This is a genomic window from Hydrotalea sp. GW822-HT8A01, from assembly GCF_058798575.1.
The window spans coordinates 115,344-173,014 of the sequence record NZ_CM179506.1; the positions used below are offsets into that span (position 1 = coordinate 115,344).

Sequence of the window (57,671 nt, forward strand, 5' to 3'; positions counted from 1 at the left end):
TTTTCTACCCAATTCAAAACCCTGGACGGTTAAAGGGTTTTCTTTAAAATTATACACAGGCTGCGGCCATCCGGGTGGTATTTTAAATACCAACGGTGTAGGCTTACTGCTATAAATGGTAAAACCGGTTGCCATTATAACCAATAGTACAATTATCATTATGGTAATTTGCCACTTCATACATTTTACAAAACTTCCGTTTTAAAAATTATTCAACATTTATGATATGAAACATTTGCGCATAATTATCCGCTATTTGCATGGCCAACTTACCAGGCGAATGGCAAATAGGATGTTCTTGAATAGACAAAGGATGCGGCTTATTAAACCATGCCAATACATCTGCCCCTATGTTAATTTGATGCACCGATTTTTTTTGTGGAAGGTTGAAATGAATAACCCGCAAAGCATTTTCATTGTGTTTATATCCGCCAATATGGTAAGTTACATAATGCGCCGGCGCTTTTGATGCAGGTGAATTACCTTCTAATTTTGCAAAAATGTAACCGGTATTCCAAGTCCAGAACATACCCCGCATAGGATCTAACGAACCGGTTTGTATACCACTTACATTTTTAATACTATCTACCCCAACCGTAAATGTAATAGAAGCAATATGTTGTGGCTTAACCGGTAGGTCAATTGCTTTAAAGGCCGCATCTGTAGCATTAATTAAATAATATTCATTTTTCAATGGAATTTCATGGCCATTATCATCTTTCAGCTGAATATGGCTTATGTAAAAAAGAAAGTTCCGAAATGTAACCGGCTCATTCAAAGCGGTGTGGTAGGTACTATCTAATAACACCAAAGGTTGTTGGCCGGCCAAAGCTACAAACTTCAACTGCAGGCTTTGTGCATACAATACCCATACACACATGGTACAAAAAACAAACAGTAAAAATTTTTTACACACAACTTCTTTATTCAGTATCGTTATTGAAATATTTTTTGCGCATCAATTTTAGGTTAGCCCTTTTTTGTTTGGCCATTGCTTTTCTTTGCTTAGAAACTGCAGTAGGTGTAGATGCAATACGTGCTTTTTTCTTCACCAATGCTGCATTTACCCAATCATTCATTTTTTGAATTACTAATGCTTTATTCTCTAACTGACTTCTTGCCTGCTGCGATTTTACTAATAAAAATCCTTCCTTGGTTATTTTGTGTTGTAAATGCCTGTTAATTTGCTGTTTCTGTTCTTCGGTAAACAATGCAGATTGCATTACCGGCCATCTGCCCTCTACCATTGTTTCTACTTTATTTACATTTTGGCCACCTTTGCCGCCACTGCGGGCAGTAGAAAAAATTATTTCATCCTGAATATTTATCTTCATATTCCAGTAAAGTTAAAACTTAAGTATCAACCACCATTATGCGTATCATTATTCAAAGAGTAAGTCAGGCATCTGTAACTGTTAATAACAACATCGTAGGTACTATTCAACAGGGTTTATTGGTTTTTGCAGGAATAGTAAATGAGGATAATCTGGAAGACATTGAATGGCTGAGTCATAAAATTGTACAATTACGTATTTTTAATGATGCAGCCGGATTGATGAATTTAAGTGTGAAAGAAATTGATGGCGATATTTTACTCATTAGTCAGTTTACACTCCATGCCGCCACCAAAAAAGGCAATCGTCCTTCGTTTATCAAAGCAGCCAAACCGGAAATAGCCAATCCCATTTTTGAGCAGCTAATACTTCACTTAGAACAAGCATTGGGCAAAAAAATTGAAAAGGGCATTTTTGGAGCAGATATGAAAGTAGCTTTGCTGAACGATGGACCGGTAACCATTTTTATTGATTCTAAAAACAGAGAATAATGAACCCATTCATTGTTGTGCCATGTTAAAAGATATCAGCAACCGTACAGATTTAATGTTATTGATGAAAACATTTTATGCAAAAGCCCTGAAGGATGATGTAATACAACATTATTTTAATGAAATAGTGCAATTAAACATGGAAAAACATTTGCCGGTGATTGTAGATTTTTGGGAATCAGTTTTATTTGAAACACCGGTATACAAAGGAAATGCCGTTGCTGTTCACCAACACCTGCATGAATTAGCACCCTTTACTAAAGCGCATTTTAACCAATGGTTGCTTTTATTTAACCAAACTACCGATCAATTATTTTCAGGAAATATGGCCAAAAAAATAAAACAAAGAGCACAATCTATTGCCACCATCATTTTATTAAAAACAATTTAATCATGACAATTGCTGCCGCACAACAACAAATTGATGAATGGATAAAAACTGTAGGTGTTCGCTATTTCAATGAACTGACCAATCTGGGTATTTTAATGGAAGAAGTAGGCGAACTCAGCAGAATTATGGTGCGTAAATATGGTGAACAATCGTTTAAAGCCGGCGAAACTGAAGATGCATTAGGAGATGAAATGGCCGATGTATTGTGGGTACTCATTTGCCTTGCTAACCAAACCGGCGTAAACCTTACCGAAGCCCTGCAGAAAAATATAGAAAAGAAGACAAAGCGCGACAGCACCAGACATCTGAATAATTCTAAACTACAATAGCATAACAAACATTTGTTTGTTGAAAAAAAATTTCACTTCTATCACAGAACATTTGCATACAGTTATATTTGCACATTATGAGTACGCAACAAGACAATAGCTTTCAGACAATTATTGCCCATGCCAAAGAATATGGCTTTGTGTTTCCCAGCAGCGAAATTTATGATGGATTAAGTGCCGTTTACGATTATGGCCCTTATGGCAGTGAACTGAAAAAAAATATTAGAGACTACTGGTGGAAAAGCATGACACAACTACACGAAAATATTGTAGGTATTGATGCGGCCATATTTATGCATCCAACCACCTGGAAAGCAAGTGGGCACGTAGATAATTTCAACGATCCCATGATTGATAATAAAGACAGTAAGAAGCGTTACAGGGTAGACCATTTGATTGAAGCACATGCGGCCAAATTAGAAGAAAATGGGCAAGTAAAAGAAGCAAAGGCTTTATTGCAGGAAATGGATGCTTTATTATCGAAAGATGATTTTGCTGGTTTAAAAAATTTAATAGAATCCCATAAAATTGTTTGCGCCATTAGTGGCACTTGTAACTGGACCGATATCAGGCAGTTTAATTTAATGTTCGATACGAAATTAGGTTCTGTTACAGATGAGGCTGATACCATTTATTTACGACCGGAAACTGCACAGGGTATTTTTGTAAACTTTTTAAATGTACAAAAAACTGCCCGCATGAAAATACCTTTTGGAATTGCCCAAACCGGTAAAGCTTTCCGCAATGAAATTGTTGCCCGCCAGTTTATTTTCAGAATGAGGGAATTTGAACAAATGGAAATGCAATTCTTTGTTCGCCCTGGTACTGAAGGAGAATGGTATAAATACTGGAAACAGGCACGTTTACAATGGCACCTTAGCCTGGGTATACCTGCAGAAAAATACCGGTATCACGACCATGTTAAACTGGCGCATTATGCCAAAGAAGCCTGCGATATTGAATTTGAATTTCCGTTTGGATTTAAGGAAGTGGAAGGTATTCATTCTCGCAGCGACTTTGATTTAACGCAACACCAATTGTACAGCAAAAAAAAGATGCAGTATTTTGATGCTGATACAAATGTTGCTACCGGTAAGCCCTACGGCAATTATATACCGTATGTTATTGAAACATCTATTGGTTTAGACCGAATGTTTTTATTAATTATGGCACATGCTTACGAAGAAGAAACCATTACCAAAGAAGATGGTAGTACCGACAACAGAGTGGTAATGCATATTCCTGAAAAAATTGCACCCATTAAATTAGCTGTTTTACCCCTCACCAAAAAAGATGGTTTACCTGAAATTGCACGTGATTTAATGGATGAATGCAAAAATTATTTCAGGTGTTTTTATGAGGAAAAAGATGCGATTGGTAAACGCTACCGCAGGCAAGATGCCATTGGAACACCATTTTGTGTAACAATAGACCATCAAACTAAAGAAGATAATACTGTAACCATTCGATACCGCGACTCGATGCAACAGGAAAGAATTTTATTGAGTCAGGTAAAAGACATTGTAATGAATGCAATATTTTAACATACAACTGCACCCATTAAAAAAGCCCGTTTTACGCATTTGTAAAACAGGCTTTTTTATAAAATTTAGAATCGTTTATTCGTCAAAATCTTCGGGCAAAGGTGTTTCTTCAGTGGCACGTTCTACTTCATAGCCGGCCAATTTTAAATCATCTTCCCGATTCTCATTCCATTCTAAAATAAAATTATTACGTCCTTCGCCTACCATCATTTTCATAAACTTTTGCTGCACCAACTCAAGAATTGAGAGAAACAGAAATATAGCATGTATACGGTTTTCGCATATTTCAAAAATATTTTCAAATGAAGCTGTTTTTTCTTTGGCCATAAATTCTAACATATAATCACGGCTACCCTCAATGGTATAGTTATAACGCACAACTGTATGGGTAGGCCTATTTTGCTTTTCCTGTATACGCAGCATTACCTTTTCAAATGTTTTCATCAATTTAAAAAGTGTAATAGTTTGTATTTCGGTTCCCTCACCTGCTTCTTCTGTTATAATAGCCATTTCTTTTGGCAGATTACCGCGTTTTGCCATCAACAAACGATTGGCTTCCATTTCTGCCATTTGAGCTGCGGCTTCTTTAAAACGTTTGTATTCCAGAATTTTATCTACCAATTCCTGCCGTGGATCTATTTCGTTGCCCTGTGCATCTATTTCTTTGCGTGGTAATAATAATCTGGCTTTAATGCGCATTAATGTAGATACAAATAGTATAAATTCACTACTCAATTCTATATTCAATTTTTCCTGCGCATGAATAAAAACCAGAAAATCGTTGATGATTTTAGTAATAGGTATATTGTAAATATCTAATTCATCGCGTTCAATAAAAAACAACAACAGATCAAAGGGACCTTCAAAATGCTCAATTTTAATTTGGTAAGTTTCCTGATTCACAATTTTCAGCTTTTAGTACCCGCAAATAAAAGAAAAGGAATGGTATAAATACGCCGACAACCCTTTAAGTTATCCACCAAAAAAATCCCACAAACCTTCATTTGCCGGATTTTGAAGTAAAACTGGTTATTTTTTTAGCGCATCGCGTATTTCCATGAGTAATTGCTCGGTAGGGGTTGGTCCCGGCGGCGGAGCGGCAGCTTCATTTTTACGTTTTAACCTGTTCATGCCCTTGACCAGAAGGAAAATAACAAAAGCCAGAATTATAAAGTTAATTACTGCTGTTACAAAACTTCCCCAGGCAAAAACAGGCCCCAACTTTTTTGCTTCTACCAAAGTAAGCCCTTGTGTTACTTTTGAGGATAGCGGAAGATAAAGGTTAGTAAAATCAGCCTTGAACAAAATACCCACAACCGGCATAATTAAATCGTTTACAACAGAATCTACTATTTTGCCAAAAGCACCGCCAATAATTACACCCACGGCTAAATCCATTACATTGCCCTTCGTGGCAAATTCGCGAAATTCTTTTACAAAAGACATATTTCAGATGTTGGTTTGCTAATAAAAATATGTAAAATTCGTTGCACACACAAATTAGTTGGCTCATTTTTTTAAACCGGGGTATTGCATTTTTAAATCTTTTAAAAGTTGATGTAAAGTTGAAGCAATCATGTATTCTTTGTACCAGTGTGCATCAGAAGGAGTAATTATCCAGGGTATTTTATTACAATGATTCATACAATCTTCATACACTTCCATATATTCTACCCACAATTTAGATTCTTCAAAATCTTTTTCGTTATACTTCCATTGTTTTTTAGGGTCTTTTATTCTTTCGTCTAATCTTTTCAGTTGTTCCCCATGTGAAATATGTAAGTAAAATTTTAGAATATGGGTATTGTTGTGTTCCTCCAGTAAATGTTCAAAATCATTAATGGCATCCATCCTTTTATAAGCCAGTTTATTATTAATCATTTTATGGACACGGGTAACCAATACATCTTCATAATGACTGCGATTAAAAATATGTATCATCCCTTTTGCAGGGGTATGCTGATGAATACGCCACAAAAAATCGTGCGATAATTCTAATGCGGTGGGTTCTTTGAATGAAGTAACCTGTACACCCTGCGGATTTAGTTTACCGAATACGTGCCGAATGGCACCATCTTTTCCGGCAGCATCCATACCTTGTATTACCACTAAAACAGCATGTTTAGATTGAGCATATAACTGGTTCTGCAATTCATCTAATTCCTCAATTATTTTTTCAGTTTCGGCTATAATTTTCTTTTTCTGTGTTTTTTTGGGAGGAAGGGTATCCAAATGGGCTAAACGGATTTTTGCCATAATTGAAATTTTATTAAATATAACACTATTCATTTTTAAAAATTTAGGTTTGCAAAAATTTAGCAGTGAATAAACCCTTTTTAAGTTGGTTTTTATTTGTAATGCTCTCCATTATATGGGGCAGTTCCTTTATTTTAATGAAGGAAGGCATGCAGGCACTAACCCCTTACCAGGTGGCAACCATCAGAATTTTAAGTGCGGGTATTATATTAACGCCATTTGGGCTGAAAGCTTTTAAAAGTATTACTGTTGATAAACGATGGCCGGTATTGGTTTCTGGGCTTTTGGGCAGTTTTTTTCCGGCCTATTTGTTTTGTTTGGCCGAAACAAAATTAGACAGCAGTTTGGCAGGTATATTGAATGCACTTACCCCCTTATTTACCATTGCTACCGGTATTTTATTTTTTCAACAGAAAATTAAACCCATGCAATTGTTGGGTGTATTGCTCGGTTTTGGAGGTTTGTTGTTCCTGTTTTTTAACAAAGGGCACTTTAGTTTTACAAATGTGGGCTATGCACTGTTTATTTTATTGGCTACTTTTTTATATGGCTTAAATGTAAATTATGTACGAAAACACCTGCAGGGTATTGGCTCACTACATATAGCCAGCATGGCATTTGTGTTATTAATGATACCTTGTTTGGTAATTTTAAGTTTTACGGGCTATTTTACACAAACATTTATTACTGCGGTAATACATGCCACTTTATTTAGTGCTTTATTGGGTATTATGGGTACAGCAGTTGCCACTGTACTGTTTTATATTTTATTAAAACAATCGGGGGCACTGTTTGCATCAATGGTTACTTACGGTATACCCTTTGTGGCTGTAGGCTGGGGTGTTTTAACAGGAGAAGTTTTTGGAATGAATCAGTTGATTAGTATGCTGTTAATTTTAACCGGTGTGTCTATTACCAACCGCTATAAAAAATAATGGGCAAATACATTCATTTACAATGTTTTGCCCACAAACCATTCAAAACCCAACCCATTATACCGTCATTATTTCTTTTTCTTTAACAGCTAAATGTTTTTCAACCAGGCCCGTGTATTTATCTGTAATTTCCTGAATATCTTTTTCTGCATCTTTTACCACATCTTCACTTAAACCATCTTTTTGTAATTTCTTTACCTGTTCAATACCTTCTCTTCTAATATTGCGAATAGCTACTTTGGTTTGTTCCCCTTCAGCAGCAGCTTTTTTCACCATTTCTTTCCTGCGCTCTTCTGTTAAAGGTGGTAAAAATAAACGAATTTGGGTACCATCATTTTGCGGAGTTATTCCAATATTGGCCTGCATAATGGCTTTTTCAATGGCTGCCAGCATTTTCTTTTCCCAAGGCTGAATGCTAATGGTTCTGGCATCTAAAACACTTACATTGGCCACTTGCTGAATGGGGGTAGGATTACCGTAATAATCTACAGCAATACCTTCTAACATACCCGGATTGGCTTTACCCGCTCTGATTTTAGTCAATTCTACCTCTAAATGCAAAATGGCCTTTTTCATGCCTGATTCAATATCCTCAATAATTAGATTTAATGCTTCGGTCATAATAAAATGATGATTAAGTGGCGCAAATCTAATAAAGAATACAACATCTTGCAGCCCAGTATTTACAAATTCAACAGAATAAGGGAGTGAGACGCCAGCAAGATGCAATGAAAAACTAAATTATTTATCAGTTACCGTAGCAATAGGATTTGTTTTATTAGTAGTTAAAGCAATAAAATTTTGATGCCCATCGGCATCCATTAACTCTGCGTTTTTCTTTTGTTGCCGTATGTTGGTAAAATTCAAGAATAATATTGCAGAGAAAAACAATACAATTTGCGACAAAATAACTTTTGTTGTACCTAAGGGAAGTGCCAGATAACTGAGTACTATAAAGAGAATGGATACAGAAGATAAACAAAGGGTAATTTTTTTGTGAGAATATCCCCTGTCTAATAACATATGGTGTAAATGATTTCGATCAGCCGAAAAAGGTGACTTTTTATTAAAAATACGAATAACTGAATACACGAAGTGTATCTAATAAAGGCAATAACAAAATACCAAATCCCATAGCAGGTGCAGCGTAAACTGGTAAAATATGAGAGCCTTCAGCAGTTTTAATAAAATGAATGACCAAAATTGCATTGACCAAGCCTAATAGCATAGCACCCGTATCGCCCATAAAAATTTTGGCAGGTGAAAAATTGAAGCGAAGAAAAGCCAGCAATGCCCCTGACATAGAGATGCCCATCAACGCAAAAAACCAATCATTATTTAAATAGAAAAATACAGAAAACAAAGTGCAGGTAATGAATCCTATAGAGACAGCCAAGCCATCTACACCATCAATTAAATTGCAAGAATTCATTACAACAATAATTGTAAACATGATAAGTGGGTAACTAAATACAGGAGGAATGATACCAATATTCATAAAACCATGCATATCATCAATCAGCAACTGGTTTTTATACATTAAAATAATAGCAACAGCCAACTGACCTAAAAACTTTTTTAAAGGTGTTATTACCAAATATCATCTTTAACACCAAAAAAGAAAACCACCACAAAAGCTGCTATATAAAATGGAAAGCCATGCACCCGGGGAGCCAAATCGCTCAACAACAAAAATGCAATAAGAAACCCTGCAAAAATACCAACACCGCCCAATGAGGAAACAGGCGTATGATGTATCTTCCAATCGTCAGGTACATCATACAACTTTTTCATCTTTGCAATTTGAATAATTGCCGGAATTGCAAGTAGTGTTATAATAAAAGAGAGTAGGCCCCCAATAATAATTTTCTCCATTGCAGGATTTTTTACAGCTTTAGTTATTGGTTAGAGGGGTAGAATTACAAAGGCAAGATAGATGTTTTTTAAATTTTTAACAATTGTACATAAAATTGTAAAAAAATCATATCGGGCTAACATTATGCATCCCGATGCGGATGGTATTCAATTATCAATTATCTTGCCAAACCAAATTAGTATTTATGGCAGACATAGCAACATTAGAAAAAACAGCATCGCAAGTTAGAAGAGATATTTTACGGATGGTACATGATGTGCAGAGCGGACATCCGGGCGGTTCATTGGGTTGTGCCGATTATATGACTGCACTTTATTTTGATATAATGGATACCAAACTTCCCTTTCATATGGATGGCATTGGAGAAGATATTTTCTTCTTATCCAATGGACATATATCACCCTTATTTTATAGTGTTTTAGCCAGAAAAGGCTATTTTGATGTAAAAGAACTCGGCACATTCAGAAGATTAAATTCCAGATTACAAGGTCACCCTACCACTCATGAACATTTACCAGGTGTACGCGTAGCCAGCGGTTCTTTAGGACAGGGTATGAGTGTAGCAATTGGAGCAGCACTTTCAAAAAAATTAAATGGTGATAAACACCTTGTTTTTTCTTTACACGGTGATGGAGAGTTGGAAGAAGGTCAAAACTGGGAAGCCATTATGTTTGCAGCACACCATAAAGTAGATAATTTAATTGCTACTATCGATTATAATGGCCAGCAAATTGACGGTCCAACCAGTGTTGTAATGAATTTAGAAAGCCTGAAAGCCAAATTTGATGCGTTTAACTGGCATGTTTTAGAAATGAATGGCAATGATATGGAGGAGGTAGTTACCGGTTTAAATAAAGCAAAAAAGTTAACCGGTCAGGGCAAACCCATTTGCATTTTAATGAAAACAGTAATGGGGAAAGGTGTAAATTTTATGGAAGGACACCATGAATGGCATGGTATTGCACCCAGCGATGCTCAATTAGCTGATGCTTTAAACCAATTACCTGAAACTTTAGGTGATTATTAAAATAAGATAGAAAGATGAAAGCCGGCAGTTTCATAGAATGGCCGGCTTTTTTTATACAATTTTATTGCACATTAATTTCAACTTTTAAGCGATAATTTTTCTTTGCCTGCTTTGTATGCCGGAAACCAGGCAGCTAATAATGCAATAGCCAGTACCGTTATCATTACCAATACAAAATCGCCGGGCACTAATTTTACAGGATAATAATCAATAATAAACGTTCCACCGCCTAACCCAATTAAATGAAATTTAATTTGGATGAAACATATCAGGAGCGCCAACACCATTCCTACCCCACCACCTGTAATGGCCAATAAAAAACCCTCAGTTAAAAATATTTTTTGAATCAGCCCGTCTGATGCGCCCAATGCTTTTAAAACAGCAATATCTTTCTGCTTCTCCAATACCAGCATGGTTAATGCGCCAATCATATTAAATGCAGCAATAATTAATATAATTGACAATATTCCATATATCACCCATTTTTCCACCTCCATAACAGTATACAAACTTTCGTTTTGCTGATATCTGGTTTGCACCTTAAATGCATTGCCCAACAAGTTTTCAATTTGCAACTGTACATTGTTCGTATTGGCATCTTTTGTTAATTTAATTTCAATAGCACTGTATTCATTGGGCTGCATATCAAGCATATATTTCACAAAAGCAAGATTGGTAAAAACATATTTGTTATCGAAATCTTCCTGAATCATGAAAGTACCGGCGGGTAAAATATTATAGGCGTAAAGCCCTTCTGATGATAACATATTATCCGATTGTGTATTGGGCATATACAATGTTAGCGGATACAAACTTCGCTCTACATCTAATCCCAAAGCATTTTCTATACCAGCTCCTACAATTAATTGTGGTTTTTGAGCATTGCCCAATACAAAAGACCCACGAACCATATGCAATTGAATGTTGTTAATACGTGTATAGTTACTATCTACCCCTTTTACAAGAACAATTGTTTGGTTATCGCCGTTTACTAGCAGGGCTTTTTCTTCGGCAGTTAAACTATAAGATCCGATTCCGGAAATATTTTTAAGTTGACCCAACTGCGTAGGAAGTAATAAAAAAGTTTTTCCTTTTTGTGGTGTTACGCGTATATCGGCATAAAAATCGGCATACAGGCCTTTCACCAAATCTTCAAAACCATTGAACACACTTAAAACAATAATCAAAGCAGCTGTTCCAACCATAATGGCAGTAATACTAATCCATGCAATCAGGGTAATAGCATTGGTTGATTTTTTAGAGGTAAAATATCGCCTGGCAAATAAAAAATTCAATGTTACAATTTTCAGTGGTGAGCTATCAATAATATTTTTTATGATGCAGCATCATCATTTTTTGAAGTATTGATTTGTTTAAACAATGCTTCCATTTTAAAAACATGATCAAGGGTATCATCTAAATAAAATTGCAATACCGGAATACGCCTTAACTGGTGTTTTACCTGTTCGGCTAAATGCTTTTTTATTTCCCAAGCACGATCATCAATCCGTTTCATGGTAACAGCGGGTTGTTCTATTTTAAAAAGGCTGATATAAATTCTGGCCTCCAATAAATCGGGTGTTACCTTTACATTAGAAATTGATACCATTCCACCATCTATCATATTTAAACCGAGCCGCATAAAAATTTCATTCAAGGCCTCTTGCAACACAGCAGCTACTTGTTTTTGACGTTTTCCTTCCAACATAATCTTTAAGGTTTATTTGGTGGTAAATTTAGTTACTTTGCGGCTTTCTTATTATATTTTATCTATGAAGCGTTTTTCAAGAATTTTGTTTTACCTAAGCAGTCAAAAAAAGAACATTGTTTTATACGTAATATTTAACCTGTTATCCATTGTTTTTTCGCTGGTTTCACTGGCTATGCTGGCCCCTTTTTTACAATTATTATTCGGGAAGGAAAAATTGATGGAAGTAAAACCCGATTTTTCATACAGTGCCAATGGCATGTTAAATTATCTGAAATATATTTTAAGCCAGTTAATTAGAACACACAGTGAAATGTATGCACTGGCTTTTATTTGCATTATCATTATCCTCTCAATTTTTCTGAAAAACACTTTTATTTATTTGTCATACCGGGTATTAACACCCATGCGCAACTATGTAATGACAAAATTACGGAGCGATTTATTTGCAAAAATTCTGGCATTGCCAGTTGGATATTTTACAGAACAACGCAAAGGCGATATTATTAGCCGTATGAGTAATGATGCCAATGAAATTGAATGGAGCATTATTGGTACGTTGGAGGGATTGGTAAAAGATCCTTTAAACATCATTATTATTTTATTTACGCTGGTTTTTCTCAGTCCGGCACTGTCGCTTTTTTTATTGGTTTTGTTACCCTTAACCGGTTTTATTATAGGCAGGGTAAGCCGTTCATTAAAAAAACAATCTACCCATGCCCAGGAGTTTCAGGGTACCCTAATGTCTATTTTAGATGAAACCCTGGGTGGGCTTAGAATCATCAAGGCCTTTAATGCTGAAAAATTGATTGGCAGTAAATTTTATTATACCAATAATAAACTGAATGAGATACGGAATAAAATGAATTTCAGAAGAGATCTGGCATCTCCACTTTCCGAATTTTTAGGTGTAATTGTAATGTGCTGTATTTTGTGGTTTGGCGGAAGGTTGGTACTTGGCGGCAAAAACTTTTTACAGCCTGATGCTTTTATTACTTACATTTTATTTTTCACGCAAATTATTAATCCAGCCAAATCTCTGTCTACAGCTTTTTACAACGCACAGCGCGGCAGTTCGGCTATTCAGAGAATAGAAGAAATTTTAAAAGCACCCATTTCAATTACTGAAATAGAAAATCCAATTCAGTTTACAGAATTCAAACATCAAATTGAATTTAAAAATGTAAGCTTCAGTTATGATGAATTTTCAACACTTAAAAACATCCATCTCACCATACGCAAAGGAAGTACCGTTGCTATTGTAGGCAGCAGTGGTGCAGGGAAAAGTACCTTCGCAGATTTAATTCCACGCTTTCAGGATGTAAGTGAAGGCGAATTACTAATTGATGGTATTAATATTAAAGATTACAACTTGTATAGCTTACGCAAACACATGGGTATTGTTACACAGGAACCCATTTTGTTTAACGATACCATTGCAAACAACATTGCCCTTGGCACCGAAAATGCCACAATGGAGCAAATTATAGAAGCAGCTAAAATTGCCAATGCCCATCAGTTTATATTGCAAAAAGAAGAAGGATATAAAACCAATATTGGCGACCGGGGCAATAAACTAAGTGGTGGCGAAAAACAGCGAATTACCATTGCCAGAGCTATTTTACGCAACCCACCGATTCTTATTTTAGACGAAGCCACTTCATCTCTTGATACTGAAAGTGAGCGCCTGGTGCAGGATGCCATTAATAATATGATGCTTAACAGAACCAGCATTGTAATTGCACACCGCTTATCTACCATTAAACATGCCGATGAAATTATTGTATTAGATAAAGGTGAAATTATTGAAAGGGGCACCCACCAACAGTTAATTGAATTAGAAGGTATTTATAAAAAATTGGTAACCATGCAGGAAGTGCATTAATCAATGGAATCAATTCCATAAAAAAGCCACTTAAAACGAGCTTAAACCATTTTTATTTTTGTAAAAGTTTATTCATTGCTTGTTTCGGGACCTTTCACCAAACCTAATTTGGCTTCAAGGCTTAAGGTAGCATGTGGAACAGCACGCAGTCTGGCTTTATCAATTAATTTTCCGGTAACACGGCAAATACCATAGGTTTTATTTTCAATTCGCATAAGCGCTTTTTCCAAATGGTCAATATAGGTAATTTGCCTGCTGGCCATTTGGCTTAATTGTTCCCTTTCCATACTCATACCACCATCTTCCATGGTCATATAACGGCCTTCGCTTTCATCGCCACCCAATTCATCTTTACGGGTTATTAAACCTTGCAAATAGGCTAATTCACGTTTGGCGCTATCTAATTTTTTATTAATCAGCTCTCTAAACTCATTTAATTCTGCATCAGAATAGCGCACTATTGATTCAGTTGGTTTACCCATGTCAACTCTTTTTTCAAGTGGTGTATAACCCGGGCTATAAGGAACACTGGTTTTGGTACTGGTTTTAGGAACTTTCACTTCTTTCAATGGCTCAGGTTGCTTTTTCTTTGGCATAGTGGGAACAGTAGCAGCTTTTTCTGCTTTACTGGGTTTGATGGGTTCAGAATGAATATTTTCGTGCTTGGTTTTATGTATAGCTTCCACTGATTTTGTTGCAGGCATCGTTTTTTTACCTGCAGTAACTGTTTTTTTTGCAGGTTGTACCACAGCAGCAGATTTTTTTACGGTAACAACCGTTTCTTTTTTGGCAGGTGCTGCTTTTTTTGCAGATATAGCTTTTTTAGCCGGTGTTCCTGCTTTTTTTACGGGAGCCGCTTTTTTGGCCGGTGCTGCTGCTTTTTTGGTTGCAGCAACTTTTTTGGCTGGTGCTGCCTTTTTAGCTGCCTTAGCGGCAGGCTTTGTTGTTTTTTTAGGCGCAGTTTTTTTGGTAGCCATACATTTTATCCTTTTTTTGTTACTGCCAGTTTTAACAAAACACCATTCACTTCAATTGCTGTACCCTGCTGCAAATCTGGTACCCAGTGAATAGCGTCTGCCAAAATTTCGCGGCAAATATAATCGTTAAATTGAATTATGGAAGGCTTTAATACGGCATTTTCCATAATGTGTACGAATATACGGTCTGTTAGCTCAAATCCGCTCTCTTTTCTGATATTTTGGATACGATTCACTAATTCTCTGGCATTTCCTTCATTTTGCAGTTCAGGAGTCACTGTAATATCCAGAGCAACGGTTAAAGATGCTTTGGAAGCAACACACCAGCCGGGTATATCTTCTGCCAAAATTTCTACCTCTTCCAGCAAAACAGGTATTTGTTCCCCTTCCAACTCCAACATTAAACTGCCTTCACGTTCCAGAATGCCGATTTGGTGCTGATTTAATTGCCCAATTAATGCTGCTGCCATTTTCATTTTACTGCCCATTTTGGCCCCCATCAGTTTAAAATTGGGTTTTACTTTTTTCTGAATAACACCTTCCGCATCCGTTAAAAATTCAATTTCTTTTACATTTACTTCGGCCTTAATTAAATCGGCTATTTTTTCTAACTGCTGCTGCATATCGGCATTTAAAACCGGTATCATTACTTTTTGCAGCGGCTGCCGAACTTTTATGTTTACTTTTTTACGAAGCGATAGAACCAGGGAACACACATCCTGCGCCAGTTGCATTCTTTCTTCTAAATCAGCATCTATCATGGCTGCATTGGCTTTAGGATAGTTTGTATGATGAACAGATGCAGCCTGATAACGCCGGCTAACTTCATTCAAATTACAAAAAATGGCCTCACTAAAAAAGGGTGAAACAGGTGCCATTAACTGCACTATTGTTTCTAAACATTCATAAAGGGTTTGGTATGCGCTGATTTTATCAGTTTCATATTCTCCTTTCCAGAACCTTCTTCTACATAAGCGTACATACCAGTTACTGAGCTGTTCATTAACAAAATCTTCTATAGCACGACCGGCAATAGTGGGCTCATAATCATTCAATGCATCGGTTACTTTTTGAATGAGGGAATGGAGCGAAGAGAGAATCCAACGGTCTATTTCAGGCCTTTGCTGAATGGGGATGTAAGATTCCTTAAATGCAAAACCATCTACATTGGCATACAACACAAAAAATTGATAAGTATTGTATAAGGTGCCAAAAAATTTACGCTGTACTTCTTTAATACCTTCTAAATCAAATTTTAAATTATCCCAAGGTGAGGCATTGGTAATTAAATACCAGCGGGTGGCATCGGCACCAAATTGTTCAATTGTATCGAACGGATTTACCACATTACCAAGGCGCTTGCTCATTTTATTACCGTTCTTATCTAATACCAACCCATTGGATACTACATTTTTGTAGGCTACACTGTCAAACAACATCACTGCCAGCGCATGGAGCGTATAAAACCATCCACGGGTTTGGTCAACGCCTTCAGCAATAAAATCGGCGGGGAAAGCGGCGCTTTTATCAATCAAATCTTTATTTTCAAACGGATAATGCCATTGTGCATAAGGCATGGCGCCACTATCGAACCATACATCTACCAAATCGGGTATCCGTTTCATGGGTTTACCGGAAGGGCTAACCAAAACAATTGCATCTACATAGGGTTTGTGCAGGTCTAAAATACCTTCATGCAGGTAATGCTTATTTACCTCTACCCCTAACACCTCATTGGCTTTTTTAATGGCTGCGTTTAGTTCATCAATTGAACCAATGCAAATTTCTTCTGCACCATCTTCTGTTCGCCAAATGGGTAAGGGTGTGCCCCAATACCTGCTTCTGCTCAAATTCCAATCTACCATATTTTCTAACCAGTTGCCAAAGCGGCCTTCGCCGGTACTTTTGGGTTTCCAGTTGATGGTTTTATTGAGTGCCACCATTCTGTCTTTAACCGCTGTGGTTTTAATAAACCAGGCATCTAACGGATAATACAAAATGGGTTTATCGGTGCGCCAGCAATGGGGATAGCTGTGCTCGTATTTTTCTACCTTAAATGCCCTGTTTTCTTTTTTAAGTTTTACACAGATATCTACATTTACATCCTGATACTGCGGATCGTCGGTATAATTTTTTACATAACGGTTACTGAATTCGCCCAAGCCATCTACAAACTTACCCTGTTTATCTACCAGCGTTAAAATACCGATGCCGTATTTCTTTCCTACTTTAAAATCATCTGCTCCAAATGCAGGCGCAATGTGTACAATACCGGTACCATCTTCTGTAGTAACAAAATCGCCCAGCATTACCCTAAATGGCTCACCATCGGCTAATACAGGCTGATTGGCTTCGTAAGGCATTAATTGCTCGTAACGGCAATTTTCTAATTCGCTGCCTTTAAAAATGGCCAATTGCTGCCAGGGGATGATTTTTGATTCGGAAGAATAGCCGTTAAAATCAGCATTTTCGGCTTCCTGCTTAAAATATTTTGGAATAAGATCTTTAGCCAATACCACATTTACCGGCAAATGCGTGTACGGGTTAAAGGTTTTAATGAGTACATAATCTACAGCTGCCCCTACTGCTAATCCCAAATTTGAGGGCAATGTCCAGGGGGTAGTAGTCCAGGCTAAAAGAAAAACGTCTGAACTTTTTACTTTATTAGTTTTCCAGGAATTAGAGGCAGTTTCAATGAGGTAGTTGCTAAATGTTTCTCTCCATTTTCCCTCAATTATTGAAACAGGCAGTAAGCGGAACATCGCCACACAACTTGTATCTTTTACGTCCTTATAAGTGCCGGGCTGGTTTAATTCGTGACTGCTTAAACCGGTTCCCGCCGCAGGAGAGTATGGTTGAATGCTTACACTTTCATATAGTAAACCTTTATTATACAGTTCACTTAAAATCCACCATAAGGTTTCAATATATTTATTATCGAATGTAATGTAAGGGTCATTCAAATCTACCCAATAGCCCATTTTAGTGGTAATCTCATCCCATTTATCCTTGTAGCGCAAAACTGCTTCCCTACATTTTTGATTGTAAGCTTCAACTGAAATCTTTTTACCAATATCTTCTTTGGTTATGCCCAGTTCTTTTTCTACCCCTAATTCAACCGGAAGGCCATGGGTATCCCAGCCTCCTTTTCTTTTTACCTGAAAACCCTGCATGGTTTTGTAGCGGCAAACCAAATCTTTCAATGTTCTGGAAATAACATGGTGTATACCCGGCATACCGTTGGCACTGGGCGGCCCTTCATAAAACACAAAGGGCAGTGCGCCTTCACGTAAAGAAATACTTTTTTCAAAAGCTTGCTCCTGCTGCCAGCGTTGCAATATTTCTTTTTCAATAGAAGGTAAATGTAAGGCCTGAAATTCGCGGTATGTATTGCTCATAAATACTGTACTATCAATGCGGTTTTAAAAGTTGCGAAGGTAAGGAATCTGTTAATGCAATAAGAAGATACAGCAGTCATTCACCACAAAGCATGAAACCACTTCATGAAAAAAACCCGTCTTTTATTTTTATTTTTGGTATACTTTTTTGCCTGAAATATAAGTAGCCAGCACGTTTGTTTGCAGCACCCGATTCCAGGGAATTTGCATTAAATCGGCATCAAGCACAACAAAATCGGCCTTTTTACCAGGCTCAAGGCTGCCGGTTTCTTTGTCTAAAAAATCGGCCCGGGCAGCCCAAATGGTCATACCCCGAATGGCTTCTTCGCGGCTTAGGGCATTTTCGGGCAAAAACCCTCCGGGTGGAAAACCGATACTATCTACTCTAAATACTGCAGCCAAAAAAGTTTTAAAGGGCGAAATGTCTTCTACCGGAAAATCGGTACCCAATGGCAGCCAGCCGTTTTGTGCTAAAAGATTTTTATAAGCATAGGCATTGTTAAGCCGGGTTTTACCCAATCGGCTTTCATCCCAATACATATCACTGGTGGCATGGGTAGGCTGTACAGAAGGAATAATGGAAGCTGCACCAAATAAAGCAATATCTTCCGGAGCAACAATTTGTGCATGTTCTATGCGCCAACGCCTGTCGTTTTTGCCTTTTAAATATTTGTTGTATACCTGTAAAATTACACGGTTACCGGAATCGCCAATGGCATGGGTACACATTTGAAAATTTGTTTTCGATAAAATATTGGCCATTGAATCGAAGTGTGAAGCATTACTCAATAAAAAACCATACCAGCCGGGTTTATCGGCATAGGATTGCAGCAAACAGGCACCGCGGCTACCCAAAGCGCCATCGGCATAAAATTTAAAACCGTTAACAAACAATTTATCGGTTTTATAGGGGCCTTTAGGCAAAAAATAGTCGTAATTTTCCTTGGCATCACTCAGCATAATATACAGTTGCATATTTAAAGCACCGGATTTTTGCAGGCTGTCAATTTGCAATACATCTTTGTAACTCAGACCGCAATCTGTAATAGTTGTTAAACCCATGGCAAAGCAATTTTGCTGAGCAGCCATCAATCTTTCCGCATAAGCATTGGCAGATAAAAGTGGCATTACTGCCAATACCGGCTTTTGTGCATTATCAATTAAAACACCGGTAAGTCTGCCTTCAAAAGTTTCAAAACTACCGCCTACAATTTTTTGGCCCGCTTTAATTCCTGCCATATCCATTGCTTTGGCATTAGCTATGGCTGCATGGCCATCTATCCTAGTTAAAAAAACGGGAGTAAATGGAAAAAGCTGGTTTAATTTTGCAACTGAGTTAGGGAAAGCTTTACCCGGCCATTTATTTTGATCCCAACCTCTGCCCAATAACCAGGGTTGGTTAGGATGTTGGGCAGCAAAAACTTTTAAGCGTTCCAGCACTTCATCAAAACTTTTGGTATTACGCAAATCGGCGGTAAATAGTTCCTGAGCATAGCCTACAAAATGAGCATGCGCATCAATAAAACCGGGAAATATGGTTTTTCCATTTTCATTTAGCATTTCTTTAGCAGAAAAATGTTGCAGAATACTGTCTGTTTTACCAATGGCTACTATCTTCCCCTGTTGAATGGCCATGGCGCTTGCCGTATCAAACTGCGCATTAACGGTATAAATATGTGCATTGTAAACAATGGTATCTACCTGTTTTTTTTGAACACAAGCGCTAAAAAGAAGGATACATCCCCCCAAATAAATTTTTCTCATAAAGCAATGATAAAAATGAAACATGAAGATAGTTAAATACTGAATGTAGGATAACTTACATACCAAAATGCCGGAATTTTTGACACGGTATGACAACAATCATAGTACAGCCTAAACACAGCATTTAGCTTTGTTGAAAATTGAGGAGTATGCAGGTAAGTCATCATTTATTAGAAAAATACAATGTTCCTGTACCCAGGTATACCAGTTATCCAACCGTTCCATTTTGGAATGAAACCATATCGTTACCGGCATGGGAACAATTGGTACAAACAGCATTCAGTAAAGATGCATCAGGATTAAGCCTATATATTCATTTGCCTTTTTGCGAATCGCTCTGCACCTATTGCGGCTGCAATAAAAAAATTACCACCAATCATCAGGTTGAAACCGAATATTTAGCAGCCATTTTAAAAGAGTGGCAATTGTATTTACAATTAATGCCCGGCAAACCCTTGTTGCGTGAACTGCATTTAGGCGGCGGCACACCCACTTTTTTTTCTCCGGAAAATTTACACTATTTAATCAGTTCAATTTTAGCAACCGTTGAAGTGCATCCCCAGCATGAATTTGGTTTTGAAGGACACCCCAATAATACAACCTTGCAACATTTGGAAACACTGCATAACTTAGGTTTCAACAGGGTTAGCTTTGGTATTCAGGACCACAATCCACTGGTACAAAAACTGATTAACCGCATACAACCTATTGAAAAAGTGCAGCAGGCAGTCAATATGTCGCGACAAACGGGATATACCTCTGTAAATTTTGATTTGATTTACGGATTACCCCGCCAAACAGTTGAAAGCATGCGCACTACTATTGAACAAACCATTGCTTTACAACCTGACCGTATTGCCTTTTACAGTTATGCCCATGTGCCATGGACCAGCAAAGGCCAACGCTTGTTTGATGAACACGACCTGCCGGATGTGGATACAAAAATGAAGTTGTATCAATTAGGCAAAGAAATGCTTACTGCAGCCGGTTATGTTGATATTGGCATGGATCATTTTGCATTGCCAAACGATACCCTGTATATTGCACAACAGGAAAAAAGATTACACCGAAACTTTATGGGTTATACTACCCAGCAAACCAATAATATGATAGGCTTGGGTGTTTCGGCCATAAGCGATATGGGGACAGCTTTTGCTCAGAACGAAAAAACCCTGCACAATTATTATGAGACAGTATGCAACAATACACTGGCTGTAACCAAGGGCATTATTTTAACGGAAGAAGACCTTCACTTTAAACAATATATTTTAGACATTAGCTGTAATGGCGAAACAGTTTTGCATGATGCAGACAAAGCTATGATTACAAAATTTGTAATTCCTGAATTGGAAAAATTAGAATTAGATGGATTGGTTGAATTAGATGAACACCAACTAACGGTAACGCCTTTAGGCAAAAATTTTGTTAGAAATATTTGTAGAGCATTTGATTTGCGTTTATTGCGCAATCACGTACATGAATCAATGCACAACCCACAGTTTAGTAAAGCAATTTAATTAGAATGATTTTGGAACTTCTGGATTGGTAATGATAATAAAATCAGCCTGCTGCTTCAATGCAACCCAGTTGGGATGGGTAAATTGCTCTTCGTTATAACAACTAATACTTTGCATTTTTATTTTACGGGATAATGCCCGCAAACGTGCATAAGTTCCTAATTTATCATCGCTATGAAAACGCCCGTTTACCTGAAAAACAGTATAACTTTTATGATGTTTCCAAAACCGGTAAATACTATTAGCCATGGTAGCATCCCATAAATTTTGTGCATCAAACATATTTTGATTGAATTGCTCGTGCCCACCCATAATACCTTCAAATTTTTGTTGATAGGCTACTTCGGCAGCAGAAAATGGCAATGGAGGCAGATAAGATTTTGATAATTGATCCAATCTTAATAAGGTTTGAACACCATTTTGGTGTACCAAACTTACATAACGGCGGGGAGCATTGGCTGCTATTACAGGAAGATGATTGTATTTAGCCGTTTCTACCATTGATTTATAATCACTGTAATTATTCCACGGACGTGTGTTGGCCAAAAATTGTTTTTCAGTAATAAATCCTTCTACATATTCATTCAATGGTGCCTGACAATCGGTTTCAAACATTTCTAATGACAACGCAACATTTTTCTTTTCCTGCACCAACGCTTTAAATAAGGAATCTTCCAGATAATGTGCTACTGCATCATTGTGGTCTTCCCCAAAAAATACAACCTGTGTGTGTATTAAAGCGGTTGTTAATTCACCCAAATCAATGGTTTTGTGTTGGGCAACATCATAAATTACATAATTATTTTGCATATTTTTTTGAGCAAACAATTCAATAAAAGCAATAGCAAACAAAGCAGTAATACATATTTTTTTGCGCATGATTGTTTATTTGTTTCGTAGCAGCTTATAAATTTTAATGGCACTTAACAGTACTAAAAGCAACGCCAGTAGAGCAACAAATCCCCACAACAAACTAATACTTTGTTTAACTGTTGCCAAAAACACAATTGCAAACAAAAACAAAGTAGCTACCTCATTCCAAATGCGCAATTGCTGTGAACTGTATCGGTAAATGCCATGTACCTCCTGATTTACCAATATTTGTAATGAAAAATGATACGCGTATAAAAATAACACTAAAACCAATTTTACAAGTAACCATTTACCCTCCGATTTAAACAATAACAGGCACCAACCACCTTCCATTAAAACAGAAGTGCCTAATAATAAAGTAATAATTGCAGAAGGCCAGGTAATGCCATACCATAAACGCTTCATCATAATGGCAAACTGATTTCTCAGAATAGTGCGTTCAGGCTCTGGTTTATCGCCTGCTTCAGTAGCATAAATAAACAAGCGAGGCATATAAAACAAACCCGCAAACCAGGTAACAACAAAAATAATATGTGCAGCCTTCAAGTATAGATACATCTTACTAAAGATAAGATTAATTCAACAACATATTGCTTGCACCATTTTCATAAGCATTTATCCAGTTACTGATAGTGGCTACCCAAAGCGGCTGTGTATTTAAACAGGGAATGGTAGTATAACTTTCACCACCTGCATGCATAAAACTTTCTTTACCACGTTCTGCAATTTCTTCTAAGGTTTCCAGACAATCACTTACAAAAGCCGGGCAAAGAATGAGCAATTTTTTGATGCCCAGTGATGGCATTTCTTCCAATCGCTTATCTGTAAAGGGTTGTAGCCACCCCTTGCCTAATCGAGACTGAAAAGAAACACTAAATTTTTCTTTCGGTATATGCAACTTTTCAGTTACCAGTTTAGTGGTTTCAAAAACCTGATGTCTATAACAGGTTTGGTGTGCAATGGATGACACATTACAGCAATCTTTTACCTGAAGGCAATGGCATCCCGTTGTATCACTTTTTCGAATATGTCGTTCTGGTATACCATGATAGCTGAATAGAATATGGTCATATTCCTGTTGTAAATAGGGTTGAATATTGTTGGCAAGAGCATGAATATATTCGGGCTGGTTGTAGTAAGGTTTTATGGTTTGCAACTTAAATCTATACCCCATTTTTTGATGCACCTCCTTCATATATTCCACTGCCGTTTCATAACTGCTCATGGCATAATGCGGATATAATGGAAATAATAAAACTTCTTCAATATCAGGGTCTTGTTCTAATAATGATTGATAAGCAGCCTCAGGTGATGGATTTCCATAACGCATAGCAACAGTAACCGGCATTTGAATAAGCTGCTGAACAGCCTCTTTTAACTGTTGGGTTAAAACAATGAGTGGCGAACCGGCATCTGTCCAGATGGTTTTATATGCCTCTGCCGATTTAGGTGCCCTGAATGGAACAATAATGCCTTTAATTAATAAAAGCCTGAAAAAATATGGAACATCTATTACACGTTCATCCATTAAAAACTCTTTCAAATATCGTTGCACATCTTTTACAGATGTTGAATCCGGCGAACCAAGATTCATTAAAATAACCCCTTTTTTCTTTTGGTGCATAAAAATAAATGTTAGCAAATGTATTATTTCAAAAATTGTTTCAAACAGGTTGTTTGCATTTTATTACTCGTAACAACGAAACAAAATATGAATTGGTTTGGAACAGCCATAAAAAAGTACAGTAAACCGGTAAATCGTATTCAAATCTGGTAAAATGACAATTAAATGACAGAGACATGACCTAAGTCATACATTTCTGCCATCCAAGCGGAATACTTTTGCGTTTATAAAAGGAACCATATTAAGACCAGCAGATGATAAACTTATCGAATTTTTTTGCCATTGGTATTAATTACAAAAAAACAGATGCTTCTGTAAGAGGTCAATACGCCATTGGCCCCGAACAATATGCCGCTATTTTACAAAAAGCTTCTACCCTTTCTATAAAAGAGGTGGTAATACTCAGCACCTGTAACCGCACTGAAATTTATGGCATTGCTAACCAGGCTTCTGACCTTATTAACCTGCTTTGCAGTGAAACTGTGGGTTCAAAAGAAATATTTTTAGAACGTTGTTATATAAAAAAAGAAAAAGAAGCGGTAACACATATTTTTTCTGTTGGTGCCGGATTGGATTCGCAAATTTTGGGCGATTATGAAATTGTAGGGCAAATGAAATTGGCAGTTAAGTTTGCAAAAGAACGTGGATTTGTAGGTTCATTTCTGGAAAGATTGTTTAACACCGCACTACAATCTTCTAAAACCATTAAAAACCAAACCGCTTTAAGCGGTGGCACTGTTTCTGTATCATTTGCAGCCATTCAATACCTGAAAGAGCATCTTCATTTCATACCACAAAAAAATATTTTATTAATTGGAACAGGTAAAATTGGCAAAAACACTTGCAAAAATTTGATTGATTATTTAGATACAACTAATATTACACTCATCAACAGAACCAATGAAAAAGCAGCTGAACTGGCTGCAGAACTCGGTATTGGTTCAGCCACTTACCAAACTTTACCCACTTTAGCAGCAAAAGCAGATGTCATTATTGTAGCCACCAATGCAGAAGCTCCTATTTTATTTAAAGAGAATTTTATTAACTCGGGTAAAAAAATTCTGATTGATTTGTCAATTCCCAATAATATTCATCCCGATACCGCCCAATTAGCTCATATTTCGTTAGTAAATGTAGATGATTTAGCAAAAATTAATGATGCTACTCTACAAAAACGCCAGGCAGAAATTCCAAAAGCATCAGCCATTATTCACGAATTTGAAGCCGAATTTTTTGAGTGGTTAGACAGCAGAAAATTTGTACCGGTTATTAAGGCTGTAAAAAAGAAATTAGAAGACATGAACCACTGTGAAATGTTTAATGCTGTTTATACAGCCAATAACCACAGTACCAGTACAAATGAGGCTGTTCAAAAAGCAGTAAAAAACATGGCTGTTAAATTACGCAGCAATTACAAACCCGGTTGTAATTTTATTGAAGCTATTAACGATTTTATCACCATCAGCAGTAACTGATTTTATTTAAATCATGGGTATAATTAAAATTGGAACCAGAGAAAGCCAATTAGCCGTTTGGCAGGCAACACTGGTACAAACGCTATTAAGTAAACACCATATTCAAAGTGAATTAAAACATATAAAAAGCGATGGCGATATTGATTTGGTTACTCCACTATATGCCATTGGCGTACAAGGGGTGTTTACAAAAACATTAGATGCAGCATTACTGAGTAAAACCATTGATATTGCTGTACACTCAATGAAAGATGTACCTACACAGTTAGCTAAAGGCATTGTGCAGGCTGCTGTTCTTCCCAGAGCATCATACAAGGATATATTGGTATTCAAAAACAATACAGATTTTTTATCAGACGCTCAATCTAATGCCATTATTGCCACCAGTAGTATTCGCCGAAAAGCACAATGGCTGCACCATTACCCAAATCATACTATTGAAAATTTACGAGGCAATGTGAATACCCGATTAAAAAAAGTAGCAGAAAGCAATTGGGATGGAGCCATATTTGCTGCTGCAGGATTAGAACGAATTGCATTACGCCCCGCACAATCCATGCATTTAGACTGGATGCTTCCTGCACCTGCACAAGGTGCCATTGTAATTGTATGCCGGGAAGATGATACTGAAACTTTTAAAAAATTAAATCAACTAAACGATCCAAATACCGAGCTTTGTACCAAATTAGAACGCGATTTTTTACAAACTTTAATGGGCGGTTGTTCTACCCCTGTCAGTGCTTTGGCCACGATTGAAAATAATGAGGTTTACTTTAAGGGAAATATTACCAGCCCAGATGGCAAACAACAATTTAAAATAGAAAAAAAAACAACCCTTTCAGATACTGTAAACTTAGGCAGATTAGCTGCTGAAGAACTTTTAACAACCGGCGCAAAAACGATCATCGAATCAATTCACCATGCAAAAAAATAGTACCATACCCATTTTATGCACTCGTCCATTAGACCCTATCATTATAATCAATGCCAATACAAGAGGCATTACCATTGATTGTATCCCATTTATTGAAACCAGTCCCATTATAAATGAATTAATTACACAAACCATTCACGAATTGGCTGAAAAAAAAATTACGGCTCTTTTTACCAGCATGAATGCAGTAGATGCAGTTACAGCCCAATTACCGCAAGTTCCCAAATGGGATATTTATTGTTTAGGCGGTATTACCAAAGAAAAAATTATTCAGTTTTTTGGCGAAAAACATTTTAAAGGCAGTGCTAAAAGTGCGGGTTTACTGGCTGAAAAAATTATTGAGCACCGGCCCGAAAACGCGTTAGTATTTTTTTGTGGTGATCAACGAATGGATGAACTTCCTGAAACCTTAGCCGCAAACCAATTTCCAACTGAACAGGTTATTGTTTACAATACCATACAAACACCCGTTGAAGTATCAAAAAATTATCAGGGTATTATTTTTTTTAGCCCAAGTGCTGTTCATAGTTTCTTCTCCGTAAATACCATACCGTTAGCCACTGTTTTATTTGCCATTGGTAAAACAACTGCAGCAACCATACATACCTATGTTCAAAACAAAATAATTACTAGTGAATGGCCCGGAAAAGAACAAATGATTGAATTAGCAATGAACTATTTTAAATCGATTAACATTAAAGCATGAGTGTATTAAAAAACGATTTGATTCTAAGAATTTTAAGAGGTGAAAAAACTGAACGTTCGCCTGTTTGGATGATGCGACAAGCCGGTAGGTATTTACCACAATACATGGAATTAAGAAATAAGTATGGTTTTTTTGAGCGTTGCCAAACACCCGAATTAGCCTGCCAAATTACTTTACAGCCTGTTGATATTATTGGTGTTGATGCAGCTATATTGTTCTCTGATATTTTAGTAGTACCTCAGGCTATGGGCCTTGAAGTGCAGTTAATTGAAAGCAAAGGGCCTATTTTACCCAACCCTATTCAAACAGTAAATGATTTATCGCGGATTCGCGTACCGGATGTACACGAAACATTAGGCTATGTTTTTGAAGCCATTCAGCTCATTAAAAAAGAACTCAATGGACGAGTTCCATTAATTGGTTTTGCTGGTGCGCCTTGGACGCTGCTTTGTTATATGGTGCAGGGAAAGGGCTCTAAAACTTTTGATGAAGCCAAAGCATTTTGTTACCAACAACCCGCATTGGCACACCAATTATTGCAAATGATTACAGATACAACCATTGCCTATTTAAAGGCTCAGGTGGTTGCCGGTGCCGATACGGTGCAAATATTCGATAGTTGGGGCGGGTTATTGAGCAAAGAAGATTTTGAAACCATTTCACTTCCTTACATCCAACAAATTGTTTCAGCAATCAAACCCAGTGTTCCGGTAATTGTATTTGCCAAAGGTGCATGGTACAGCTTATCTGCGATGGCTCAAACAGGAGCAGCAGCACTAGGAATTGACTGGTGTACGCCGCCTGAATTAGCACGGAATTTTGCAGGCAACAACATTACCTTACAGGGTAATTTTGACCCGGCAAAACTACTCTCGCCCATACCTGTTATAAAAAAAGAAGTAATTGCCATGTTACAAGCTTTCGGTCCACAAAAACATATTGCTAATTTAGGGCATGGAATTTTACCCAATGTTCCGGTTGACCATGCTAAAGCATTTGTTGATACAGTTAAAGAATGGCAACCTGCCAGTTAGCATAAAGCATTCATCATGGAAACAAATTTTTTACCGGCCACCCATACAACAGCATTTCGAGAAGAATGGATACAATTTATTTATACCCTTCAGGATACGATTTGCACTGCACTTGAAATGGCAGATGGCAAAGCTGTTTTTGTACAAGATGAATGGCAACGTAAGCCCGATGGTACAGGTGGCGGTGGAAAAACCAGAGTAATTGCCGATGGAAATGTTTTTGAAAAAGGTGGCGTAAATACATCTGTAGTATATGGTACCGTTAGCGATCCCATGCGCAAACAATTACAAATGAACGGCGATGAATGGTTTGCCTGTGGTTTAAGTTTAGTGATACATCCCAACAATCCCTTTGTACCTACCATACATTGCAATTATCGTTATTTTGAATTATATGAAAATAATAAAGTGATAGACAGATGGTTTGGAGGTGGAACGGATCTTACCCCCTATTATTTATTGAATGAAGATGCCATTCATTTTCACCAAACACACAAAAATGCCTGCGATCAGTTTGATATATCCTTCTATCCTCTTTTTAAAACAACCTGCGATAATTATTTTGTAAACACACACCGGCAAAATGAACGGAGAGGCATTGGCGGTATATTTTATGATCACCAAAAACCCACACCCGAAAGAAATGAACAATTTTGGCTGGGATTAGCAAAGGCTTGTGGAAACGCATTTTTAGATGCCTATTTACCTATTGTTGAAAAAAGAAAAAATACTCCGTTTAAAGCACAACATAAATTTTGGCAGGAAATAAGGCGTGGCCGTTATGTAGAATTTAATTTATTACACGACCGTGGTACCATATTTGGCCTAAAAACAAATGGAAGAACAGAAAGTATTTTAATGAGCTTGCCACCAACCGTTCGCTTCAACTATAATTACCAACCGGAAGCAGGAACGCCTGAAGCCATTTTATTAGATGCCTGTCTGCATCCCAAAGATTGGATCAACGAGCATCAATCCATCACCATTGATGAATGAATACAACAAACCAATCAATGTTAATCATATAATTTTAATAAAATGTATTTACAAAAAAGAAATAGAATATTAAGAAAATCGGCAGCCATAAGAAGTTTGCTTGCTGAAACTGTTTTAACGCCTAACGATTTTATTGCTCCTTTGTTTATTGATGAAGGTATCAATCAAAAAACTGAAATTAGCTCTATGCCGGGCTATTACAGAAACAGTTTAGATATAACGGTTACAGAAATTAAAGAATTATACAGCCTCGGTATAAAAAGTGTATTGCTGTTTGTAAAAGCATTAGATGAAACCAAAGATAATGAAGGCAAAGAAGCCTGGAATCTCAACGGTTTAATGCAAAGAAGTATAAAAGCCATTAAAGATGCCGTACCTGAAATGATTGTAATGACAGATGTAGCATTAGATCCCTATTCCATATACGGGCATGATGGCATTGTAAAAGATGGTGAAATTGTAAATGATGAAACCGTTGAGGCTTTAGTGAAAATGAGTGTTAGCCATGCAGCAGCAGGGGCAGATATAGTTGCACCCAGCGATATGATGGATGGAAGAATTGGAGCCATTAGAAAAGCATTGGAAGAAAGCGGATTTACAAAAACCGGTATTATGAGCTATAGTGCTAAATACGCTTCCTGCTTTTACGGACCATTTAGAGATGCCTTAGACAGCGCACCGGGATTTGGTGATAAAAAAACATATCAAATGAATTATGCAAATCGTCTGGAAGCCATTAACGAAACATTGCAAGACGTTGAAGAAGGTGCTGATATTGTGATGGTAAAACCAGCTATGGCTTATTTAGACATTATTCGGGAAGTAAAAAACGCAGTAACCATTCCGGTGAGTGCTTATCATGTTAGCGGAGAGTATGCCATGATAAAAGCTGCAGCAGAACGTGGATGGCTCGACGAAAATAAAGCTATTATTGAATGCCTTACTTCTATTAAAAGAGCCGGAGCCGACTTAATTGCCACTTATTTTGCAAAACAGGCAGTTATGTTGCTTAGCTAATCCAAAACAATAGCAATTCAGTTTGTACACTTAAAAACAACTTTATGTTTATTGTAGATATTACTTACAAAGTATCCACTAATTTAATTGATCAGCATATGGAAGCCCATATTGCTTTTCTGGAAAAATATTATCAGTCCGGCAATTTTATTGCTTCCGGCAGAAAAGAACCACGCACCGGTGGAATCATTTTGGCAAATGCAGATAGTAGAAAAACAATAGAACAGATTATGGCTGAAGATCCATTTTATGTTAACAAACTGGCAGAGTGGAATATCATAGAATTTAAGCCAACCAAATCGGTAAAAGCCTTTACAACTTTATTGGATGGAAATGAATAACAAAGCATCACTAAGGTTATCAGAAATAAATAAATTTTTATGCTAACAGAAAATAGCCGGCAATTGTTTAACCGTGCACAACAATCCATGCCCGGTGGGGTAAACTCGCCGGTTAGGGCTTTTAAAAACGTAGGTGGTACACCCTTGTTTATAAAAAAAGCAAAAGGCGCTTATTTATTTGATGAAGACAATCATCAATACATCGATTATATTGCTTCATGGGGCCCGATGATACTTGGTCACGCTTACGAGCCGGTTATTAAAGCCATACAGGAAAAAGCAGTAGATTCTACTTCATTTGGCGCTCCTACTTCCTTAGAAATTTGTATGGCCGAGTTAATTAAAAGTATGGCACCCAATGTTGATTTAATTAGAATGGTCAGCAGCGGAACAGAAGCCTGTATGAGTGCACTACGATTAGCCAGAGGATATACCGGTAAAAATAAATTCATCAAATTTGAAGGAAATTATCATGGACATGCAGATGCATTTTTGGTAAAAGCAGGCAGCGGCGTGGCCACATTTAATATACAAACCGTACCAGGTATTCCTGCAGGTGTTAGCTCCGATACGTTAACCTGCGCCTACAACGATTTAAATGCCGTAAAAAAATTAGTTGAAGCAAATCCAAATGAAATAGCCGCCATTATTGTAGAACCCGTTGCAGGCAATATGGGTTGCATCCTTCCTGAAAAAGGATTTCTGGAAGGATTACGAAAAATTTGTACCGATAATCATATCGTACTCATTTTTGATGAAGTAATGACCGGCTTTCGGTTGGCCCCCGGTGGCGCACAAGAGCGGTTAGGCATTGACGCTGATTTAATTACCTATGGAAAAGTAATTGGTGCAGGTATGCCGGTAGGCGCTTTTGGAGGTAAAAAAGAAATCATGCAACACATTGCGCCGTTGGGAAATGTATACCAGGCCGGAACATTAAGCGGCAATCCTATTGCAATGATTGCGGGTTATACATTATTAAATGAATTAAAAAATAATCCTTCCATATATCAGGAGTTAGATGACAAAACGGCTTATTTGCATCAAGGGTTGCAGGAAGTATTTACTGCTTCTAAAATACCTTTTATCATTAATCGTTTAGGTTCTATGATCAGTGTGCATTTTAGCAAGCAGCCCGTTACAAATTTTGAAACTGCCGCAGCAGCCAACAATGAATTATTTAAGCAATACTTTCACGCAATGCTTAAAAGAGGAATATATTTACCACCATCCCCTTTTGAGAGCTGGTTTTTGAATAATGCACTTACCTACCAGGATTTAGATGCAACCATTCAAGCCAGTAAAGAAAGTTTACAGGAGATGATGTAACCAAAATATGAAATAAAAAGAAGCAGTCTCAAAAGTCCGAGGCAGCCTCTTTTTATTCGGTAGGGGGTGGAGAAAGTTTTCATTTAAGCCATTCTCAAACGCTTCATTTTACTTTTGAGACTTCCTCTTTTTTATGAAAACAGGGGGTTATCTTTTATTTTAATAAGTCACAAGGTTTTAATCCGGTATGCTTTTTAAATGCAGCAGAAAAATGTGATATGGAAGAATAGCCCAACAAAGCCGATACATCTGTAACACTCAACCCCTTCTCGTATAAAAGGTATTTTGCATGTTCCATTCTTTGTTGCTGATAAAAATCAAAAATGGTTGTACCAAAAATTTCTTTAAATCCTTTTTTCAGGTAACATTCATTCATGGCAACTTTACGACTCAATTCTTTTATGGTAATAGGATCGCCAATGTGTTGCAATAAAAGATCTCGTGCCTGATAAATTTGTTCCTTGCTCCGTTGATCTGATAAAAATTTACAAGAAAAACCTTCTTCTTTTTCATCCACCAAACAATCTAAACTATATAACAATAATTCATGAATTTTTGCATTCACAAATATGTTCTCTAAAGCGCCGGTATAACTGTGGTTTAACAAACCGTCTAAAATATTACGTTTTTTATTGCAAACTGTAAAAATTTTGGTGAAAGCATGGGGATGTTTAAAAGCCAAAACTTCATCCTTCCGATTATTTAATTTTACATTATGCGTAAACTGATATAAAAAAGTTGCTGTAAAATGAAAAGTAAAAACATCTACCGTTTGTATTTTCCCATCACAACTTTCAGTAGGTAGCTGACTGCAAAAAGAACAACTTCTTTCTTCGCAATACCGATTACCGGTGGTACAAAAACGAAGTTCCAAATAGTTCTTATCAGGTCGGGCTTCATCATAATGATATACCATCATACCAGTATCTTCTGCCACCCAGGGATGTTGTGCATAATATCTTCTAATATCATACTGAATAGATCCAGGAATATGCTGGGCTTTCTGATACAACAAATCCATGCTTGGCTCAATCCCATTTTTATGGGCTACTTTTAAAATATCTAAAACCTGCATCATATCATTGCAAAAGTATGTATATACATTTAAAATTCAGTCACAAAACTGTAAAACAATACTTTCATAAAAACATACATAAATGCCGGTTATTTTGGGCAAAAAACCTGTTATAGAGCATTAAATTATACATCAGGTAAATATTGGATAAATACCTGTATTTTATGCCATTTTAGCCCTTAAAATCATTATCTTCGCCCACCCCCCGAAATATTCGTTTAAACACAATAGTTATTAGATATTTATGAGTGAAACACAACAATTGATTACAGATGCCCAAAATAAAAACTACGGCGCAGATAGCATACAGGTTTTAGAAGGATTAGAAGCAGTTAGAAAAAGACCAGCCATGTACATTGGCGATATTGGCGTTAAAGGTCTGCATCATCTGGTTTACGAAGTGGTAGATAACTCCATAGATGAAGCCCTGGCTGGTTACTGCAAAAACATTGAAGTTACCATACATGAAGATAATTCCATCAGTGTAAAAGATGATGGCCGTGGTATTCCTACTGCTATGCATACCAAAGAAAAAAGAAGTGCTTTAGAAGTGGTAATGACTGTTCTACATGCCGGTGGAAAATTTGATAAAAACACCTACAAAGTTTCCGGTGGATTGCATGGCGTTGGGGTTAGTTGCGTAAATGCATTAAGCTCAAAACTCATAGTTACCGTTCAAAGAGAAGGCAAAATATTTGAACAGGAATATAAAATTGGCGTGCCACAATACCCCGTTAGAGAAGTCGGCATTAGTGATAAAACCGGCACCAATGTGCATTTTTGGCCCGATTTAACCATTTTTCAGGAATCAGTTTTTAAACGGGAAATATTAGAAAGCCGTTTACGTGAATTGGCTTTTCTAAACAGAAAAATCAGCATTACCTTGAACGATTTAAGAGAAAAAAATGAAGACGGCTCCTATTACAGCAAAAATTTTTACAGTGAAGGTGGTATTGTAGAATTTGTGGAAATGCTGGATGAAATAGGAAAAAGAACACCCCTCATTTCTAAAACTTTGTTCTTTGAAGGACACGACGAAGCAACGAATGTAGCGGTTGAAGTAGCCATGACTTATAACAATGATTTTAAAGAACATATTTTTTCATACGTTAATAACATTAATACCATTGAGGGTGGTACACATGTAACAGGCTTCAGACAAGCTTTAACACGTGTGTTTAAAAGTTATGGCGATAAAGAAGGTTTGTTTGAAAAAGCCAAAGTAGAAGTAGAAGGAGATGATTTCAGAGAAGGTCTGAGTGCAATTATATCCGTAAAAGTACCTGAACCACAATTTGAGGGACAAACCAAAACAAAATTAGGCAACAGTGAAGTTTCAGGTATTGTTCAAACTACTGTAGCAAAAGCATTACAAGCCTATTTGGAGGAAAATCCCAGAGAAGCAAAAAATGTAGTTTCAAAAATTATTCTTGCTGCCCAAGCCAGAGTGGCAGCAAAAAAAGCACGTGATTTAGTGCAACGCAAAACCGTTTTAAGCGGGGGTGGCCTACCGGGCAAATTAGCAGATTGTTCTGAACGCGATCCTGAAAAATGTGAATTATACTTAGTGGAGGGAGATTCAGCCGGCGGTACTGCCAAACAGGGTCGCGACAGAAGCTATCAGGCCATTTTACCTTTACGTGGTAAAATTTTGAACGTTGAAAAAGCAATGGAACATAAAATTTACGAGAACGAAGAAATTAGAAATATGTACACGGCTTTAGGCGTAACCGTAGGAACACCCGATGATCCCAAACAATTGAACCTTACCAAACTACGTTACCATAAATTAATTATTATGACTGATGCGGACGTAGATGGTTCGCATATTGCCACATTAATTTTAACTTTTGTATACCGCTATATGAAAGAATTGGTAGAACATGGGTATGTTTACATTGCACAACCCCCATTATACCTGATTAAAAAAGGCAAAGAACAAGCCTATGCCTATAGCGAAGAACAACGAAAAGCATGGATTGAAAAATTAGGTGGGGGCAAAGAAGACAGTGTTACTATTCAACGTTACAAAGGTTTGGGTGAAATGAATGCAGAACAATTATGGGAAACCACCATGGACCCCAGCCGCCGAACACTGAAAAAAGTAACCATTGAAAGTGCCGCTGAAGCAGACAGAATATTCAGTATGCTAATGGGTGATGAAGTGGCGCCCCGTAGAGAATTTATTGAAACACATGCCCGTTATGCCCGTATTGATGCATAAAATGCCATGTTTTATAAAATAATGCGTGTTTTACACGAGAACAAGTTTCACAAACCAAAAAATAATTGTAGTTTGTGTTAGCAGAATCAAAACTTATTTACTAATCCATTCTCATTTTTTGAGAATATTAAAACAAAAAAACAATGGATACTTCTAAAATGATTAAAGCATACTGCTTAAAAACAAAAGAAAAAAATGTTCCCATGCACGATGCCGTAATTACTAAAACTGCAAGAGGTGGTTATATGGCCAGTGGCAATGATGGAAAAGGCAATAAAATGGCTGCCATTTTGAGTGAAGCAAAAGCTTTACAAGCTATTGCAGATGGTGTTGCCAAAAAAGGATTTTAATACTTATACCTAATTACATGAAAAGGGCAGCTTTCTTTAAGGAAAGCTGCCCTTTTTTTGACCTTTTAAAACCAAACTAAAACGGAAATCGTTTCCCCATTTTTCGGGTAATTTTATTCATTACATCTGTGCCTGAAATATGCCAATTAGTAGGCTTTTGATATTCGGCTGACCAAAGTGTTTCTCCATTTTTTACTAAACCACAGTTGGCAAATACATCGGCGGTTTTATTGCTAATACTGCCACCAACCACCGGATCCATTTGAGTACCCAAAAAAATTATATTATGCACGGCACCAATACCCATCGATGCTAAATCGCTCATCATTCTATTACTAATAACATTCATTTTTATCACAGCATCTGCTCCTAACATTTTTGCTAAAACATCGGGGTCGGTGTTAAAAGCATCATTTGCACTTATACTCGCCGAACGTAAAAGTCCATTGGTTTTATCCGGACTTTGAATTTGTACCATATTGAATTTTTTCCGGGGTTTGGCATAGCGCTGAAAATTAGCTAATACAATTTGCTGGTAGGTGTAACCCGTTTTTAAAGCAGCACTATCTAATTGTGCCTGAGTAACATTGTGGGGAAGTTGACCTGTAAATTGTACCTGAACCGGCAATATAGCAATTGATTTTAACTGAGTAGTAGCTGCATTTTTGCTAACAAAAGGTTTGTTTGTACTACAAACTTGCCAGCAATACCATTAGTCCAATAATGACAATAGTAAATTTAAATTTCATACAGGGTAATTTTGGCAAAAATGAAAAGTTGCTACAAAACAATACTGAAGTAAGTGGATGAATGGATGATTGCCTACATAAATGGAGTTAAGAAAAATATAATTTGAGATAGGTAATTTTAAGAAAGTGAAACAGGCACAGTTCCCGCTTGCATTTTTTGTAAAAACCGCAACATCGCTTGCATGGAGCTAACATCTTCTACAACTAATAAAAAGTTTTTACCGGCTTGCTTTAACCTTGCTTTATTGGTGCCTGTTTGCAAATAGCTCAATATATTTTTAAATAAATCTGATTCAAAATATGGAGAGTCTGGCTTATTGATAAAATAACAACGCAAAGTATTCTCCTTTAAAGTCATTTTTTCAAATCCCAATGCAACACCTGCCCATCTGGCTCTAACGGTATCAAATAAATCAGATACCTGTGGTGGTAAATTTCCAAAGCGGTCTTCCATTTCAGTTTTAAAGGCAGTTAAATCAGCTTCATTTTCACAGTTGTCCAATCGGGTATATAAGGAAAGGCGTTCGGTAATGTTTGAAACATAGTCATCCGGAATTAATATTTCCAAATCTGTATCAATAGTGCAATCACTTACATAATCATCCTGCTGTGCAATTTCATCCTTAAATAATTCTTTAAAACTGCTACGTTTCAATTCGCGGATTGCTTCATCTAAAATTTTCTGATACATTTCAAATCCAATTTCAGCCATAAAGCCACTTTGTTCACCACCCAGCATATTACCTGCTCCACGAATATCCAAATCTCGCATGGCAATTTGAAAACCACTGCCCAAATCGCTAAACTGTTCTAAAGTTTGCAGTCGTTTTCTTGAATCGGTTGGCAATGTAGCCATGGGTGGTGCCAACAGGTAACAGAATGCTTTTTTATTACTTCGTCCTACCCTGCCGCGTAACTGGTGCAAATCACTTAATCCAAAATGATGTGCATTGTTTACAATGATGGTATTCACGTTAGGTATATCTACGCCACTTTCCACAATATTGGTACAAACTAATACATCATATTTTTTATCAATAAAATCCAGAATACGTTTTTCTAGTTCATGTCCTTCTAATTGTCCATGAGCAAATCCAATACTTAAATCAGGGCATGATGTTTGAATGAGTGCAGCCATTTCAGAAAGGCCTTGCACCCGGTTGTGAATAAAGAAAACCTGGCCGCCACGTTCTGTTTCAAAATATATGGCATCACGAATAAAATCTTCATTAAACACGTGTACTTCTGTTTGAATGGGCTGGCGGTTAGGCGGGGGGGTATTAATTACACTTAAATCTCTGGCGCCCATTAGTGAAAACTGAAGCGTTCGTGGAATGGGCGTTGCCGTTAGTGTTAAGCAATCTACATTTGTTTTGAGGGCTTTTAATTTTTCTTTATGTCCAACACCAAACTTTTGCTCCTCATCAATTACCAATAATCCAAGATCTTTAAATTTTACATCTTTACTTAGAATGGCATGTGTACCAATTAATATATCTACTTTACCTTCAGCTACACGTTGAAGGGTTTCTTTTTTTTCTTTGGAAGATTTAAAGCGATTTACAAAATCAACCGTAACCGGAAAATCTTTCAAACGCTCTTTAAATGTTTTATAATGTTGAAACGCAAGTATAGTAGTAGGTACCAGAATAGCTGCCTGTTTGCCATCTACACAACTTTTAAATGCAGCTCTGATGGCTACTTCTGTTTTACCAAATCCAACATCACCACAAACCAACCTATCCATTGGGCTGGCACTTTCCATATCTTTTTTTACATCGGCTGCTACCTTACTTTGGTCGGGTGTATCTTCATAAATAAAGGATGCTTCTAATTCTGTATTCAGATAGTTATCCGGCGAATGTTGAAAACCTTGTCTGGCTTTTCGTTCTGCATATAAACCAATTAAATCAAATGCCAGTTCCTTTACTTTGGTTTTTGTTTTTTCTTTTAGTTTATTCCAAACATCACTTCCCAGTTTATTAATTTTTGGAATGGTACCTTCTTTCCCGGTAAACTTAGAAATTTTATGCAGTGAATTGATATTTACATATAAAATATCATTATCCTTATATATAATTCGTACTGCTTCCTGCCATTTACCATTTACTTCAATTTTTTGTAACCCGCTGAAAGTTCCAACGCCATGATCTATATGCGTAACATAATCGCCGGGTTGTAACTCACGTAGGGTTTTTAAAGTAAGCGCTTTGCTTTTACTATATGCCTGCTTTATTTTGTATTTATGATAGCGTTGAAATATTTGGTGGTCAGTATAACAAACCACTTTTAAATCATGATCAATAAAACCCTCATGTATACTAATAGGAACAGGAACGAATTTGATTTCTGATGATAAGTCAGAAAAAATACTATGTAACCGCTCTAATTGTTTTGACTGATCAGAAAAAATATAAATAGTATATCCTGCAGTTTCAAATGAAGAGAGGTTCTTCATCAACAAATCAAATTGCCTATTAAAAGAAGGCTGCTCTTCTGTTTGAAAATGAATGGTTGTTTGTGCAAAATGTGGTGCATAGCCAAACTCAATCAGGTGTTTGTATTGAATTTGGCGGGTAATGGTAGCAGCGGGTGTAAAATCGCTTAAACCAATTCCTTTTAAAATTTTAGTATCCTCTTCATCAACTTCCTGCACAAAGGCTACATCGTTATTTTTCTGAAGGAAAATACCCAGATCTTCTTCCTGAACCTCCAGTTTATTTAAAATAACATCCCAGTCTTTTAACCAAATAATGGTATTTTCACTTAGAAATTCAAGTAAAGAAATTTTTTCTCCTTCATCAAATTGCGTTTCAATATTGGGAATAATACTTACCTGCAATAGTTTTCGCTCACTAAGCTGCGTTTCAGGATCAAAAATCCGGATACTGTCTACCTCATTACCAAACAACTCAATTCTATAAGGTTTTTCATTACCATAAGAATAAATATCGAGAATGCCGCCTCTTAAAGCAAACTGTCCGGGTTCATATACAAAATCGTTGCGTACAAAACCATACATCACCAACAATTCCATTAAACTTTCCGGCTGAATGGTATCATTTGTTTTGATGGAAATGGTATTATTGTTTAAGGTATTTGGTTTTACAACCTTTTCTGCCAAAGCTTCAGGATAGGTTACCATTATTTTTTTGTTGCCTCCGGCAGATAGTCTTGTCAACATCTCAGTTCGCAACATTACATGCGAAGCATTGAGCAATCTAAAATTCTTTCTTACTTTAAATGAAGAGGGAAAATAAAAAATATCTAATGCATTGGTTAAGCTTTCTATTGTATTGAAAAAATAAGCAGCATCTTCTGCATCACTCAATACAATCAGATGGTTACAATTTTCGAGATTGGAACGCTGGTATAAAGCGCTGATGATACATTCCGGACTGCTGCCATGTAAACCGGAAAGATAAATTTTTTGTGCTTCTATAGTTGGGGCAATAACCAGTTTTTCCAACAGGTTTTTTACCTGGGGGGTATTTCTAAATTGATCCAAAAGCACTCCTATATTCATAAAAACAGAGTGCAAAGGTACGATTTTAACACACTGAATTTTCTAAAAAAAGTTAAACAATAGTTTACTTTACGCTTTTAATAGACAGCATTATTGCTAATTTGTATGGTAATTGTTGCAACAGAATCGGGCTGCACGTACACGGATTGTATATTGTTTTTTTCATCATAACTGTTGGCATAAAAATGACCATCTACCTTGGCAAATAAAGAATAACTGCCTGCGGGTAATGACACAGCAAAAGCACCTTTTGAATCAGATAAGGTAGAATCAACCAACCGAGTACGAATAGCCGTATACATGGCCGACTCGTTGATGCGCTTAACATCTTTTATATTGGTTAGCTCGTAAATATAAATGGTGGTTGATAAAGGTTGTGGTTGCGGAGCAGGTGCATTCGGGGCAGGCATTTGATTGCCTGCAACACGAAAAACATATCCCGTAATTCCCTGTTTAATTTTTTTGTTGGATGTTGTCTTCTTTTCAAACAAACAACCCATTAACAACATAGTTATACCGATTAGGAGAAAAAGATTTTTATACATAAAGCATTTTGAGTGTTTAAAGTATCTAATTTAGTAAAATTAAGCTGTTCACTTAACACACTGTACTATGTTCAAAAAATTACACCTTGCTATTATTTTAATGCTCAGTGTCGGCAATATTTTGGCACAAAATATCCGTTCGCCGCAAGAATATCAAAAATTGTCTGATGCCATCCGGATTTCAGAAAACAATAATTTACAGCGCGCCCTGCAACTGGCAAAGCAGGAAGGCTGGTTTATCAAACGCGTAACGCCAACCGGAAAAGTAATTGCATTAGCAGGTGTAGATGAAAAAGGTAATCCATTATATCTAAGCACTTTTAATAATACTACTGCAGCTGCCACTACCAATACCAACCAGCTTTGGCCGGGGGGTAGTTCTAATTTAAACTTATCCGGCTCATCCAATGGTGTTGCCGGTAAATTAGCTATGTGGGATGGTGGCACTCCTTTAACCAACCATGTAGAGTTAATTGGACGCATAGTAAATCCCGATTCAGCTGCGTTGAGCGACCATGCTACGCACGTAGCCGGAACTTTAATCGCAACCGGTATTAACCCCATTGCCAAAGGAATGGCATTTAATGCGCAGAAATTAATTGCGTATGATTTTAGTAATGACCAGTCTGAAATGATGGCAGCCTCACCCAATTTATTGGTTTCAAACCACTCATATGGTTTTTTAGCCGGATGGAATTATGATGGTACAAATTGGAGTTGGTATGGCGATACAACCATTAGTACCAGCAAATCATACGGTTTTGGATATTATGATCAAAGTGCGCAAATGTTCGATTCTATTGCGTACAATGCACCCTATTATTTAATCAGCATGTCGGCAGGTAACTCCAGAAATTCAAACGGGCCGGCAGTAGGATCAAAATATTTATATAACGGAAATAGCAACAAATCTATTTACAGAACAGCATCAATTCCCAATAATCCCGATTATGGCTCTATTGCCTATACACAGGATGCCAAAAATATTTTAGCCGTAGGTGCGGTAAATGGTATTCCGCTTGGTTATAACTATCCCAGTGATGTGGTGATGAGCAGTTTCAGTGCATGGGGCCCCACCAGCGATGGCAGAATTAAACCTGATGTAGTTGCCGATGGCGTGAATGTTACTTCAAGCTGGAGTACTTCTACTACTGCTTATCAAACAGAAAGCGGCACTTCAATGGCAGCACCCAATGCCACCGGATCATTATATTTAGTTCAGGAATATTACAACAAATTGCATCCGGGCAATTTTATGCGATCTGCTACTTTAAAAGCATTGGCTATTCATACTGCTAATCAAGCTGGCACAGCACCTGGGCCTGGCTATCAGTTTGGCTGGGGGTTATTAAATGTACTGAAAGCATCATCTGTTATTACCTCTTCTTATAACCAAGTTTCAGATACCATTCTTGAAAAAACTTTGAGCAATGCAGTGCCATATACCATGAATGTTGTTGCTTCGGGTAAAGGACCATTAGTGGCCACTTTAAGCTGGTTAGACCCCCCTATTGCACCATTATCGCCTTCTAATTCGGTAAACAACACTACCCCTCGTTTGGTAAACGATTTGGACATGCGTATTAGCAATGGTAATAATGTATACAAACCATGGGTTTTAAATCCAGCTATTCCAAGTGCTCCAGCAACTAAGGGAGACAACTACTTGGATAATGTTGAAAAAATTAATGTAGATAGTGCCGTACCGGGTCAACTTTATACTATCACCATTACCAATAAAGGCAATTTACAAAGAGGTACTCAGGCGTTTTCATTAATTGTGAGTGGCATTGGCGGAACCACCTATTGTAGCTCTGGTGCTACCAATAACACCGGCACCAGAATTGATAGTATTGCTTTTGCCGGAATTACCAATAAAAATACTACTTTCAACACTACCTATAGCAATTTTACAAACATCACCGGTAAAATTCAATCCAATCAAATCTTGCCTTTCAGCATTGTATTAAACAGTTCAGATGCCACTAATAATCCCAAAGTGGTGAAAGTGTATATTGACTATAATAGTAATGGAAGTTTTTCTGATCCTGGAGAACAAGTGGCCACCATTATAGCTTCCGGAAATGGTACTTATACCACTAACATTATTACACCCGGAAATTTACCTGTGAATAATTTAACAATAATGCGTATTGTAGCTGTTGAAACTACAGACTCTTCAACCGTACAACCTTGCGGTAATTATGGATATGGAGAAACACAGGACTACCGTATTCAATTTATTGCACCTGCCAATAATTTAACATTAGCCGGTATTGTTACACCTACAGCTGGCGCTTGCGCAGCCAATAACCAGTATTTAACAGTTCAAATTTTAAATAAAGGCACTGTAAGCGCCAGCAATTTTACACTAAATGCTACCGTTAGCAAAGGGGCTACCGTTATTGCCAACTTATCTGGCCTATATCCTTTAACATTAGCAGCCGGTGGTACAGATACTTATGTATTTCAAACACCATTTAGTACAATTGCCGGCACCAGTTATACAATTCATGCAACAATTGTTTATGCAGCCGATCAGGATACAACAGATAATACCAAAACAGTAACCATTGCAATAGCCAATGCACCAGCTGCCCCTGTTGGTACAGCTACTATTTGTGGCATTAATACAGCTTATTTAAAAGCAAGCAATGCCAATAGTAACAGTACTTATTTATGGTATAGCTCCGATACCGCTACAAGCCCTATTGCAGTAGGAGCAAATACTTCAACCAGTACTGTACCTTCTAATAACACTTATTATTTACAAACCGGAAGCAAAGTTACAGTTGGTCCGGCCAATAAAACAGTATATGGCACCGGAGGATATAATGCCTTTGCCGGAAATTATGTTACATTTCATGCATATGCACCCCTCACTATAGAAACTGCCAGAATGTATATTGGGAATGCAGGTAACATACAAATAACATTAGCCAGCAATCTTACTGTAAGTGCAGATGGTTCAAGCTATACTTACAGTCCTGTTCAGGTTATCAACTTCAATGTTGCGGCTACAAATCCAACACCACCTGCTACCTTACCGGGTAGTGATAACCCGGCCGACAGCGGTGCTATTTTTAATTTAAACTTACAGGTACCTGCTGCCGGAGATTATGCATTAATTATGCAATGCAGCAATGGTGCCAGCATTTTTAGAAACAGCGGTATCAGTGGCACCATCTACCCAATGGGTGTAAATGGTTTGTTTATGATTACAGGCAACAGTGTACCTGCAGCATCAAACCCACAATCTTACTATTACTTCTTTTATAATGTAAGGGTTAGCACATCAGATTGTACCAGCCCACGCACGACTATTGTTGCAAGCAGCGTTGCTGCACCCACCGTTACACAAGTAGGCGATAGCTTAGTAAGCAGTAGCAACAACGGTAATCAATGGTATTTCAATAACAACCCAATAACAGGTGCAACTACTCGTTCCATTAAGCCATCACAATCTGGTGGCTATGCTGTAATTGTAACAGATTCATCTGGATGTCAGAGAGGTTCCAATACATTCAACTATGTATTTACAGCTATTCAAAATGTGAATCCTTCAACCATTGGTTTACAGGTTACACCTAATCCGGCCAACAGCAATTTCTCAATTCGATTTATCATGAATACGCTCGGTCCTGTAAATATTGCATTGTTTAATGAAGCAGGACAATTAATGATGAATGAACAATACAGCAACTACAGTGGAATCTTTAATAAACAATACAGCTCAGCGAGCTTTGCTCCGGGTACTTATATTTTGCAAATAAAGCAGAAAGACAAAGTGTATAATCAAAAAATATTGGTAGTTCATTAATTAACCGATACAATTTAAAAAATACCCCGAAAAAATCGGGGTATTTTTTTGTAAAAAAACTGTCTGTTTGATACTTACTACTATATTAGCAAAAACGAAAAATATGCAAGCCTGGCAAAAGGGTATTATTGTTGCAATTGAACCCGAAACCAACTTTACCAAAAAATTTTTTATTCAAATTCCGGAAGTAGAAAAATTTGATTTTGCCCCCGGTCAATTTGTAACATTAGATTTACCCATTCATGAACAAAAAAACAAAAGATGGCGCAGTTACTCTATTGCTTCAGCACCTAACGATACCAATATTATTGAATTAATTATTGTTTTTTTAGAAGGTGGCGCTGGTACCGATTATTTGTTTAATGAAGCTACAGTAGGCACTGAATTTCTTCTGAGAGGACCGCTAGGAAAATTTACTTTGCCTGAAAAGATTGAAAAAGATATATTTTTAATATGCACCGGCACGGGCATTGCTCCCTTTCGCTCAATGGTTCAATATCTTCACCAAAACAAATTACCGCATCAAAACATTCATTTAATATTTGGTTGTAGAAAACAAACAGATGGTTTGTACTTGAATGAATTAAGGAAACTCAGTAAACATGAGCCCGGTTTTCATTTTCATGCTTGTTTTTCAAGAGAAGAAAGTTTAAAAGAAGAAGGATGCTATACCGGTTATGTTCACCACGTTTACGAGCAGTTATTAGCGCATGAAAAAAAGCCTGCGGCATTTTATTTGTGTGGATGGAAAAATATGATTGATGAGGCAAAAGAAAGAATTATAGCATTAGGCTACGACCGTAAGGACATTCATTTGGAATTGTATGGATAAAAAAAGGCTGTTTCATTATTCGAAACAGCCATATGCAAATTTAAAATACAATTAATGGTGGTGATGGTGCAATTTAGCAGCAAAATCTTCTGCACTAATTGCTTCTTCTGTTTTACTCACTTTTTCTGCAACTGCAGTAAACATTTTTTCTGTTGCAATTCTGTGATAGCTATCTTCCATAAATTTTTTATCCTGCATCATTCTGTTGGCGTAATCTTCTACCCATTGCTGATTTTCATCCATATTAATTTGTCCGCCTAGATATTGCAATAATTGTTGCTTAGCCAATGTACGAATATCATCCGGCAACACTTCAATTTTATGATCTACTGTAAGCTGGTTACTAATTAAAGTCCATTTTAATTGTTCTTTAAATGTTGGAAATTCTACCTCAATTTCATCAGTTGTTTTTGGCTTTTCGCCGCTTACCTGTAACCAACGCTTTAAGAAATTATCGGGAAATTGAAAATTGGCATGCTCTAATAGTTGATGATAAATTTGATCGTGTACCTGATTTAAAGCCTGAGCTTGATAATAATTTTCTATTTCAGTTTTTACTGCTTTTTTAAATTCATCGAGGGTAGCAATTGCTTTTCCGGGATAAACCGTTTCAAAAAATGCTTCATTCAACTCCGGCCTTTCCACCAACCCTACTTTTGTAATTTGCAGTTTAAAATATTTGCTCTCATCTCCTTTTTTGCCTTTTTCTAAACCAAGATCAGACAAAATAAAGTCCAACTCTTTATCGTCAAATGCTTTTTTCAATTGCAGGACAACAGAATCACCTGCTTTTTTACCCATTAAATTCTTTCTGAATTTTTCAGTAAAATATTTTACTAACAACGAGTTTTCTTTGCTAATACCCTCTTCTGGTTCATTTCCTTCTTTATCAGTTTCAACAAATTTTACATTCAGTACATTGTCTTCTCCAGTAACAGTTTCCGGTTCTGTCATTTTTCCATTGCGTACCTGTAAACGGTCTATTTCCTGCTCTACCATTTCATCGGTAACGGTTACTTTGTATTGTGTAACTTTTAATTTTGCAACGTCAATAACTACTTCGGGTTTTAAACCAATTTCGAATGAAAAAGAATAATCAACCAGATTATTCATATCTAAAGCCGGACTCCCATTTTCTAAGGGGAGAGGTTGTGCAAAAATTTCCAGCTTCTCATTTTCTAAAAAATCGAGTAAAGATTTTTCAACTTTTCGCAGTACCTCCTCACTAAAAACACTTTGCCCATACATTTTTTTGATTAAACCTGCCGGAATCATTCCTTTACGAAAGCCGGGAATATTGGCAGTTTTCGCATATTTTTTCAGGCTTTTTTCAAACCCTTCAAAATAATCCTCTTTTGAAAGAGTAACGGTGATTTTATCATTTAAAACACTCAGGTTCTCTCTGGTAACATTTGCCATAATTGCGCTGTTTATTGTTTAACCAATTTAAAAAAAATCCCCCTTAAAAAAGAGGAATGAGTACTATTAGTGCGGATGGAGGGGGTCGAACCCACATGCCTTGCGGCGCTAGATCCTAAGTCTAGTGCGTCTGCCAATTTCGCCACATCCGCAATTGGGGACGCAAAAGTAAGGTTTTTAACGAATAACCGAAAGTTTGATTTTTAAGACTGTAAAAGCCAATCAAAGGCTTTAAAAAGTAGTGTTATGGGCGCCATTTAACGGCGAATATTTAAATAAATGTTATAACCTGCATTTTTAACCATCAAGCATGTTATTTGAGGCATCTTTTATAGTCATATATATATGAACAACAAAAAATGAAGATCATGAAAAAATTATCAATAGCTGTATTTGCAATACTGTTAGTAACAGGAGCTACAGCAGCAACAGTTAGGCCACATTTTGGCGGAATGAGCGACAGGGATGATTTTGGAGGTGGAAAAGGCCGTACCACTGTTATAGTAGGCGGTGGCTATGGTGGCTATGCCCCTCTTTATAATCCTTATTTTGGTCTGGGTTTTGGTTATGGTTTCGGAATGCCTTGGTATGGTTATGGATATCCATACTATGATTACGGATATGGTTATCAGGCAAGGCCATCTAAATTAGACCGGGAAATTATGGATATTCAGCACGATTATGCGCAAAAAATAAATTCGGCCCGTGCAGATGACAGTATGACTGGAAGAGAAAGAAGGGCTACCATAAGAGAATTAAAATTAGAAAGAGATCAGGCCATTAGCAATGCCAAAAAGAATTATTATAAAGAAGGCTCAACCAGTTATAACAATCAACCCACCTATTACAATGGTTATAATGGTGGCACCAATTAAAATATGAAACCAAACCGGCTGTTAATGCAGGAATGTAATTGATGATAAAGATTAGGCCGGTTTTTAAAGACATGAATTCTATGATTACCTTACGGGCATTGTTTCAACAGAAGCAATGCCTTTTTTTATTCATTGAGGTAAACTCTTTTTACGCGCTGACTAATACCGGTTAAAATTTCGTAAGGAATGGTGGCGCACCATTTCGCTACTTCTTCTACGCCAATATGTAAACCAAAAATTTCAACACTATCGCCCTCTTCAACATTTGGAATATTGGTAATATTCACCATGGTCATATCCATACAAACACTGCCAATAACAGGGGCACGATAGCCATTAATATACACAAATCCAACACCGTTACTTAACCTTTTACTAAAACCATCTGCATAGCCAATACGAATGGTAGCAATAACTATTGGCGTATCTACAATAGCCGATCGGTTATAACCCACACTATCGCCGGGTCTTAAATGTTTAATTTGTGCAATGGTTGTTTTTAAAACAGCAACTGTTTGCAAAAACACACCCTGTGTATTTGAACTGTTTACACCATATAAACCAATACCCAGACGAACCATTTCATGATGCATGCCGGGATGCCGGATAATAGCAGCAGAATTGGCAATATGGCGAATAAATTTATATTTCAAAATATTTTCAATCGTATTACTGAAATACAGAAATTGCTGGTGTTGCCATTGCGAAAAAGCATCATGTGCAGGGTTTTCAGCAGAAGCCAAATGTGTAAAAACAGACTTTACCCACATGGTATTGGTTGTTAAAAGCAGGTGTCCTAATTTTTCTGCTTCAGATACTTCAAATCCAAGCCTGTGCATACCCGTATCAACCTTAATATGAACAGGAAATTTTTCAATACCCTGCTCTAATAAAAAACGATGGAAGCTATTGTACAATTGAAAAGAAAAAATTTCCGGTTCTAAACCATGCTCAATCATGGCATTGAAGCCATTCTCCTCAACATTCATCACCATAATGGGTAAAGCAATCCCCGCTTTACGTAAAGTAACGCCTTCGTCTATATACGCAACGGCCAAATAATCGGTACCATAAAACTGCAAAACTTTTGCAACTTCTACACTTCCACTTCCATAACCAAAGGCTTTTACCATGGCCATGGTTTTGGTATTGGGTGCCAGCAATTGCTGATATGCTCTTAAATTATGCGCAAGTGCTGTAAGATTCACTTCTAATATGGTTTGATGTACCTGCTGTTCTAATAATACTGCAATTTGTTCAAAAGCATATTTACGAGCTCCCTTTAACAAAATAAATTCAGCATGAAATGAAAATCGAAACCATTCATTCAGGAATTGGTAAGTATCGAAAAAGAAAAAAGTTTCCGGCGCTGCCTGTTCTAAAATTTTTCTGTTTGCCATACCATTTTCACCAATGGCAATGCATCTATTTATTTTCTTTTGTTGTAGTAAATGAACAACCTTTTGATACAAAGTTTCAGTTGGCAAACCAGTCTGCAAAAAATCAGACAATATTACCGTTGTTTTACTGCCTGCTGCCTGTTGTTGCAAATAGTCTAATGCTATGGCTAAAGAATCTATATCATTGCTATAACTATCATTAATAATGGTACAATCCTGTATCCCCTTTTTTAATTGCATCCGCATTTCAATAGGCTGTAACTGCAAAATGCGTTCCTGGATAATGGCAACATTAAATTTAAAGTATAACATGCAGCAAAAACAGGTAATCACATTATAAACAGAAGCCTTATCAGAAAAAGGAACAACTAACTTACCCTCGCTGCCGTTGTATACATAATCAACAAGTGTTTGTTTTGTTTGGAAAGAAAGATGAACAATTTTAAGGGTTGCATTACTATCATTTCCCCATGAAAAAAGCGGAACCTTTGGTAAAATTGTACCCTCAGGTAAATCATCTACACAATAAATGAAACATTCAACCTGCTGAAATAAAATTAATTTTTCCTTTACTTTTTCTTGTATGGATGCAAATCCTTCATTATGTGCATCGCCAATTGATGTAAGTATCCCAATTGTGGGCGCAATAATGGGCTGTAAATGTTGCATTTCGCCCGGCAATGATATACCCGCCTCGAATATGCCTAACTGATGTTGCGGCGCCATGTGCCACACACTTAATGGAACGCCAATTTGTGAGTTATAACTTCTTGGGCTGCGAACAATATTGAAATTATTTTGCAGTAATTGATTGAGCCATTCTTTTACAATAGTTTTACCATTGCTGCCGGTAATGCCAATAACGGGATAATGAAATTTTCTGCGATGGAAAGCAGCCAGTTGCTGTAAAGCCAATAAGGTATTACTTACTTTTAAAAAATTGGCATCAGCATAAGGCGATGCATCGAATTGTTGAGACACTACAAAATTTCTTATTCCCGATTTATAAGCTGCTGCAATAAATTGGTGCCCATTTCTTCTGGGGTTATTGCCCAAAGCAAAAAACAATGAAGCTTCTGCATCAATCATTAGCCGGGTATCAGTTAACAAATAACGAATAGTAGCCGTAGTATGAATAGAAGCTGCAGCGTTAATTATTTTTGCAATTTGATCAATCGGGTAACTCACAAGGTTTTGTTTTTTTTCAGTTGTTTGTTTGAATAGAAGATAGAATACAACACAGAACCGCCAATACAAACTATAATTAACAACAAAGAAATAAACACCTGCTCGTTTTTGGTTAAAAAGGTATCAATCCACTTTTCGCCAATCATTTTGCTGCCAATCAATATAAGCACAATGGATATGCCTTGCTGTAGATAAGCAAATTTGTTTACAGCACCACGTAACAGAAAAAATAAACTACGTAAACCAAGTATGGCAAAAATATTAGAAGTGTAAATAATAATACGATCCTGAGAGATGCCCATTACGGCAGGAATAGAATCGAGTGCAAATACCAGATCTACAGAAGCAAGCATTACAACTGTAACAAATAAAATGGTGTATTGTGGTTTATTGTTTATGCGAATAATAAAACGCCCATTCCCATCAGAAGGTGTGAGGGGCAAAAATTTCTGTAGAAAGTGATATATTTTATTTTCTTTCGGATTGAATTCCTTTTCATCATCTTCAGTGAACATTTTAATGCCGGTATATACTAAAAACGCACCAAAAACATATAAAATCCAATGAAAGCGTTCTACCAGTTCAACCCCAACCGTAATAAAAATAACCCGAAGCACAATGGCCATTAAAATGCCAATTAACAGCACTCTTGAATAAAATACTTCCTTTATTTTAAAAGCATTGAAAATGAGTATAAACACAAAAATATTATCAATACTCAGACTCCATTCCATAAAATATGCACTGATGTATTCAATTGCTTTTTTGTGGCCTTCTTCCATCCACATAAAAACAAAAAATGCAAATGCCAGCAATACCCAAAATAGGGTTAAATAAACAGCTGACTGAATGGTAACTGCTTTATTTTTTTTACTCAACAATCCCAAATCTGCCACTAAAGCTATGGCCAGTACAATTCCAAAAACTAAGTATACAATTTCGTTAGGAGACATTGAATTAAATATTAGTATATGTTTTTTTTCTATACCACTGCATTACTGCACTCAGTAACATAATGCATAAAATGGGTATTGCAATATTGATGAGTTGCCAAAATGTTTTATTTGCTTTTACTTTATTTTTATCTAACAATCGTAAAGTAAACTCTTTATTCCTGGTTTCTAAAATACCTCTGTTTCCTACCAGATAATCTAAACAATTTAATAAAAACTCACGATTGGCAAATTGATAATTTTCAAATTGTTGTGTGCCCATTGGAAGTGGGCCATTAGATTGTGTAACTACATTGGTTACAATATCTGCATCGCTGGCCACAATTTGCCGGGCTTCTTTTATGCCTTTTGGCATAAATGGTACCCCCGTAAGTTTTTCAACCGAGTCTTGCATGACTTTAGTAAATCTGTTGGCGTACAGCGATTTAAATTTCCCTTCCAATAAAACAACAACGGGTACTTTACTATCGGTAAAAGTTTGCAAATCGCCTTCAGAACGAATACTTCGTAAACTTACAATTGCCGGTGTTCCTAATTTTCGGCTATTGGTATCACTGGCCAATAAAACAGTTTTTTTAATACCATTTGCTTCAACCGTATCAATGGAAGAAGGAAATACACTTAACACCTGATCTAAATTTCGTGAAATGGGATGATTTTCAGGTGCGCTTAACAATGGATAATAAGGAAAGGGTATGCGTTGTATTTGTGGCTGGCCACCCATATTACCCACTACCAATGGCTGTTTGGCCGAATTTAAATCCTGTAACAAATCAGGATTAATACGCACACCATATTTAAATAACTGATCATCGATATTCAATCCTTTATCATAAGCAACAAAATCGCTTTTAGCCCTTAATAAACTATCAAATTCTGCATACAACTTATCAATAAACCAAAGCACATTACCACCTTGCATGATATATTGATCAATTTTAATTTTTTCATCTTCCGTAAATGCCTGTTCCGGTTTTACAATCAGCAATGCTTTAATAGTATTGGCATCTAAAATTCCGGTTCGCAAATCAAATATTCCAAAGCGAAAATTATTGCGAATGGTGTTAAATAAATCATTCACTGTAGGATTCAACGGTTCGCCATTGCCCACTGCATAAGCTACTACCGGAAATTGTGTTGCGGTTATTTTTTGAATAGCATCATCAAATTTAAATTCAAGCAATGCCTCCGAATAATTTAAAGTACTTTCTTCATCCATACCACTTTTTCCACTCATTAAATCAACTGGAATTATTTTGCCATTGTATTGTACAATTGCCGATGGAAATATAAGCCGTTCGGTTTGTGCATCATCATTTTCCTGTAACTGATTATTAAAAGGTTTGATGCCAATACGCACCAGACTATCATACAATTGTACTTTCATGGAATCGGGTAAACCCTCACCCGGCTTAATAAACCTAAAATGCAGATGACCATTTGAGTAAGATCGATAATTCTCTAATAATTCACCGGTTGTATTTTTTAACTTTCTGAATCCTGAACTCAGCTTTCCGGTTAGCAATACCTGTATTTCAATATCGCCCTTTAAATTGGCCAATAACTGCCTGGTAGAAGGACTTAATGAATATCTCTTTTCTTTAGTAAGATCTAAACGGACATGTATTTGCGCAGATAAAACAATAAGTATGGCAAAAAAAATAAGCAAAACTGCCCATCCATATTTTTTTTGAAGTAAAGAAGTAAGCTTCATTTTTTGTTATTTATTTCGAACAAATACTTGTGAATGAACAGACAGCAATCATTTTTGGCTATTGTACTGAATATTTATTTATTGATTACATTTTTTTGTGTAATGAACATGAAAAAACTATTCATTACAAAAAAATAAACCAAATCTCTGGTATCTATTACACCACGACTAACACTTTGATAATGAAAATTTATACCCAACATTTCTATATAATAATCAAGTGTACCTGAAAATACAGGTAACTTACTCAATGCATCAAAACCGGCATAGAGCATGAAACAAACAAATGCGCCGGCAATAAATGCTACCACTGTATTATTAGTAAAACTACTGGCAGCAATACCAATGGATACAAATACGCCACAAAGCAACAGCAGGCCTACATAACTGCCAATGGTAGCGCCCACATCTAACCCGCCACTACTGCTTAAATACTGCAATGAAAAAGCATATACCAAGGTTGGTAATAATGCGGCAAGTATAATGAGCATAGCTCCAAAAAACTTTCCCAAAACCAATCCGGAAGGTTTAACAGGCCATGTTTTTAATAACTCGAAGGTGCCGGTTTTATATTCATCAGCAAAACTACGCATGGTAATGGTGGGTATCAAGAAAAGGAGTACCCAGGGTACAAAATCGAAAAAGGGACTAAGTGTTGCATAACCAAAATTAAGCATGCTTGAATCAGGAAATACAAAAAGAAACAACCCGTTCAACAATAAAAAAATGATCAGCGCAACGTAGGCTGTAATACTGCTGAAAAATTGATTCCATTCTTTTTTACATATCATCCACATAACTATTCAAAACTAAGTGTTACTGTGTTTAGAAGAACAGAAATTTGAAAAAATTGTGTGTATATTAATAAAAAAAACTGCAACCGAAATTGATTGCAGCTTTCAAGAAAAGTATTCCAATGAAAATTATACCGCAAAACTTTCGCCACAGGCACAGCTTCTGCTGGCATTAGGATTATTAAAATGAAAACCTTTACCGTTCAATCCGTCTGAATATTCCAATACCGTATTCACTAAATATAAAAAACTTTTAATATCTGTTACAATTTTCAGGCCATTGTCTTCAAAAATCTGATCACCAGGTTTAATTTCATTATCAAAATCCATTTTATAACTTAAACCGGAACAGCCGCCCCCCACTACACCTACTCTTAAAAAATAAGAAGCATTATCTGCTTTGCCCGATTCTTTCATTAATTCATATACTTTTTCACGTGCTTTTTCACTTACATGAATTGCATTATCATTTGCTACCATTGTTGAAACCATTTAAATATTATTGCAAATTTAATTAAAGATTGTTGAATTGGTGGCGTCCATTTTTTAATAATCAGTTCCGGCCTTTAGGCAAAATTTGTGCTTTATGATTAAAGCCAACCTGTTGAACATTGATAGGCTACAGATAGTTCGTCAAGATTGATTCCTGAATCATGATCACCCCGGCTTCTATTGAGCATTTGAATTTTTTTTGAAAAGAGGTGCATTATTACAACATTTTGTTAAACCCCTCCCTATAACAACATTGCATTGATTGAATATTTCTTTACAATTAAGTCATTTCCCTAAGTTTCTGAACAGTTAAGGCAATTTGTTCAATGGCGTAATCAATTTCTTCTTCAGTTGTAAACCTGCTTAAACTAAAACGCATGGAGCTGTGTGCCAAATCATCGCTCAAACCCAATGCTTTTAAAACATAACTGGGTTCTAAAGAGGCAGAGGTACAAGCTGAACCGGAACTTATTGCCATATTTTTATTAAAACCCATGAGCAGGCCTTCTCCTTCCACATATTTGAAAGAAATATTACAAACATGGGGCAAACGATGCGTTGTATTTCCATTCACAGCAACCACTTCTAACTGCAGTAAGGCCTGTTCCAGTTTATCTCTTAACCGGCTGATTCTGGCAGCATCTTCAAACATTTCCAAACGGCACAATTCACAAGCCTTTCCAAATCCTACAATACCTGGCACATTCAGTGTGCCGCTGCGCATTCCATGCTCATGACCACCTCCATCCATTTGTGCAATTAATTTTACCCTCGGATTTTTTCTTCGAATGTATAATGCACCAACGCCTTTCGGACCGTACATTTTATGTGCACTAAACGCCATAATATCTATACCATCTTTTACAACATCCACCGGAATTTTGCCTACTGCCTGAGTAGCATCGGTAAAAAATAAAACGCCATGTTTTTTAGCAATGGCACTTATTTCTTTAATGGGTTGAATGACGCCAATTTCATTATTGGCATACATAATGGCAATAAGTATGGTAGTTGGTTTTATGGCTGCTTCTAATTCCTCTAAATTAATCAATCCATCCACTTTAACCTGTAAATACGTTACTTCAGCACCCTGTTTCTCCAAATGTTTACAGGTATCTAAAACTGCTTTGTGTTCAGTATTCAAGGTAATAATGTGGTTCCCTCTTCCGGCAAACACTTCTACGATGCCCTTTAAGGCCAAATTGTCACTTTCAGTAGCACCTGAAGTGAAGATGATTTCTTTCGGTTCAGCTCCAATTAATTTTGCTACTTGTTCTCTGGCGTACTCAACTGCCTCTGCAGCTTCCCATCCAAAAGCATGATTCCTGCTGGCTGCATTGCCGAAATGTTGGGTAAAATAGGGTAACATGGCTTCCAACACTCTTGGATCCATTGGCGTAGTAGCATTATTATCTAAATAAACAGGCAACTTCAACATACATCTAATTTTTTTACTACTTACTAACAACACAAATTTACTGCATTAGGTTCTTTAAATTTACTTTTCATAATGCAAACAGGCATTCAATTGCCATGTTTGGTAAAATGATTGGATATGCATAAAATTGAACACATTGGCATAGCAGTGCAAAATTTAGAAAATGCCATTGAAAAATATGAAATACTGCTAAATACTCCCTGCTATAAAACTGAAATGATAAACAGTGAACAAGTGAATACTGCTTTTTTTAGCGTTGGCGATTCAAAAATAGAGTTACTGGCAAGTTTAGATACAGAAGGGGTTATTCCAAAATTTATTGCCAAAAGAGGTGAAGGTTTGCATCATATTGCTTTTGAAGTAACCGATATTGAAAAAGAAATAGAACGGTTGAAACAGGCTGGTTTTTCTTTTATTAATGAAGTACCTAAAATAGGAGCAGACAATAAATTGGTTTGTTTTATACACCCTAAAACTGCCAACGGTGTTTTAATTGAACTTTGTCAGGAAATTAAAAGCTGATTATTGGTTGATTTTTCAATGTAACAGTTACTTGATTACCGGGTTGCAGTGTGGTATGTTGCTCCATTACTTTTAAATCGCCGGCCTGCGATGTATGCACAACTATCATATCATAACTTCCCAAAAACTGCACCTCTTTTACGGTTCCTGTAATCAGCCCATTTGAATGGGGATGTAATTCTATTTGATGAGGCCTTAATATAAAATTGTCTGTAGATTGGGCATTCGTGCTTTGCAGCGCTAACAACGCAGCCATCGATGCAGGTATTATATTAAAATCGCCAAATAGGCCTGCAGAATAGGTATTTACGGGATGATAATAAATTTCATGAGGTGATCCTTGCTGAATAATATGTCCATTTTCTAAAATAACGATGGTATCTACCCAAGGTAGTGTATCCATGGGATCGTGAGAGGCCATTATGAAATTCAATTCCTGATTTTGGGCAATTTCAGCTAATACTGTTTTTAATATTTGTTTGTGATCAAAATCAAGATTTGAAAATGGCTCATCTAAAATGATGAGTTGGGGTTGCATAATTAATAAACGAGCCAATGCCACTCTTTGTCTTTCACCACCGGAAACTTCATTGGTTTTACGATGCAATAGGTGTTCAATTCTGCAGATAGCAAATAATGTTTCAGCAGCCTGTTTTTCAAGTTGATTATTATAATCGAGTATTTCAGCTATGGTATAATTATTCCACAATTCAAAATGCTGCGACAGGAAGGCAATTCCCTTATGCCCCGGCAATAATTGTTCATCCGGGCCTTTTACTTTATTGCCTTTAAAGTAAACATTACCCGCATCGGGTTGTTCCCATCCTGCAATAATTTTTAGTAAAGTTGTTTTACCTGCTCCCGAAGCACCGGACAATGCAATTTTTTGATGATGTTTTTGTTCAAAATTAATATCCTGCAATATCCAATGATCATTATTCTGATTGTACCGTTTGCTAATTTTTTCTACCTGTAAAAACATTATTCAATTTTTTTAATCAGCATTGAAAACTGTATCAGATGAAAAAATAAGGAGAATAGAAGCATTAAAAATAGCCGTAATATTATTATATCAAAGGCCTAATTTTTCAATGGCCGATTGTGCTGCAATCTGGCTGGCATCTTTTTTATTGAAGCCTTTGCCTTTCGCTAAAATTTCACCATCTAATACTGCATTAATGGTAAATACCCTTCTGCCTGCTTCTAATTTTTCTTCCAACAGTTCAAAATTGAGCATTTTGCCATTTCTGTTGGCCCATCCTATTAATTTGTTTTTTAAATTAATATCTATTAATTCCAGGTCTTCAATAAACATGTGGGGAATTAAAATTTGGCGAATAACCCATTGCCGGGTTTTTTCATACCCTTTATCTAAATAAATGGCACCGGTAATAGCTTCTAAAGTATTGCCAAAAATCTGGCTGCTTTTCAGCGAACCATCAAACTTATTAAAGCGGGTAATACGCTTTAAACCCATTTTTACAGCAATATCATTGAGTTGCTGACGATTCACCATTTTACTGCGCATCTCTGTTAAAAATCCCTCACCTTTATAGGGATATCGTTTAAAGAGATAATCTGCAACTATGGCGCTTAATACCGCATCACCCAGGTATTCTAATCTTTCATTATTTTCTTCAGGGGTATCTTTTACCGAACGGTGGCTTAATGCAATTTTATATAGCGATATTTTACCGGGTTTAATACCCAGCACATTTTTTAACTCTTTTTCGAAGGCTGCTTTAGACGAACTGAAAATTTTAGGTAGCATTTGCACAGCGTTAAGCTACATATTTTTTTACAATTACACAGGCATTATGTCCGCCAAAACCAAAAGTATTGCTTAATGCCGCATTAATGGTTCTGGTTTGTGCCTTATTAAAAGTAAAATTAAGCTTAGAATCTAAGTCAGGGTCGTCAGTAAAATGATTAATGGTAGGAGGAACAATATCGTGCACCACGCTTTTTATGCAAGCAATGGCTTCTATCACACC

Annotated in this window: 53 protein-coding genes, 1 tRNA gene and 1 pseudogene (2 of these 55 cut by a window edge); 22 read left to right on the top strand and 33 right to left on the bottom strand. The window is 36.7% G+C overall.

Annotated features, from left to right (window positions below):
* The 3 genes and pseudogenes from AC3QLY_RS00485 to arfB all read right to left on the bottom strand — a co-directional run.
* Positions 1-180 carry the start of a cytochrome c peroxidase gene (locus tag AC3QLY_RS00485; RefSeq protein ID WP_074419402.1) on the bottom strand. The gene continues 879 nt to the left of window position 1, outside the view, so 180 of the gene's 1,059 nt are visible here — the first part of the coding sequence; it begins with the start codon at positions 178-180; its stop codon lies beyond the left edge, outside the window.
* A gap of 28 nt (positions 181-208) precedes the next feature.
* Complete coding sequence (locus AC3QLY_RS00490; RefSeq protein ID WP_074419401.1) at positions 209-880, bottom strand: MbnP family protein; 672 nt, start codon at positions 878-880, stop codon at positions 209-211.
* A 43-nt stretch (positions 881-923) separates the two neighbouring features.
* Positions 924-1,313: pseudogene (gene arfB, locus AC3QLY_RS00495) on the bottom strand (alternative ribosome rescue aminoacyl-tRNA hydrolase ArfB); the annotation flags it as partial.
* A gap of 59 nt (positions 1,314-1,372) precedes the next feature.
* Between arfB and dtd the strand changes: the two are divergent.
* The 4 genes from dtd to AC3QLY_RS00515 all read left to right on the top strand — a co-directional run bounded on the left by dtd (position 1,373) and on the right by AC3QLY_RS00515 (position 4,089).
* Entirely contained in the window at positions 1,373-1,825 is a 453-nt protein-coding gene (dtd, locus tag AC3QLY_RS00500; protein ID WP_074419400.1) for a D-aminoacyl-tRNA deacylase, read from the top strand.
* On the top strand, positions 1,803-2,216 hold the full coding sequence (locus AC3QLY_RS00505; protein WP_218836944.1) for a group III truncated hemoglobin: 414 nt from the start codon (positions 1,803-1,805) through the stop codon (positions 2,214-2,216). The genes dtd and AC3QLY_RS00505 overlap by 23 nt, the downstream gene beginning before the upstream one ends.
* A 2-nt stretch (positions 2,217-2,218) precedes the next feature.
* Positions 2,219-2,545, top strand: coding sequence for a nucleotide pyrophosphohydrolase (locus tag AC3QLY_RS00510; RefSeq protein ID WP_074419399.1), 327 nt, complete (start codon positions 2,219-2,221; stop codon positions 2,543-2,545).
* Between the two features lie 77 nt (positions 2,546-2,622).
* Entirely contained in the window at positions 2,623-4,089 is a 1,467-nt protein-coding gene (locus AC3QLY_RS00515; RefSeq protein WP_074419398.1) for a glycine--tRNA ligase, read from the top strand.
* 75 nt (positions 4,090-4,164) lie between these two features.
* Here the strand turns inward: AC3QLY_RS00515 and AC3QLY_RS00520 are convergent, their stop codons facing one another.
* The 3 genes from AC3QLY_RS00520 to AC3QLY_RS00530 all read right to left on the bottom strand — a co-directional run bounded on the left by AC3QLY_RS00520 (position 4,165) and on the right by AC3QLY_RS00530 (position 6,345).
* A complete protein-coding gene (locus AC3QLY_RS00520) occupies positions 4,165-4,992 on the bottom strand; it encodes a segregation and condensation protein A (protein ID WP_245634900.1) in 828 nt (275 codons plus the stop codon).
* Between the two features lie 126 nt (positions 4,993-5,118).
* Complete coding sequence (mscL, locus tag AC3QLY_RS00525; protein WP_074419396.1) at positions 5,119-5,535, bottom strand: large conductance mechanosensitive channel protein MscL; 417 nt, start codon at positions 5,533-5,535, stop codon at positions 5,119-5,121.
* 63 nt (positions 5,536-5,598) lie between these two features.
* Entirely contained in the window at positions 5,599-6,345 is a 747-nt protein-coding gene (locus tag AC3QLY_RS00530; RefSeq protein ID WP_074419405.1) for a PPK2 family polyphosphate kinase, read from the bottom strand.
* Between the two features lie 65 nt (positions 6,346-6,410).
* On the opposite strand from AC3QLY_RS00530, the gene AC3QLY_RS00535 reads away from it, so the two are divergent.
* Positions 6,411-7,280, top strand: coding sequence for a DMT family transporter (locus AC3QLY_RS00535; RefSeq protein ID WP_081298669.1), 870 nt, complete (start codon positions 6,411-6,413; stop codon positions 7,278-7,280).
* A gap of 57 nt (positions 7,281-7,337) precedes the next feature.
* Here the strand turns inward: AC3QLY_RS00535 and frr are convergent, their stop codons facing one another.
* From frr to AC3QLY_RS00555, 4 genes are all read right to left on the bottom strand, one after another.
* A complete protein-coding gene (gene frr / locus AC3QLY_RS00540) occupies positions 7,338-7,901 on the bottom strand; it encodes a ribosome recycling factor (protein WP_074419395.1) in 564 nt (187 codons plus the stop codon).
* Positions 7,902-8,021: 120 nt separating this feature from the next.
* Positions 8,022-8,303: a hypothetical protein gene (locus AC3QLY_RS00545; protein WP_143439130.1), complete on the bottom strand. Its 282-nt coding sequence runs from the start codon at positions 8,301-8,303 to the stop codon at positions 8,022-8,024.
* Positions 8,304-8,346: 43 nt separating this feature from the next.
* Entirely contained in the window at positions 8,347-8,877 is a 531-nt protein-coding gene (locus tag AC3QLY_RS00550) for an MraY family glycosyltransferase (RefSeq protein WP_074419393.1), read from the bottom strand.
* Complete coding sequence (locus AC3QLY_RS00555) at positions 8,871-9,155, bottom strand: MraY family glycosyltransferase (protein WP_143439129.1); 285 nt, start codon at positions 9,153-9,155, stop codon at positions 8,871-8,873. Before AC3QLY_RS00555 ends, AC3QLY_RS00550 begins: the two co-directional genes overlap by 7 nt.
* 185 nt (positions 9,156-9,340) lie before the next feature.
* Between AC3QLY_RS00555 and AC3QLY_RS00560 the strand changes: the two genes are divergently transcribed.
* Entirely contained in the window at positions 9,341-10,183 is an 843-nt protein-coding gene (locus tag AC3QLY_RS00560; protein ID WP_074419403.1) for a transketolase, read from the top strand.
* Positions 10,184-10,260: 77 nt separating this feature from the next.
* On the opposite strand, the gene AC3QLY_RS00565 is transcribed toward AC3QLY_RS00560, so the two are convergent.
* Together AC3QLY_RS00565 and AC3QLY_RS00570 are read right to left on the bottom strand one after the other, a co-directional pair.
* The gene (locus AC3QLY_RS00565; protein ID WP_074419391.1) at positions 10,261-11,478 is read right to left on the bottom strand and encodes an FtsX-like permease family protein; all 1,218 of its coding nucleotides are present in this window, start codon (positions 11,476-11,478) and stop codon (positions 10,261-10,263) included.
* Positions 11,479-11,516: 38 nt separating this feature from the next.
* Positions 11,517-11,891 carry a ribosome-binding factor A gene (locus AC3QLY_RS00570; protein ID WP_081298668.1) on the bottom strand — a complete coding sequence of 125 codons (375 nt, stop codon included), beginning with the start codon at positions 11,889-11,891 and terminating at the stop codon, positions 11,517-11,519.
* A gap of 64 nt (positions 11,892-11,955) precedes the next feature.
* Between AC3QLY_RS00570 and AC3QLY_RS00575 the strand changes: the two genes are divergently transcribed.
* Positions 11,956-13,776 (top strand): ABC transporter ATP-binding protein, encoded by a 1,821-nt coding sequence (locus tag AC3QLY_RS00575; RefSeq protein WP_074419390.1) that lies wholly within the window; start codon positions 11,956-11,958, stop codon positions 13,774-13,776.
* Positions 13,777-13,844: 68 nt separating this feature from the next.
* On the opposite strand, the gene AC3QLY_RS00580 is transcribed toward AC3QLY_RS00575, so the two are convergent.
* The 3 genes from AC3QLY_RS00580 to AC3QLY_RS00590 form a co-directional block, all read right to left on the bottom strand.
* On the bottom strand, positions 13,845-14,753 hold the full coding sequence (locus tag AC3QLY_RS00580) for a TraR/DksA family transcriptional regulator (RefSeq protein ID WP_179853201.1): 909 nt from the start codon (positions 14,751-14,753) through the stop codon (positions 13,845-13,847).
* Between the two features lie 5 nt (positions 14,754-14,758).
* Positions 14,759-18,151: an isoleucine--tRNA ligase gene (gene ileS / locus AC3QLY_RS00585; protein ID WP_074419813.1), complete on the bottom strand. Its 3,393-nt coding sequence runs from the start codon at positions 18,149-18,151 to the stop codon at positions 14,759-14,761.
* 129 nt (positions 18,152-18,280) lie between these two features.
* Positions 18,281-19,915 (bottom strand): amidohydrolase, encoded by a 1,635-nt coding sequence (locus AC3QLY_RS00590; RefSeq protein WP_074419321.1) that lies wholly within the window; start codon positions 19,913-19,915, stop codon positions 18,281-18,283.
* Positions 19,916-20,064: 149 nt separating this feature from the next.
* Here AC3QLY_RS00590 and hemN point away from each other — a divergent pair, with 149 nt between their 5' ends.
* A complete protein-coding gene (gene hemN, locus AC3QLY_RS00595; protein WP_074419322.1) occupies positions 20,065-21,432 on the top strand; it encodes an oxygen-independent coproporphyrinogen III oxidase in 1,368 nt (455 codons plus the stop codon).
* Here the strand turns inward: hemN and AC3QLY_RS00600 are convergent, their stop codons facing one another.
* Genes AC3QLY_RS00600 through hemH form a run of 3 tightly spaced genes read right to left on the bottom strand, consistent with a single transcriptional unit; the run spans position 21,433 to position 23,929 of the window.
* A complete protein-coding gene (locus AC3QLY_RS00600; RefSeq protein WP_074419323.1) occupies positions 21,433-22,311 on the bottom strand; it encodes a ChaN family lipoprotein in 879 nt (292 codons plus the stop codon).
* 6 nt (positions 22,312-22,317) lie between these two features.
* Positions 22,318-22,863, bottom strand: coding sequence for a CopD family protein (locus AC3QLY_RS00605; RefSeq protein ID WP_074419324.1), 546 nt, complete (start codon positions 22,861-22,863; stop codon positions 22,318-22,320).
* 16 nt (positions 22,864-22,879) lie between these two features.
* Positions 22,880-23,929: a ferrochelatase gene (gene hemH, locus AC3QLY_RS00610; RefSeq protein ID WP_074419325.1), complete on the bottom strand. Its 1,050-nt coding sequence runs from the start codon at positions 23,927-23,929 to the stop codon at positions 22,880-22,882.
* A 254-nt stretch (positions 23,930-24,183) separates the two neighbouring features.
* Between hemH and hemA the strand changes: the two genes are divergently transcribed.
* The 8 genes from hemA to hemL are packed head-to-tail and all read left to right on the top strand — an operon-like array spanning position 24,184 to position 31,761.
* Complete coding sequence (hemA, locus tag AC3QLY_RS00615; RefSeq protein ID WP_218330478.1) at positions 24,184-25,404, top strand: glutamyl-tRNA reductase; 1,221 nt, start codon at positions 24,184-24,186, stop codon at positions 25,402-25,404.
* Positions 25,405-25,417: 13 nt separating this feature from the next.
* The gene (hemC, locus tag AC3QLY_RS00620) at positions 25,418-26,338 is read left to right on the top strand and encodes a hydroxymethylbilane synthase (RefSeq protein ID WP_074419327.1); all 921 of its coding nucleotides are present in this window, start codon (positions 25,418-25,420) and stop codon (positions 26,336-26,338) included.
* A complete protein-coding gene (locus AC3QLY_RS00625) occupies positions 26,325-27,044 on the top strand; it encodes a uroporphyrinogen-III synthase (protein ID WP_074419328.1) in 720 nt (239 codons plus the stop codon). The genes hemC and AC3QLY_RS00625 overlap by 14 nt, the downstream gene beginning before the upstream one ends.
* The gene (gene hemE / locus AC3QLY_RS00630; RefSeq protein WP_074419329.1) at positions 27,041-28,078 is read left to right on the top strand and encodes a uroporphyrinogen decarboxylase; all 1,038 of its coding nucleotides are present in this window, start codon (positions 27,041-27,043) and stop codon (positions 28,076-28,078) included. The genes AC3QLY_RS00625 and hemE overlap by 4 nt, the downstream gene beginning before the upstream one ends.
* A gap of 15 nt (positions 28,079-28,093) precedes the next feature.
* A complete protein-coding gene (gene hemF, locus AC3QLY_RS00635; protein ID WP_074419330.1) occupies positions 28,094-29,074 on the top strand; it encodes an oxygen-dependent coproporphyrinogen oxidase in 981 nt (326 codons plus the stop codon).
* Positions 29,075-29,116: 42 nt separating this feature from the next.
* A complete protein-coding gene (hemB, locus tag AC3QLY_RS00640) occupies positions 29,117-30,091 on the top strand; it encodes a porphobilinogen synthase (protein WP_074419331.1) in 975 nt (324 codons plus the stop codon).
* 44 nt (positions 30,092-30,135) lie between these two features.
* Positions 30,136-30,432: a YciI family protein gene (locus AC3QLY_RS00645; RefSeq protein WP_074419332.1), complete on the top strand. Its 297-nt coding sequence runs from the start codon at positions 30,136-30,138 to the stop codon at positions 30,430-30,432.
* 39 nt (positions 30,433-30,471) lie between these two features.
* The gene (gene hemL, locus AC3QLY_RS00650; RefSeq protein WP_074419333.1) at positions 30,472-31,761 is read left to right on the top strand and encodes a glutamate-1-semialdehyde 2,1-aminomutase; all 1,290 of its coding nucleotides are present in this window, start codon (positions 30,472-30,474) and stop codon (positions 31,759-31,761) included.
* 154 nt (positions 31,762-31,915) lie between these two features.
* On the opposite strand, the gene AC3QLY_RS00655 is transcribed toward hemL, so the two are convergent.
* The gene (locus AC3QLY_RS00655) at positions 31,916-32,839 is read right to left on the bottom strand and encodes a helix-turn-helix domain-containing protein (RefSeq protein ID WP_074419814.1); all 924 of its coding nucleotides are present in this window, start codon (positions 32,837-32,839) and stop codon (positions 31,916-31,918) included.
* A 241-nt stretch (positions 32,840-33,080) separates the two neighbouring features.
* Here AC3QLY_RS00655 and gyrB point away from each other — a divergent pair, with 241 nt between their 5' ends.
* Complete coding sequence (gene gyrB, locus AC3QLY_RS00660) at positions 33,081-35,060, top strand: DNA topoisomerase (ATP-hydrolyzing) subunit B (protein WP_074419334.1); 1,980 nt, start codon at positions 33,081-33,083, stop codon at positions 35,058-35,060.
* A gap of 143 nt (positions 35,061-35,203) precedes the next feature.
* Positions 35,204-35,410 (top strand): hypothetical protein, encoded by a 207-nt coding sequence (locus AC3QLY_RS00665; protein WP_081298659.1) that lies wholly within the window; start codon positions 35,204-35,206, stop codon positions 35,408-35,410.
* Between the two features lie 76 nt (positions 35,411-35,486).
* On the opposite strand, the gene AC3QLY_RS00670 is transcribed toward AC3QLY_RS00665, so the two are convergent.
* The 3 genes from AC3QLY_RS00670 to AC3QLY_RS00680 all read right to left on the bottom strand — a co-directional run bounded on the left by AC3QLY_RS00670 (position 35,487) and on the right by AC3QLY_RS00680 (position 40,230).
* Positions 35,487-36,038 carry a hypothetical protein gene (locus AC3QLY_RS00670; protein ID WP_074419335.1) on the bottom strand — a complete coding sequence of 184 codons (552 nt, stop codon included), beginning with the start codon at positions 36,036-36,038 and terminating at the stop codon, positions 35,487-35,489.
* Positions 36,039-36,277: 239 nt separating this feature from the next.
* Complete coding sequence (gene mfd, locus AC3QLY_RS00675; RefSeq protein ID WP_218330481.1) at positions 36,278-39,685, bottom strand: transcription-repair coupling factor; 3,408 nt, start codon at positions 39,683-39,685, stop codon at positions 36,278-36,280.
* Between the two features lie 77 nt (positions 39,686-39,762).
* Complete coding sequence (locus AC3QLY_RS00680) at positions 39,763-40,230, bottom strand: carboxypeptidase-like regulatory domain-containing protein (RefSeq protein ID WP_288072003.1); 468 nt, start codon at positions 40,228-40,230, stop codon at positions 39,763-39,765.
* A 67-nt stretch (positions 40,231-40,297) separates the two neighbouring features.
* Here AC3QLY_RS00680 and AC3QLY_RS00685 point away from each other — a divergent pair, with 67 nt between their 5' ends.
* A complete protein-coding gene (locus AC3QLY_RS00685; RefSeq protein ID WP_492990270.1) occupies positions 40,298-44,050 on the top strand; it encodes a S8 family serine peptidase in 3,753 nt (1,250 codons plus the stop codon).
* A gap of 103 nt (positions 44,051-44,153) precedes the next feature.
* A complete protein-coding gene (locus AC3QLY_RS00690; protein ID WP_074418547.1) occupies positions 44,154-44,882 on the top strand; it encodes a ferredoxin--NADP reductase in 729 nt (242 codons plus the stop codon).
* 51 nt (positions 44,883-44,933) lie between these two features.
* Here the strand turns inward: AC3QLY_RS00690 and tig are convergent, their stop codons facing one another.
* Both tig and AC3QLY_RS00700 read right to left on the bottom strand, forming a co-directional pair.
* A complete protein-coding gene (gene tig / locus AC3QLY_RS00695) occupies positions 44,934-46,301 on the bottom strand; it encodes a trigger factor (protein ID WP_074418546.1) in 1,368 nt (455 codons plus the stop codon).
* 70 nt (positions 46,302-46,371) lie between these two features.
* Positions 46,372-46,453: transfer RNA gene (locus AC3QLY_RS00700), tRNA-Leu, on the bottom strand.
* A 216-nt stretch (positions 46,454-46,669) separates the two neighbouring features.
* Here AC3QLY_RS00700 and AC3QLY_RS00705 point away from each other — a divergent pair.
* Positions 46,670-47,176, top strand: coding sequence for a hypothetical protein (locus tag AC3QLY_RS00705; protein WP_141676824.1), 507 nt, complete (start codon positions 46,670-46,672; stop codon positions 47,174-47,176).
* 125 nt (positions 47,177-47,301) lie between these two features.
* Here AC3QLY_RS00705 and AC3QLY_RS00710 read toward each other — a convergent pair whose 3' ends face one another.
* The 6 genes from AC3QLY_RS00710 to AC3QLY_RS00735 form a co-directional block, all read right to left on the bottom strand.
* Complete coding sequence (locus AC3QLY_RS00710) at positions 47,302-49,764, bottom strand: bifunctional UDP-N-acetylmuramoyl-tripeptide:D-alanyl-D-alanine ligase/alanine racemase (protein WP_074418174.1); 2,463 nt, start codon at positions 49,762-49,764, stop codon at positions 47,302-47,304.
* Positions 49,761-50,717 (bottom strand): TerC/Alx family metal homeostasis membrane protein, encoded by a 957-nt coding sequence (locus AC3QLY_RS00715; RefSeq protein WP_074418175.1) that lies wholly within the window; start codon positions 50,715-50,717, stop codon positions 49,761-49,763. The genes AC3QLY_RS00710 and AC3QLY_RS00715 overlap by 4 nt, the downstream gene beginning before the upstream one ends.
* Before the next feature lie 4 nt (positions 50,718-50,721).
* Positions 50,722-52,431: a gliding motility-associated ABC transporter substrate-binding protein GldG gene (gene gldG, locus AC3QLY_RS00720; RefSeq protein ID WP_074418176.1), complete on the bottom strand. Its 1,710-nt coding sequence runs from the start codon at positions 52,429-52,431 to the stop codon at positions 50,722-50,724.
* A 74-nt stretch (positions 52,432-52,505) separates the two neighbouring features.
* Complete coding sequence (locus AC3QLY_RS00725) at positions 52,506-53,228, bottom strand: ABC transporter permease subunit (RefSeq protein WP_074418177.1); 723 nt, start codon at positions 53,226-53,228, stop codon at positions 52,506-52,508.
* Between the two features lie 126 nt (positions 53,229-53,354).
* On the bottom strand, positions 53,355-53,705 hold the full coding sequence (locus AC3QLY_RS00730; RefSeq protein ID WP_074418178.1) for a HesB/IscA family protein: 351 nt from the start codon (positions 53,703-53,705) through the stop codon (positions 53,355-53,357).
* A gap of 292 nt (positions 53,706-53,997) precedes the next feature.
* Positions 53,998-55,155: an IscS subfamily cysteine desulfurase gene (locus tag AC3QLY_RS00735; RefSeq protein ID WP_287100789.1), complete on the bottom strand. Its 1,158-nt coding sequence runs from the start codon at positions 55,153-55,155 to the stop codon at positions 53,998-54,000.
* 117 nt (positions 55,156-55,272) lie between these two features.
* Between AC3QLY_RS00735 and mce the strand changes: the two genes are divergently transcribed.
* Positions 55,273-55,677: a methylmalonyl-CoA epimerase gene (gene mce / locus AC3QLY_RS00740; RefSeq protein WP_074418179.1), complete on the top strand. Its 405-nt coding sequence runs from the start codon at positions 55,273-55,275 to the stop codon at positions 55,675-55,677.
* Here the strand turns inward: mce and AC3QLY_RS00745 are convergent.
* From AC3QLY_RS00745 to fabF, 3 genes are all read right to left on the bottom strand, one after another.
* The gene (locus AC3QLY_RS00745) at positions 55,667-56,659 is read right to left on the bottom strand and encodes an ABC transporter ATP-binding protein (protein WP_074418180.1); all 993 of its coding nucleotides are present in this window, start codon (positions 56,657-56,659) and stop codon (positions 55,667-55,669) included. The two genes, mce and AC3QLY_RS00745, sit on opposite strands and share 11 nt — an antisense overlap.
* Positions 56,660-56,749: 90 nt before the next feature.
* Positions 56,750-57,448: a ribonuclease III gene (gene rnc, locus AC3QLY_RS00750; protein ID WP_074418181.1), complete on the bottom strand. Its 699-nt coding sequence runs from the start codon at positions 57,446-57,448 to the stop codon at positions 56,750-56,752.
* Between the two features lie 10 nt (positions 57,449-57,458).
* On the bottom strand, positions 57,459-57,671 hold the end of the coding sequence (gene fabF, locus AC3QLY_RS00755; RefSeq protein ID WP_074418182.1) for a beta-ketoacyl-ACP synthase II. The gene runs 1,041 nt beyond the window's last position; the window shows 213 of its 1,254 coding nt (coding positions 1,042-1,254); its start codon lies beyond the right edge, outside the window; it ends in the stop codon at positions 57,459-57,461.

What these genes read in the sequence shown, in the direction of transcription:
- AC3QLY_RS00605 (WP_074419324.1), bottom strand. Translation starts at nt 22,863, where the DNA reads ATGTATCTATACTTGAAGGCTGCACATATTATTTTTGTTGTTACCTGG.
- mfd (WP_218330481.1), bottom strand. Translation starts at nt 39,685, where the DNA reads ATGAATATAGGAGTGCTTTTGGATCAATTTAGAAATACCCCCCAGGTA.
- AC3QLY_RS00600 (WP_074419323.1), bottom strand. Translation starts at nt 22,311, where the DNA reads ATGCGCAAAAAAATATGTATTACTGCTTTGTTTGCTATTGCTTTTATT.
- AC3QLY_RS00570 (WP_081298668.1), bottom strand. Translation starts at nt 11,891, where the DNA reads ATGTTGGAAGGAAAACGTCAAAAACAAGTAGCTGCTGTGTTGCAAGAG.
- rnc (WP_074418181.1), bottom strand. Translation starts at nt 57,448, where the DNA reads ATGCTACCTAAAATTTTCAGTTCGTCTAAAGCAGCCTTCGAAAAAGAG.
- AC3QLY_RS00555 (WP_143439129.1), bottom strand. Translation starts at nt 9,155, where the DNA reads ATGGAGAAAATTATTATTGGGGGCCTACTCTCTTTTATTATAACACTA.
- AC3QLY_RS00685 (WP_492990270.1), top strand. Translation starts at nt 40,298, where the DNA reads ATGTTCAAAAAATTACACCTTGCTATTATTTTAATGCTCAGTGTCGGC.
- ileS (WP_074419813.1), bottom strand. Translation starts at nt 18,151, where the DNA reads ATGAGCAATACATACCGCGAATTTCAGGCCTTACATTTACCTTCTATT.
- AC3QLY_RS00665 (WP_081298659.1), top strand. Translation starts at nt 35,204, where the DNA reads ATGGATACTTCTAAAATGATTAAAGCATACTGCTTAAAAACAAAAGAA.
- AC3QLY_RS00730 (WP_074418178.1), bottom strand. Translation starts at nt 53,705, where the DNA reads ATGGTAGCAAATGATAATGCAATTCATGTAAGTGAAAAAGCACGTGAA.
- AC3QLY_RS00655 (WP_074419814.1), bottom strand. Translation starts at nt 32,839, where the DNA reads ATGATGCAGGTTTTAGATATTTTAAAAGTAGCCCATAAAAATGGGATT.
- AC3QLY_RS00745 (WP_074418180.1), bottom strand. Translation starts at nt 56,659, where the DNA reads ATGTTTTTACAGGTAGAAAAAATTAGCAAACGGTACAATCAGAATAAT.
- AC3QLY_RS00735 (WP_287100789.1), bottom strand. Translation starts at nt 55,155, where the DNA reads ATGTTGAAGTTGCCTGTTTATTTAGATAATAATGCTACTACGCCAATG.
- AC3QLY_RS00725 (WP_074418177.1), bottom strand. Translation starts at nt 53,228, where the DNA reads ATGTGGATGATATGTAAAAAAGAATGGAATCAATTTTTCAGCAGTATT.
- AC3QLY_RS00490 (WP_074419401.1), bottom strand. Translation starts at nt 880, where the DNA reads ATGTGTGTATGGGTATTGTATGCACAAAGCCTGCAGTTGAAGTTTGTA.
- AC3QLY_RS00530 (WP_074419405.1), bottom strand. Translation starts at nt 6,345, where the DNA reads ATGGCAAAAATCCGTTTAGCCCATTTGGATACCCTTCCTCCCAAAAAA.
- AC3QLY_RS00645 (WP_074419332.1), top strand. Translation starts at nt 30,136, where the DNA reads ATGTTTATTGTAGATATTACTTACAAAGTATCCACTAATTTAATTGAT.
- mscL (WP_074419396.1), bottom strand. Translation starts at nt 5,535, where the DNA reads ATGTCTTTTGTAAAAGAATTTCGCGAATTTGCCACGAAGGGCAATGTA.
- AC3QLY_RS00715 (WP_074418175.1), bottom strand. Translation starts at nt 50,717, where the DNA reads ATGTCTCCTAACGAAATTGTATACTTAGTTTTTGGAATTGTACTGGCC.
- hemA (WP_218330478.1), top strand. Translation starts at nt 24,184, where the DNA reads ATGATAAACTTATCGAATTTTTTTGCCATTGGTATTAATTACAAAAAA.
- hemH (WP_074419325.1), bottom strand. Translation starts at nt 23,929, where the DNA reads ATGCACCAAAAGAAAAAAGGGGTTATTTTAATGAATCTTGGTTCGCCG.
- hemC (WP_074419327.1), top strand. Translation starts at nt 25,418, where the DNA reads ATGGGTATAATTAAAATTGGAACCAGAGAAAGCCAATTAGCCGTTTGG.
- hemN (WP_074419322.1), top strand. Translation starts at nt 20,065, where the DNA reads ATGCAGGTAAGTCATCATTTATTAGAAAAATACAATGTTCCTGTACCC.
- frr (WP_074419395.1), bottom strand. Translation starts at nt 7,901, where the DNA reads ATGACCGAAGCATTAAATCTAATTATTGAGGATATTGAATCAGGCATG.
- AC3QLY_RS00515 (WP_074419398.1), top strand. Translation starts at nt 2,623, where the DNA reads ATGAGTACGCAACAAGACAATAGCTTTCAGACAATTATTGCCCATGCC.
- AC3QLY_RS00575 (WP_074419390.1), top strand. Translation starts at nt 11,956, where the DNA reads ATGAAGCGTTTTTCAAGAATTTTGTTTTACCTAAGCAGTCAAAAAAAG.
- hemB (WP_074419331.1), top strand. Translation starts at nt 29,117, where the DNA reads ATGTATTTACAAAAAAGAAATAGAATATTAAGAAAATCGGCAGCCATA.
- gldG (WP_074418176.1), bottom strand. Translation starts at nt 52,431, where the DNA reads ATGAAGCTTACTTCTTTACTTCAAAAAAAATATGGATGGGCAGTTTTG.
- AC3QLY_RS00545 (WP_143439130.1), bottom strand. Translation starts at nt 8,303, where the DNA reads ATGTTATTAGACAGGGGATATTCTCACAAAAAAATTACCCTTTGTTTA.
- AC3QLY_RS00510 (WP_074419399.1), top strand. Translation starts at nt 2,219, where the DNA reads ATGACAATTGCTGCCGCACAACAACAAATTGATGAATGGATAAAAACT.
- mce (WP_074418179.1), top strand. Translation starts at nt 55,273, where the DNA reads ATGCATAAAATTGAACACATTGGCATAGCAGTGCAAAATTTAGAAAAT.
- AC3QLY_RS00705 (WP_141676824.1), top strand. Translation starts at nt 46,670, where the DNA reads ATGAAAAAATTATCAATAGCTGTATTTGCAATACTGTTAGTAACAGGA.
- AC3QLY_RS00590 (WP_074419321.1), bottom strand. Translation starts at nt 19,915, where the DNA reads ATGAGAAAAATTTATTTGGGGGGATGTATCCTTCTTTTTAGCGCTTGT.
- AC3QLY_RS00680 (WP_288072003.1), bottom strand. Translation starts at nt 40,230, where the DNA reads ATGTATAAAAATCTTTTTCTCCTAATCGGTATAACTATGTTGTTAATG.
- AC3QLY_RS00580 (WP_179853201.1), bottom strand. Translation starts at nt 14,753, where the DNA reads ATGGCTACCAAAAAAACTGCGCCTAAAAAAACAACAAAGCCTGCCGCT.
- gyrB (WP_074419334.1), top strand. Translation starts at nt 33,081, where the DNA reads ATGAGTGAAACACAACAATTGATTACAGATGCCCAAAATAAAAACTAC.
- hemL (WP_074419333.1), top strand. Translation starts at nt 30,472, where the DNA reads ATGCTAACAGAAAATAGCCGGCAATTGTTTAACCGTGCACAACAATCC.
- tig (WP_074418546.1), bottom strand. Translation starts at nt 46,301, where the DNA reads ATGGCAAATGTTACCAGAGAGAACCTGAGTGTTTTAAATGATAAAATC.
- AC3QLY_RS00560 (WP_074419403.1), top strand. Translation starts at nt 9,341, where the DNA reads ATGGCAGACATAGCAACATTAGAAAAAACAGCATCGCAAGTTAGAAGA.
- AC3QLY_RS00625 (WP_074419328.1), top strand. Translation starts at nt 26,325, where the DNA reads ATGCAAAAAAATAGTACCATACCCATTTTATGCACTCGTCCATTAGAC.
- hemF (WP_074419330.1), top strand. Translation starts at nt 28,094, where the DNA reads ATGGAAACAAATTTTTTACCGGCCACCCATACAACAGCATTTCGAGAA.
- AC3QLY_RS00690 (WP_074418547.1), top strand. Translation starts at nt 44,154, where the DNA reads ATGCAAGCCTGGCAAAAGGGTATTATTGTTGCAATTGAACCCGAAACC.
- hemE (WP_074419329.1), top strand. Translation starts at nt 27,041, where the DNA reads ATGAGTGTATTAAAAAACGATTTGATTCTAAGAATTTTAAGAGGTGAA.
- dtd (WP_074419400.1), top strand. Translation starts at nt 1,373, where the DNA reads ATGCGTATCATTATTCAAAGAGTAAGTCAGGCATCTGTAACTGTTAAT.